We start from the raw sequence: 51,723 nt of genomic DNA on the forward strand, positions 1-51,723 counted from the left end.
ACTAAGTCCATTACCTTCGCTACCCATAACTAAAACCGATTTTGTAGCATATTTTATTTTATTATGCTCTTTAGCGTTTTCTGAATTATTTGCAGCATAAAAGCTAAAACCAACTTGCTTAAATTCATTAACCAAGCTTAAAATATCCTTAGTAAATGCTAATTTTAATTCAAGTAAAGCACCAGCACTAGAACGCATAACTGCTTCTATATTAATATTATTTCCTGAATGAATAATCCCATCAAACCCTAAAGCATAAGCACTTCTAGCAATTGAACCTATATTTCCAACATCGCTTAATTCGTGCAATAAAACAATTTTTTCAAATTTTTTAAACTCATTTATATTTGCTAATTCGTATTCGCTAACTTTTGCTAAATAGCCTTGATGATTTCCACCCTTTGCCATTGCTTGAGCTTTAATAAAATCTAACTTATGGATTTTTTTGCCTAATTTTGTAATTTGTCTAAAGCTATCTTTATCTAAATCTTTTGCTAAATATATTTCTTCTATTTTTTCAGGATGTTTTGTAATATAGTGCATTAGCACTTGTTTGCCGTAAATTATCATTTTTCACTCTTTAATAAATTTTCATAATTTTGTTTTGGGCTAAGCCCATTTAATTTACTCAATAATTTCGCTTTATCTTTTAAACTTATATTAAGATTTAAAATATCTTGAGAATTTATATTAGAATTTGAAATAGAATTTTCATTATTTATAACCACTACCCATTCACCTTTTAAATTCTCATTTTTTAAAATATTTGCTAGATTTTTAGCAGTATCTTTATAGGTTTTTTCATACATTTTTGATATTTCTTTAATTAAAAATAATTCTTTATCTTCATCAATTTTTGCAATATCTAATACTAAATCCAAAATCCTTGTAGGAGCTTCATATATAATAGTTGGATAGCTTTGGTTTAGAGCATTTTCTATTTGAGCTTGACGATTTTTTTTGATATTTAAAAATCCTAAAAATATAAATTCCTTATCAGAAAACCCACTTGCAACAAGTGCAGTAATAGCAGCATTTGCACCAGGCAAAACACTATATTTTATATCATTTTCTTGAGCATATTTTACTAGTGAAATTCCAGGATCACTTATGCAAGGCATACCTGCATCACTCAAATAAGCTATATTTTTAGAAAAATCAATTTTAGAAAAATCAAAATCTTTTTCATTGTGTGAATGTAGTGATATGAAATTATTTATATTAAATTCTATATTATATTTACTACTTAATAAATTAAGTAAAGCCTTACAAACTCGCACATCTTCACAAAAAATTAACTCGCAAACTTGTAAGACTTCTAAAGCACGATATGAAATATCGCCTAGATTTCCTATTGGTGTAGGAACGAAATAAAGCATTATTGCATTGAATATTTTTTCTTAAACTTCTCAACTCTACCTGCAGCATCTACAATTTTTTCACTTCCTGTGAAAAATGGATGACAACTTGAGCATATATCTACTCTTAATTCTTCTTTATTTGATTTAGTTACAAAAGTATTTCCACAAGCACAAGTTACAGTGCATTTTTTATAATCTGGATGAATGTCTTTTTTCATAATATTTTCCTTTTTGGCATAAATAAAGCTGTGATTGTATCTTAAATTACATTAAATCTACATTAAAATTTTTGAACTTATGCTTATAATAGCCGTTTTTGCTTTTAAAATATTTGTAATTTTTAAACCTTGAGTTTTAAATAAATTCCTTTCTTTTTCACTAAAACCACCTTCAGGGCCAATTACATATAAACAATCTTTATTAAACTCGCATAAATCATTTTTATTAAAATCAATTAAAACAAAATCATTATAAAGTTTTTTAAGTTCGGCTAAATTATTTAAAATTGTGATTTTTAAAATATCAGCCCTAGCACATTGTGAGCTTGAATTATGCAAAATCTTTTCAAGTTTAGCTAGTTTTTTATCATCAAATTTATAAGATTTTTGAGAAAAATCTGTATAAACTAAAAATAATTCTTCTAATCCTAATTCATTTAAATAAGGTGCAATTTCAAAAATACTATCAATTTCTATCATAGCAAGTGCAATTTTTACACCACTTTTATTTGCTTTAAATTCACATTGTTCTAGCATTTTTAAAATGATTTTATTTCTTTGCATAAATATTATTTCATATTTGTATAAAAACCCATCTAATCTACTTATATTTACTATATTTCCTATTTGTTCTCGCCTAGCTTTAAAATGAGATACTAATTCACTATCTAAAACAATTTCTTCACTACCTGCTAAATCATTAAAATAATAAAACATTGTTAAATCCTGCAATTAAAATAGCAAATAATTTTATAAGCTCTAAAAATAAACTTAATTTTTTAAATTTTAAATATTCTTTGCTTTTTCTATATTTTTTAAATTTAATAAATTGAAATATAGAAATTCCTAAAATTAAAATAACAGCAAATAGCATTAAAAATCTAAAATCATTAAAGCCTTTCATAGCTTCAATAATAATGCCTGTAAAAAACACACAAACAATTATCGTATAATAAGCAGGCAAAAGCACTCTAATTCTAAAAATATATTTATGAATGTCCTTTAAATATTGTGAAAAAACAAAATATAAAAGTTCTAAAATTATTAAAATATATACAAAAAACAAATGCACACTTATAAAATCACTCATTAAAAACTCCGATTAAAATAATAAAGAATTTGTAACACCAGCAAATATGATTAAAAATATTTTTAATATCTCAAAAGCAATACTGAATAATTTAAAATTAAATTCTTTTTTCGCCTTTTTCATCTTATTAAATATGATAAATTGCCTAATGCTAAGATAAAAAATCAAAATCCAACTTAAAAATAAAAAAATCTTAAAATTAAAAAATGCCTTAGTAGCTTCAATAAACATACCACTTAATAACACCAAAACTAAGGCTATAATTTGTATTGGACTAATAATTGAAATTCTTGAAATAAATTTATTAATATCCTTACAACATTGAGAAATAAACAAATAAGAAAATTCTAAAGCTACCAAGCAATACACAAAAAACATATGAATGCCAATAATACTCATTAAACTTCCTTTGGATTTATAAAAATCTCATTATTTTTAATTTTTTCAAATAAATTTATATCACTAAAATCTTCTAAAATTGCCTTAGAAAAAGTTATTTCATTTAAATTAATTCTAGGCTCATCATTATAAAAAGCATCATCGTATTCACATTCAGCCCAGCCTGTTCTAGTCTCATTTAGTCTGATTTTATCTACTCTTACATTCTCATCATTATGCATTTTTGAATTTTGTAAAATCTTAGAAATTAATATAAAAAACACTATGCTAAGATTTTCTGCACTGATATTACAAGGTAGCTCAACCCACCTAGCTGAATGCTTTTTAATATCATTTACATACTCTAAATCATCGTATTTATAAACACAAGTGCTATGGTCAAACGCATCTATTATTTGCTTAATATTTCCCTTTAAAAGCCCGAAATCATAAACCATTCCCGCTTTATCAAGAGTATTTGCATATAAAATTAATTCTAATTTATAAGAATGTCCGTGAATGCTAGTTTTACATCTTTTTGAACTACAAAACCTAACTATATGAGCATTTTCAAACTCAAATAATTTACCTATTCTCATACACCCTCCAAATCATCATAAATTCTAATATGTATCCTATCTGTATAATTAAAACCATTTTTAATAGCAAATTCTAAAACGCTCTTAGCATTCGCTCTTAATTCATCATTCGTAGCACCTTTTGGCATTAGATAAAAATTAGCGTCTTTATAAGCATTTCTTAATTCAAATAATTCTTGATTATCTTCTAAATCCGCTTTATCTAAAACGACTTTAAAAAATGCTTGTTTTGATTGCTTTAAAATTGAATTAATTGCTTCATAATTTATTCTTTTTTCCTTTGGCATTTTACTATTTGCAAGTTTTACTCCCATTGCAAAATAACAATTTTTATAAAAATCGTATTCTTTTAAACAAATACTAGCATTAGTCTCAAACTGCACTAAATATTCATTTTTTACCAAATATTCTAAAAGCTCTATAAATTTAGGATTTTCTTGATGAATTAAAGGCTCTCCACCAGTAATTACTATCATAGGTTTATAGCTAAATGAGTTTAATTTATTGATTATATTTTCTAATTTAAATTCCTTATACTCATCACTAAATTCATTAGTATAAACAGCTCTTAAAGTATCGCAACCAATTAATGTTTTATTATTTTTGCTCTTAACAACTCCAAATCCATAGCAAGAGAAATTGCACCCCGCAAAACGGATAAAATAAGCAAGTCTTCCTGCAAATATCCCTTCGCCTTGAATACTTAAAAATTCTTCAACTAATTTCATCATCCACCCGTTTGTGAAAACGACCTAGCAGAGCTTTTATTATCTTCTTCGCTCCATTTATTTTTCTCAGGTTTGTTTTCTAAAACCGTATTTAAAATCTCTAAAGCCTTATTAATATCTTTATTTCTTAAAGCCTTTTTAATACTCATAGCTTCATCAAAATAAAGGCAAGGTATCAAAAATCCTTCTGCACTAAGTCTTAAACGATTGCAGCTATCACAAAAATCGTGCTTGTGTGGATTAATCACACCAAACACATAATCTAACTCATCAATTTTATATAAACTAGCAGGAGAATTTGGCTCTTTCTCAAGTGCATTTATGCTAAATCTTTGCTTGATTTTATCTAATATTTCAGCTTCTCTTAATCCACATAATTGTCCGTAAGCGTGTTCGTTTTCCATAAATTCAATAAATCTTATTTGAATATTTTTTTCTTTGCAAAACATAATCAAATCAATTAATTCATCTTCATTAATACCCTTTAAAGGAACGCAATTAATCTTTACTTTTAACCCTACTTTTAAGGCTTCTTCTATACCTTCTAAAACTTCTTTTAAAATATCTTTTTGAGAGATTAATTTTGCTCTTTGTGGCACTAAAGTATCAAGAGATACATTTATTCTTACAAGCCCTGCTGCTTTTAATTTTGCCGCTTGTTCTTTTAATAAAAATCCATTAGTTGTAAGTGCTAAATCCAAATCGCTCTTATAATCAATTAGCATTTTTATGAATTTATCCAAATCAGCTCTTACAAGTGGTTCTCCACCAGTTAAACGGATTTTATCTACACCATTATCCATACATAATTTTGCAAATAAAAATAATTCTTCATAGCTTAATAAATTTTCTTTAGGAACCCAATTAAAAGGAACTTTTGGCATACAATAAAGACAACGGAAATTACATCTTTGAGTAAGTGAAATTCTTAAATAATTTATCCTTCTTCCATACGAATCAATTAACATTTTTAGTCCTTATAAACTTTTTAAAATAATATTAATTGCTTGTGGGCTTTTGTTTAGAAGTAATGCTATTTCTTCTACGCTTTTACCATCTCCAAAAAGTTTTAAAATCTGCATTCTTTCAGCGTCTTCATTAGGACTTAGCCTAGTGATTGGCTCGTTTGCAAGTTCTAAATTTGCAATTCTACTATCTTGGTTTTTTGTAACTTCTTGAATACTTTCTTGAATAATACCTAAATCACTATTTAGCTCATTAATTCTTTCATCAATAATTGAATGTATTAAAAACTCACAATTTTGCATAATATTATCATTAAAATCATTTTGTTTAGCGTTATTTATCTCTGCTAGTTTTAATTTTTCTACATCTTTTTCAAGTCTATGAATAGATTTATAATTCTCATCAATAGCCTTTAAAACCCCATCTAATTTATCATTTAAATCTCTAAAACTAAGTCTTACATAAACAAATAATAAAACTATAAAAATTATAAATACAATATAAATTAATAAATCAATCCCCATTTTTTTCCTTTTTAATATTAATTAAATTCCTTTGAATATCAGCTACAAACAAATTAAGCCCTTCTGTATCATATCTTTTAATTTGAGTGATTTTAAAAGTATGCTCATCAATTGCACTAACAAAACAAGATATAGTTCTATCAACTAAAACAAGCCTTGCATAATATGTTTGATTAGGTTTTAAACTATCTTCAACACGAATATATTCATAATTTATTGAATTTGAATAAGTGCTATTATCTAATTTTATAAATTCATCTTTTTTAAGATTTTTAATTTCTAATAAATCTTTTTTAATATCACAAAGCATTTCAAAAAACAATTTATCTTCAGGATACATATCCATTTTACTAGCTCTGTGCCTATAATCTTGTAAAGATTTATGATAATTAATAGCATTATATTCTTGTAAAAATCTATCTTCTAATTCTTCACATTCTTGATAATCAATCCTAAATCTTGCTTCATACATAATCATTAGCCAACCTTTAAATCTATTATAAAAAATATCAAAAACACTATGCTAACAATAGCGTTTATATCAAAAAAAGCTCTTTCTATTTTTTCTGTATTTTTTCTCACTATAAAATGCTCTATTATTAATAAAATTCCTACAATTATCAATCCTAAAAATCCGTAAAATCCAGCATTTACACTAACTAAAAAAACAAACCAAAACAAAAATGCAATCAAATGAAAAATCGCAGCTATAAATAAAGTAGCCGTTTTACCAAAACAAGATGGTATAGAAAATAAATTATTTGCTTTATCAAATTCTAAATCTTGTAAAGCATACAAACAATCAAACCCAGCAGTCCAAAAACAAACCGCAAAACATAAAGCAATAGAATAAGCACTAATAGAATTTGTAAGCACAATTTCACCTGCTACACAAGCAAATCCTAAAGATAAGCCTAAAATAATATGAGCTAAATAAGAAAATCTCTTAAATAAAGAATAAGAACCAAGTAAAGCTAAGGCAAAAAAGCTAAGATAAAAGCAAGTAGTATTTATAAAATACGCTAAAAGCACGAAAATTACAGCATTTGCGATTATAAATAAAAGCAAATTCCCACGCCCTACTCTACCATCTACACTAGGACGATTTTTTGTCCTTTCGTTTAAAATATCAATATCAGCATCAAGCAATCTATTAAGTGCCATTGCGTAATTTCTAGCACAAACAGCACAAAAAATAGCTAAGATAAAATTAAGCCAAATTGATGATAGGCTTAATTCATATAATTTTATAGCACTAAGCATTGAAATAATTAAGAAAGGTAAAGCAAAAATACTATGCTTAAATACGATTAATTCTAAAATGTTTTTTAATTTATTCATAACTCTTCCGTTTTTAATCTAGTTTATAATATTTTAATTAAGATTTAAGGATAAAGATGAAAAAAATTGCTCTCATAGGAACAACTGCAAGTGGCAAAACAAACCTAGCTCATAAACTTGCTAAAGCTTCAAATTCTATAATTTTAAGCCTTGATAGTTTATGTCTTTATAAAGAATTAAATATTATAAATGCCAAGCCAGATAATCAAATGCTAGAAGAGATTAAATACTTTGGAATAAATCTAATTAGCGTAAATGAAAATTATAATGTAGGGCTTTATTTTGATGAATACAAAAAGGCTTTAGAATTTGCAAAAAATAATGAAAAAAATCTAATCATAACAGGTGGAAGTGGATTTTATCTAAAAGCAATGCTTGATGGATTAAGCCCTAAAATTAATGATATTAATCATAATTTAAGCCTTGATGAAATCTATAATCTAATGCTAAAAATTGATAAAAACTCAAACATATCAGCAAATGATACTTATAGGCTAAATAAATGGTATAGCATTTATAAAAGCACAAATGAAATTCCTAGCCTTTGGCTAAAAGCAAATACTCAAAAAGCACTTATTAAAGAGATTAAAATATACGATATTTTATGGGATAAAGATATTTTAAACGAAAGAATTAGGCTAAGGACTAAACAAATGCTTAGCTTAAATGCTTATGATGAAGTTATAAATTTATATAAGATTTATGGTGATACAAAAGCATTAAACTCTATTGGAGCTAAAGAAATAATTGATTGTTTTAATCAAAAAATATCTAAAGACGAATTAGAAGATTTAATCACAATTCACACAAGACAACTAGCAAAAAGACAAAGAACTTTTAATAAAAAATTTAATGCAAAAGTTTTTAATATAAAAAGCGAAGAAGATTTGCAAAACGCATATGAAAGTATTTTAAGCTCACTTTAATAAAAATATTTTTAATCCAAATTCTAAAAAAGAATTTGAATTAAAATAAAAATTATTTAAACCAAGATTTAATAGTATCAAATATCCCGTGTTGTTGCTCTTTAGCATCATTTTTGATACCAAAACTCTCATTTAATTTTTCTAATAATTCTTTTTGTTCTGCATTTATATGTTTTGGATACATAATACTAAGTTGGACAAATTGATCCCCTGTTCTTCTTGTATGATGGTTTTTAACACCTTCGCCACTAATTTTTACAAGTTGTTTATCGCTTAAGCCAAATGGAATTTGAATACTAGCTTCTCCTCTAATAGTAGGCACAATGATGGTAGAACCTAAAGCTGCTTGGGTAAATAAGATTGGAACATCTATATAAATATCATCACCTTTTCTAACAAACCTATCATCTCTTGCTACACGAAGTTTTATATACAAATCAGAACGCTCATTAGAATTAATCTCATTTCCTTTATTAGAACATTTTAAAGTTACTCCGTTATCAACTCCTTCAGGAATAGTTACTTCTAATTCTTCTTTTTTATTTTCTTTTCCACTACCTTGACAAGATGAACATTTATCTTTTACTACTTTACCTTTACCGCCACACACATCACAAGTGCTAACCATTTGGAAAAAGCCTTTTCTAATAGCTATTTTGCCCTTGCCATTACATCTTGAGCAAGTAGTTGTAGTTTTACTTGCCGAGCCTGTTCCATCACACTTAATACAATTTGCTTTATAAGAATAATTAACTTTCTTTTTACAACCAAAAATAGCTTCTTTAAAACCTAATTCAAGAGTAATAAATAAATCTTCATCAATTTCTTCATCATCACTATCGCCAAAGCCACCAAAAATATCACTAAAAATATCACTAAAATTTGAAAATCCTTCAAATCCAAAGCCACCAGCACCTGAACCACCATTAAGACCAGCTTCGCCGTATCTATCATATCTAGCTCTTTTAGTGTCATCACTTAAGGTTTCATAAGCTACATTGATTTCTTTAAACTTTTCTTCAGCATCTTTATCGCCTTGATTTCTATCAGGATGATATTTCAATGCCAATTTTCTATAAGCTTTTTTAATTTCTTCAGAACTAGCATTTTTACTAACTCCTAGAATTTCATAAAAGTCACGCATCTTTTTCCTTTTGCAATTTATCATTTATAAATTAATTATTGTTAGAATGGAAAGACTTTAATAAATAAAGGTGAAAAAATGATTAATGTAATTATGATTGAAGACGAAGTGGAATTCGCTGAGTTGATTACAGAGTTTTTAGCAAGGTTTAACATAAAAGTTACAAATTACAGCACTCCTGCTGAAGGTTTAACTGCTAACTTTAGTAATTATGATTGTCTAATTTTAGACTTAACTCTACCTGGAATGGATGGATTAGAAGTATGCAAGGAAATTCGCAAGAAATATGATATTCCTATTATCATTTCAAGTGCTAGAGGGGATACAAGTGATAAGGTTTTAGGACTTGGATTAGGGGCTGATGATTATTTACCAAAACCTTATGAGCCAACTGAATTGCAAGCAAGGGTATCATCACTTGTTAGAAGATACAAAAAAAGCTTACTACCACCTGAAGAAGAAGTAAGCACATTATTCAAAGTTGAGCATGAAAAACATGAAATTTACTATGATAAAAAACCACTAAGCTTAACACCGGCTGAATATGATATATTAAGTTATCTAGTGAAAAGACATAGCTATTCAGTATCAAGAGATGAGCTAGCTAATAGCTGTAGGTCATTAAGAGAAAAAGATAGCAAAAGCTTAGATGTAATTATAGGAAGATTAAGAAGTAAGATAGGCGATAGTTCAAAAGACCCTAAACATATATTCTCTGTTCGTGGTATTGGTTATAAGCTTCTTGGCTAATGCTGTTACACTCTATTCTTAGTAAGCTAATAGCAGTTTTTGCTATTAGCATTATACTTACTATTACAGCTATTATACAAATAACTCAATACTCCAATAAGGCTTTAAGAGCTGAAAGTATAAGTAGGCTTTATTTTGCAATATTAGCTATTAATAAATTGTATGCTAGTGGTGCTGGTGTAGAAATTGATAAATACTTACAAGATATTGATTTTCAAGAAATTACAGATAAGCGTTTTATGCGTGAGCTTTGCACAAGCAATGATAAGCCAATAGACCATAAAACTAATTTTGGACTAATTCAAGGAATTGTTTATAAAGACAAATATTATTTAAAACTCATAAATCAAAAAAATAATTCATTAAAAGTTTATGAAAACACCCACAATAATAATATAAATGATGGTTTAATTAAATTATTAATATCATTAATTATTATGATGTTTTTTGCTTCTTTAATATATTGTTATAATTTAATTCAACCATTAAAAGGTCTTACAAGACATATTAGAGATTTATCAAACGGAAAAAATAGCAATTTTTCTTATTATAAAAATGATGAAATAGGATTATTAACTAAAGAATTTAATAAAGCTACTAAAAAAAATAATGAATTGGTATTGGCAAGAAGATTTTTTTTAAGAGCAATTATGCACGAGTTAAAAACACCTATTGCTAAAGGAATGTTTGCAGCAACTATGCCAGAAAGTGAAAAAAATAAAAAAATCTTAATAAGTGTATTTAAAGGTATGAATGCTTTAGTAAATGAATTTAAGCAAGTAGAAGAAATATTATCTAAAAACCATGAAGTAGTCTTAAAAGAATATTCGTATTCATATTTATTAGAGCAATCAATCAGTGCTTTATATTTAGATAATTTACAAATTATTGATGTAAAAATGAACGAAGATAGAACAATAATAGTAGATGGAGCTTTATTTATAATATTAATTAAAAATCTATTAGATAATGCTATTAAATACTCAAGCAACCATAAGTGTATAATTGAATTTCAAAAAGACTATATTAATGTAAAAAACATAGGAGAAGAAAAAGACTTTAATACAGAAGAGTATTTTAAACCATTTGCAAGGGGTAATGCAGAGCAAAGTGGATTTGGATTAGGACTTTATTTAATAAAATATATTTGTGATACTCAAGGATTTGAGCTTAAATATTTTTACGATGATGGCTATCATAACTTTAGGATTATATTGTGATACATTTTGATAATTTATGCAAAAGCATAGGAAAAATTCAAGGAATTGGCAAAAAAACTTCTTTAAAAATGGCTTATTATTTGTGTTATGAAAATAAAAATTTATTAGAAGAACTAATGAATTCTTTAGAAAATGCTAAAAAAAATATAAAAGAATGTTCTATTTGTGGTTGCTTAAGTGAAAATGAACTTTGTGATTATTGCATAAATGATGAATTAGATAATACAATTTGCTTAGTAGAAAGCCCAAAAGATGTATTTTTTATAGATGAATGTAAAGTATATGAAGGTAGATATTTTATACTTTCAAAAACCAATGAATACTATTTAAAAAAATTAGAAAAAATGATTTGCAAATACAATACAATAGAACTGGTTTTAGCCTACACACCAAGCGTTAGCACGGATACGATGTGCTTTTATTTAGAAGATTATTTTAAACACTACAATGTAAAAGTAAGCAAAATCGCTCAAGGCGTTCCAAATGGTATTAAAATTCAAGATATTGATATTCACTCTTTAAGTAGTGCAATTTTAAATAGGGTAAGTATTGATGGGTAAAAAAACTATTATATTATTTTCATTATTAGCCTGTATTAGCGTAATATTAAATAGCATAGATGTTTATATTACACTTGATAAAAACTATCAACTAAAAGACAATGAAGGCACTAAAAATATCATCGCAAAACAAGCAAAAGCAATAGTAGATAAAATAGATAATTATGCAAAAAATCTTCCAAATTCTTTAAATTATAAAGAAAAAATTAATCTAATCAAAAAAGAAATTAATACGATTAATTTTGATAATTATCAAGAAAAAGCCTATGCTTTTAATGAGTTAGGATTTTATATAGCTCATTATTCTAAGGACTATGAGCATCAAAATATTTTTTTAGAAAAAGACACAAATAATAAATTTTATATAAAAGAACTATTAGCAAAAATAAAAGATGAAGGATATACGAAAGCTAATATTTTTTGGACTAACTACTCAATAAGACATATAATAACTTATATCAAAAAAGATAAAAATTTAAATGTATATTATGGTTGCACTATTGATTTAGATAAAATTAAAAACTTTAAAAAAATAAAGGCAAGTTATAACGATAAAGAAAAAATACTAATTATTTTTAGCACATTATTTATTATTTTTACAATCATATGTTTTACTCTTATACAATATAAAAAAACAAGGAAAAAACAATGAAATTTATTATAAATATTTTAATATTTTGCGTATTAGCAATTGCAAATCCACTACCACCAAATGAAGCATTTAAATTCCAACTTGAAAATAACTCTCAAGCAAATTTTATAAAACTTAATCTAAATCCTGATATTTACTTATATAAAAACGAAATAAAAGTCTTATTAAACAACGAAAATATCACAAATAAATTTGACTTAAGCAATGTGGTATTAAAGGATAATGTTGAAGTCTTTTACAATACTTTAGAATTTGATTTCCCAAATTTTACATTAAAAAATAATGACAATATTAAAATTTTTTATTTAGGTTGTTCTACCGAAGGATTATGCTATCAACCACTTGTAGCGTCTTTTAATTATCAAAATGATAAATTGGTTTTAGAATACGATAACAAAGAAGCTTTAAAACTAAAAAAAGAAAAACAATCTACACAAAATGAATATGAAAGCAAACTTTTAAATTCTTCATTTTTAATAAGTATTTTAACTTTTTTTGTATCAGGAATATTATTATCTTTAACACCTTGCACCCTACCAATGATACCTATAATATCTAGTATTTTGGCAAAAAGTAGTGGTAAAAATCCAATAATTTCAAGCATTATTTATGTATTAGGAATGGCTATTAGCTATACAATAGCAGGAATAATAGCAGCTTTAGTAGGAAGTGGAGTTCAAGTATTTTTTCAAAATCCAATTGTAATCATTCTATTTTCTTTAATTTTTGTAATTTTATCATTATCAATGTTTGGCTTATTTGAACTAAAAATGCCTAACTTTATTGTAAATAGCGTAAATAAAAAAAGCTCAAAATATAGTGGAATTATCGGAGTATTTTTAATGGGGGTCTTAAGTGCTTTAATAGTAGGACCTTGTGTAGCTGCACCACTTGCTGGAATTTTAATTTATGTAGCAAATAGCAATGATGTATTGCTTGGAGCTTTTTCATTATTTTTTATGAGTATAGGTATGGGAATTCCACTAATAGCAATTGGTTTTGGTTTTAAATTTATAACTGGTTCTTGGATGCAATATGTTAATAAATTTTTTGGATTTATTTTATTAGGAATAGCAATATTTTTCTTAGAAAGAATAATAAATGAGAATATTACAAATATTTTATATGCCTTACTTGGTATTAGTTTTGTAGTATTTTTTGGCTTATTTGAAAATACTAAAAATAAATTCTTTTTATTTTTTAAAATTATTTTAGTTTTAATATTAGCTTATAGTTTTATATTATTAAACAAAACTTTTAATCCAAGTAATAATATTTCTCAACAGAATTTAGAATTCACACAAGCAAAAGAAAAATTAAATCTAAGTTCAAAAAATATTGTGTATTTTACAGCTAGCTGGTGTGAGAACTGTAAAGTTATGCAAAATACTACTTTTAAAGATAAAGAAGTTATAAATGAGTTGAAAAATTACAATTTAATCAAAATAGATTTAACTAACCCAAACCAATTTGAACAAGAAATGGCAGAGACTTATAAGGTTTTTGGACCACCAGTTTTACTTGTTTTAAACGATAAAGGCGAAGTGCTAAAACAAATAATAGGATTAGTTGATGCAAAAACTTTATTAAAAGAACTTAATTTTTAAAGCTTAAATTAATTTATTTTTGTATAATATGAGCTTTTATTTTAAGGAGATTTAATGCAAAGAACTTTATCAATCATTAAACCTGACGCTGTTAAGAAAGGTGTTATAGGTCAAATTTTAAGTCGTTTTGAAGCAAATGGCTTAAGAATTGCAGCTATTAAAAAGCTTTATTTAACAAAAGAACAAGCAGGAGAATTTTACGCAGTTCATAAAGAAAGACCATTTTATAAAGATTTAGTTGAATTTATGACTAGTGGTCCTGTTGTAGTATCTGTTTTAGAAGGCGAAAATGCAGTTGCTAAAAATCGTGAATTAATGGGAGCAACTAATCCAAAAGAAGCAGCTAAGGGAACAATAAGAGCTGATTTTGCTGAAAGTATTGACGCAAACGCAGTGCATGGTAGTGATAGTTTAGAAAATGCTAAAATAGAAATAGAGTTTTTCTTTAATAAACTTGAAATAAATTAAAATGAAAATTGCTTTTAGTAAAATTAATTCGGTAAAATACCCTTTTAAGTTAGATTTTGATAATTTAATATTAGAAGGCTTTTTAAAGAGAAAAGATAATAAAATAGTTACACTAGACGCAATTTTAGTAGGCAATGTAATTCATTATTGTGATAGTTGTGCTGCTGAAATTGAGATTGAAATTAATGAAAAAATTAATTTAGATTTGAGCGATGGTGTATTTAAAGATGAAGAAAACGAATTAAGCGACACTATGGAATTTTATGATGGTGAAATAGACTTAATTGAAGTATTAAAAAGCGAATTAGCTTTATATTTAAGCGATTATTTTTATTGTCAAAAATGTAAATAAGGAGAATAACATGGCAGTTCCAAAGAGAAGAGTTAGTAAAACAAGAGCAGCAAAAAGACGCACTCATTACAAAATTGAGCTAGTAAGACCGATTAAAGATAAAGATGGTAGTTGGAAATTACCTCATAGAATTAATCCAACAACTGGCGAATATTAATACCTATGATAAAAGTTGCTGTTGATGCTATGGGTGGAGATTTTTCTTTCACCCCAATAATTAGTGGAGTTATAAAAGCGTTAAAAGAAAAAGATAATTTTAGCGTTATTCTAGTTGGAGATGAAGAAAAAATAAAAAGTCAAATTCCATCAGAATTATCAAATAGAGTTGAATTTGTTCATACTACCGATGTTTTTGATATGGATGAAAATTCTACAGATGTTTTAAAACGCAAAGACAGCAGTATTTATAAAGCAGTTGAATTAGTAAGAAACCACGAAGCAAATGCAGTTGTTTCGGCTGGGCATAGTGGTGCTACAATGAGCCTTGCAACCCTTAGAATAGGTAGAGTAAAAGGTGTTTTAAGACCTGCTATCGCAACTTTAATGCCTACTTTTAACGGCAGGGTTTTGGTATTAGATGTAGGTGCTAATGTTGATTGCGAAGAAGAAAATTTATTACAATTTGCAATAATGGGCGAAGCTTATGCAAAAGAAGTAATGAATATAAAAAATCCTAAAATTGCACTACTTTCAAACGGAGAAGAAGATTGCAAAGGAAACAAACTTACAAAAGACACACATAAATTATTAAGAGAACATTTAAGCAATTTTATAGGCAATGTTGAAGGCGGACATATATTTGCCGGAGAATGTGATGTAGTAGTTTGCGATGGATTTACTGGAAATATATTATTAAAAACTGCAGAAGGTGCTGTAGGCATTTTTGCTAAGTTGTTAAAAAATGAGATTAAAAAATCATCATTGTCAAAACTTGGTTATATGCTTAGCAAAGGTGCATTTAATGCTTTAAAACAGCATTTAGACTACGACCAATATGGTGGAGCTCCATTATTAGGAATTGATGGATGTGCTATCATTAGCCACGGAAAAAGCAATGAAGAAGCTATAAAAAATGCAATTTTTCAAGCTTTAAAATTTGCTAATTCAAATGTAAACAAAGTGATTGAAGATGAAATTAAAAGCTTGCATTAAAAGTATTGCTTCGTATTTACCAGAAAAAACACTAACAAATAAAGATTTTGAAAGTTTTTTAGATACAAGTGATGAATGGATATTAAAAAGAACAGGAATTAAGCAAAGATATATTGCTAGTGAAACTGAAAATACTAGCGATTTAGCATATAAAGCAGCTATAAAAGCTATACAAAGAGCTAAAATTCAAACTAATGATATAGATTTAATAATAGTAGCTACATTAAGTCCTGATTATTTTACTATGCCATCAACTGCAGTAGTTGTAGCAAATAAACTTGGATTAAAAGGTGTAAGTGCATTTGATATAAGTGCTGCTTGTTCGGGATTTATTTATATGCTTGAGCTTGCTCGTTCTATGGTTGAAAGTGGTGCTAAAAAAAATGTATTAATAATAGGAGCTGAAAAAATATCTTCTGTTCTTGATTATACAGATAGAACTACTTGTGTTTTATTTGGAGATGGCGCTGGAGCTTGCGTTGTAAGTGCAAGTGAAGGTAAAGGAATTATAGATATTCATACAGGAAGCGATGGAGAATTTAAAGATTTATTATGCACTAAGCGTTCAAATCAAACAAAACAATTAGAGCCTATTAAACTTGAAATGAAAGGCAATGAAGTATTTAAGGTAGCTGTTAAAACATTATCAGATGATGTGTCGTATTTATTAGATAAAAACAAACTTAAAACAAGTGATATAGATTTATTTATACCACATCAAGCAAATCTTAGAATTATCTCTTATGTTCAAGAAAAACTTGGCTTAAGCGATGAGCAGTGTGTTGTATGTGTTGATAAATTTGGTAATACTTCAGCTGCGTCAATTCCAATAGCTATCAATGAAGCTTACGAACAAGGTCGTTTAACAAATGGCAAATTAATGCTTTTAGACGCATTTGGCGGTGGATTTACTTGGGGTAGTGCTTTAGCTTATTTTGATGGAATTGATTATAAGAATTTATAAAATTCAAATCATATTACTATTTATAAAAGAATTTAATTAAGTATATTTTTGTTATAAAATCTTGAAAGTATATTTATTTAACTTATTAATTAAAATTTTTGCAATATTTTTATAAACTTGATTATTCAAATATTCTTTATTTTCAAGAGATTTAGTATAAATATTATAAATTATTTTAATATTAATTTTAATTTAAGTTTTAAAATGTATAATCCAAACTTATTTTTATTTTAAGTCTTGTTAGCTCAGCAGGTAGAGCATCTCACTTTTAATGAGGGGGCCGCTGGTTCGAATCCAGCACAGGACACCATTTTTTTTGATCCAGGTTTGAGACCCTTTCGTCTAGTGGCTCAGGACGCCATTCTCTCCGTTTGGAAACGAGAGTTCAAATCTTTCAAGGGTCGCCATGGTCGCTTAGCTCAGTTGGTAGAGCGCCACCCTTACAAGGTGGATGTCATAAGTTCGAGTCTTATAGCGACCACCATTCATTAAATTCGGTTGCGGCGGTAGTTCAGCTGGTTAGAATATCGGCCTGTCACGCCGGAGGTCGCGGGTTCGAGCCCCGTCCGCCGCGCCATTTAATTTCGCTTAAGATAAATCAATTTTCCCAAGTTTTTTAATAGGTCAAATTAATTTTTGTATGAATATTTTCTAACTCAATAATAACTACAAATATTTTAAAATACATTACTAAAAGCAACAATAAAATATACTTATAAAAACCTAAATTCAAGTTATTATAAAACTTTTAAAAATATTAAAATATTAATTCAAATTCTTTATAAATTTAAACGCAAAATATATTTATCATTTAAGCTAGAATTAAAAATGGGGGGGGGTATAATACTTTTTTTAATTTTTAAAAGGAGTTTTTATGTCTTATGTAGAACAAGTTTTAGGCACAGATGAAAGCGTTGTTTTAAAAGCCAAAGTTAGTATTTTTGCTTTTATAGGTGATTTATTTGCTATTTTAATTTTAGCAATTTTAAGTATTGCTATTCATCCTTTTATTGCTATATTTATCATCTTTCTTTTACTTCGTATGTTCGTTATCATTACAACAACAGAACTTGCTTTAACAAATAGAAAAGTTATAGCTAAATTTGGCTTTATTAGAAGAGATACAATAGAGCTAAGATTAGAAAAAATAGAAAGTATCAGAGTTGGTCAAGGAATTCTTGGTAGGATTTTTAATTTTGGCACAATATTTATAAATGGTGCTGGTTCTTCTGCACCTGTTCCTTTTATTGGTGAACCAATAAAATTTAAAAAAAGTGTAGATGAATATATAGAAAATAAATTATCAAAATAAGCCCTATTTCTAGGGCTATTTTTTAAAACGAATATCTTAAAGTTCCGTTTATATTGTAGTTTGTATTATATTTTCCACTAAATGATTTTTCAGCATCTAAGCTAAACTTAGTATTTTTACCTAAGTTAAAATTAGCTCCTACACTTGCAAATCCACGACTATCTTTAAAGCCTTTTTCAACTCTTGTAGTTGTGCCATCGCTTAAAGTTATAGTAGGAGTGTTATTTAAATCAAACGCCCCGCCAACACTAGCTCTTAAACCAAAAGTATCATTAATATTCGCACCAGCGCTTAAAGCAACTTTTGCTGCTCCCATAAATTTACCTTCGCTTTTTAAAGTAACTTTATCATTACCCTTTAAATTAGCCACAGGAACATAGCCAAGGATTAATTCAGCACTAGGCTCAAGATAAAAATCACTTCCCATTCTATATCCAGCCTCAACGCTACCTAAAAATCCACTTCCGCTATCTTTTAAATCACCTAACCAAACATTATCTTTAAACGTTGATTTATGATTGGTGTATCTAGCTGTAGCGTCAATAAATAAGCCATCATTACCAACTAAGCTAACATAAGCACCAATGCCGTGATTTTTCACCTTAGAATTACTTGAATTACTTGTGCTTTGACCTATATTTGCCATTACACCTGAATATAATTCTCCATAATTTGTGCTAGTTTGCTTATCTGCACCAAATTGCACTTCATAGTATTTTATTTTAGCACTATCAATCTTGCCTTCGCCACCAAAACTTCTAATCCAAATTCCAGCATTTTTGCCATCATTATTTCTTAGTTCGCCCATTCTTTTGTTTAGATTGTTCCATTCACTAACATAAGAATAATAAGTCTGATTTAGCATATTTTTTGCATCTGTTAAAGCCTTAGTATTAGCACCTTTTAAAGTAAGTTCAATCTCATTACCATTAATGTTAGACCCTACTTTAATAGCTTCTTCAATTGCAGCGTTTTTAATATCTTTTTGTGCTTCTTCAATTGCTTTATCAAGGCTAGTTTCACTTGCTACAATCTTGCTTGTATCATTTGCAACTTTATTAGCATTTGCCATTACCTCATCACTTGCAGTTCCTTTTGCAACTTCATTTGCTTTTTGAGCAATTGCACCTACGCTTGAGCTTGCATTATCTAAGATACTCTTATCAGCACCACTTTTGCTATCAGCACTAAAATTATCACTTGTCTTACTAGCATCAGCCCTACTTGCAGCCGCATTAACAGGATTTGCTACAACTGAATAATAAATATAATCCTCATCTCCTTGCTTTAATGTCCCGCTTAAGATATTTTTCTTATCTAATGAATATACACTTAGACCATCATAAACTCCGATTTTTGTAACGAAGTCTTCTGCTGTTGCATTTCCATTTCCAATCTTTAATAAAGCTAGTGGAAGATTTGCTAGATTAGTTGCATCAGCTTTGCCATCATTTACACTTAAACCAAGTAATCCTATTTCATTTGCCTTACCACTTGTGCTATTTCTTGCAATCATTGTGCCTAAGAATGTATTGTTTGTGCCACCCATAATAAATGTATTATTACTTGCATTTAAATCATTTGCTAAAATTCTACCTGTAATCTTAGAATTATTCACATTTAATTTATCAGCTTTCATATCGCCAAATACAATAGCCTTATTTAAATTAATGCTTGAACCTTTTGAGATAGGGTCTTTATAAAAATTCGCAGCACTAACTTGATTTGCCAATACACCAGTAGTTAAATCATCACCAATATCAGCATTACCTATAACTTGAGCTTTGATAGCTGAACTATTGATATTTATATCTTTTGCTTGTAAAAGAGTTGTATTAGCACTCTTATCTAATTTATAAGCACTCTCTATACCTGTTAAGCTTAGATTATTTGAAGCTGCGATATTAGCGTCATAGCTAATCTCTCCGTGATACACTCTAGCTTCTTTATCTAGCCTTTCTACATCTTCAACGATACCACTTAAGCTTAGATTTCTAGCCTTAACATCTTTATCAAATGATGAACTAACAGCATTGATTGAGCCGTAGTTTGTAACGCTTTCTCTAAATAAAGCTTTATTAGCATTTACGTTAAACTCTGCGTCTTTTAAGTTTGTTCCGTGTGTAAGCTTATTTATAACTGCATTTTTAAGAGTAATTGTTTTAGAACTTGTAGCTTTATCGTTTGCTATAATATTTTCTGCATAAGTATTTGTTAGGCTTATATTTCCATCATTTACATTGATATTTGTAAATCTTGACATTGTGTTTTTAGCTTCATCATTGTCAATATAAGAAAATGCAGGATTATACTCTTGATTGCCGTTTTTATCTTTTACTCTTTCGCCACTTTCATCTCTTTTTTCTTCTAATAAATTTCCTAAAGCTTTTAAATCGCCCTTAGCAATATTTACATCACTTGTAAAACTTGAGTTATTAGCATTTAAATTACCTTCTGTAATATAAACACCGCCTGTATTTTCAAAACTACTAACAATAGTATTTATATCGCCTTTAGTAACTTTTACAACCCCATCTCCACTCATTTCAAAACCAGTTGCATCAATACCACCATTAGCTATCAAATCACCAGTTTCCATCTCTTCACTATCTACATATTTTAAAGCGTCTTTATAAAATGTAGTGCTATCAATATCATGAGAATTTGAAGTTGCTGCTTTAATAAGTGGTAAGAACTTTTCTTCATTATTCATTATCTCATCAAGTCTCTTCATATCTTCAGCACTTGCTATTTTTTCGCTATTTAAAAGAGTTGAGAAATGCTTATTCGCTAATTCTTTTTGATGAGCTCCACTTATGAATTTTCCATCAGTTTCTACATTACCATTTATTTTTGTTCCATAAATTTCTATATCACCTTTACTCTTAACTCCCTTTTTAATGTCCGAAAGGATAAATCTAGCTTTGCCGTTTTGATTATCAATCGCACCTTGAAAAGTTGTGTTAAAGCCATAGAATGAATTATTTGCACTTGCTTTAGTATTTGCTGTAACTTTACCTTTTACAATAGAAGTTTCAAATTTAGCTAAATTAGAACTTGTTATATCTCCACCATATAAATCACTTGTTTGTTCTCCATGTGGAATATCAGGTTCTCTTGCTATGTATGGTTTATCATTTCCAACTGGTGTTCCCATTACATATAAATCTTTAGCACTTACGCTACCATTTACATCAACTTCAAGTAAAATTACATCTCCATTGCCACTAATAGCTACACCATTTTTACCCTTAATATCGCCTTCATCTAAGAAAAATACTCCATCATTATTAATATTATTAAATTCGCTTTCTTTAGAATAAATTCCACCCTTATTAATAATATCTCCACTAATTGTAGTATTTACAATAGCTAAATTTAACTTTTTACCTGTTAAAGTTTCTATTTTATTAAATAATTCTTTATTTTCTACCGCATCAATACCATTATTAGCTGCTATTGAATCTACAGCATCTTTTAGACTTTGATTGTTTAAATTATTAGTAATACTTCCTAATACATTTCCAAATCTTTCAAATTTATTATTATCTATAATACTCACACCATTATTAGTGATATTAGCATTTAAATCAGCATGATTTTTATAATCAAATCTAATCCATTGATATTTATCTTTAGTAGTTGTAATGCTTGTAGTAGCGTTGTTTGGGTTAATGTAATAGATATTTTCTTCTTTTCCAACTTCGTTTGAATTAACGCTTTTTGCGTTTAAGCTAGTGCTAAGAATTAATGCACTCGCAACTAATGAGAGCTTAAATACCCCCCCCCGTAATGTGTCTAGCCATGACATCTCCTTAAAAAAATAATTTTGCCTAAGCAAGTCGTGATGATAATTTATATAAATTAAATATAACTTAAATTATGTTTGATTATAAAAAATAATCAAACATAGAATTTCAATTTGCATTATTATGTAATTTATGCGGCATATTTAATCTAACTTCAGCAGCTTTATTATTAGAATCTATATCAAAAGCAGCACCAAAGCCTTTTACAAATCTACCTGATTTTATACTTAATTGTATAAAATGAAAATCTAGCATTTTGCTAAAAATATTTACCTCATTTCCATATTTTTCTTTTAAAACTTCAAATAATTCTTCTCTTCTATCATCAACTATTTTTGCATTTACTTGATATTTGAGCCTTTTTCTTGCAAATATTGTTTTAGCTTTACTCTCATCTTCTAAAAACATTATTTCTATATTGTTAGGGTTGTTTTTAATACTTGAAAAATGTTCAGCAACTTCGCTTATGAAAATAAACATTTCATCATTTTTAAAAATTATTGGAGCATAAGAGCAAATAACTTGATTATCTTTGCTAACACTAGCAATATTTACACTTTTAAAAGAATGTTTAAAATTTTTTATTTCTTCATCTAAATTATTAGAATTTATTTTTGTTTCGCTAACTAGTTCTATTACACTATAATGAAGTGTATCTTCACTAGCCTTAGTTTTATAATCTAAATGTAAAATTTCTCCATCATACAAAATATCCATTCCGCTATAAGTTATATCTATTAACTCCACATTTTGAGCATCTTTATTTGTATGATGCTTTACTAGTCTAAATAAAGAATCTTTATGGTCTTTATTCATATGTTCTTTTGCTTGTTGTAATTTCATGATTTTTTCCTTAATATAAATTGTAAAGTTTTTTGTTATTTTTAAATCGTTTTCATCGGGATGTTTTTTGCTATTTTTCCATAATTTCTCCTTTTCTTTTGTAATAATATAATTAGGGTTTTCTTTAGCTAATTTTTTTGCATTATTTATATATTCATCACTAATAGCTCCATTTACTGCTTGTATGCCTAGCACTTGATTATTTTTATTAAAAATATTAAAAAACATTTCTTTTTTATTTTTTATATATTCGCTATTTTTATCTGCTCCACAAGTAAAAATTATGCCTAAAATCTTATTTTGTATTTTTGGCATATTGCTTGTGATACTGCCTTTTTCTAACCAAAATACTAAGAAAATATACCTATGCTTATCAATGTCTTTATAATGCTCTAAATTAAAGCAATCAATATTTAAAAGTTTAGCGATTTCTAAGGCTATTTTTTTACTGCTATTATTTTTGCTAAGATATAAAACAACCATTAATTCATCCTATATTCTATATTTTTTAAAAATACACAACCTAAAGCTTGCTTATCTAGTATTTTGTATTTCATATCTAAAATTAGTTTTTTTGTATGATTTGCAAAGAAGTCATTTCCAGTAATGCTTAAAATATTTATTCCGCTGTTTGAAATGCTAAATCTAACGCTAACTTTACTTATCCTTTCAAGTTTTAACATTTTTGCTTTTTTAGGATAAGAATTATCAAGTTCATTAAAAATTATATTGCTTTTGCAAAATTGTGAATTTATATTTTTAGGATATTCTTTAACCATATTAATCTGATTGTTAGTAATAAGATTTTCTTTAGTTTCTTCTTTGTTTTCATTTGCTGTATTGCTTGTGCTTTTAGTATCTTGTTTTGCTTCTTTTTTAATTTTTACTTTTTTATTTGCTTTTAAATTTGTATTTTTTATATTTATTTCTTTTTGTATAACTTGCTCTGATAAATTATTTTGTTGGTTGAAAATCTCTTCTTGAAGGATTTTTTGATTATTTACAAAATCTTCTTTTTTTGTTTCAATTATTTCAATATTAATTTTTTTATTATCAATTATAATTTCTTCAGTGCTAAGTGGTATCGTTAGTGCGACAATGTTTATTATCAAAGAAATTATAAAAAATCTCATTATAATTCCTTTGACAATTCTTTCATATTTATAATAATTCTCGGACTTGCCCTAAGTATTGATGAAGAATTTGTTTTTATTAGATTATTGTTTTTGAATGCTTTAGTATGTTTTAAAAAATTGCTTATAATTTTTAAATCTCCGTCATTAAAATAAAAAATATAATCAGGATTTTTACTTATTATATATTCTTTATTTACTATTGGCGTTTGTTCTTTTAAATCACATATATTTTTCATACCAAAAGCTTTAATAACATCATTTGCTAAATTGTTATCACAAAATAACATTATAGGGTTTGATGAGAAAATAAACATAGCTGTTTTATCTTTTGCAAGATTGTGAAATTCTTTAATTCCTAATTCAAATTCTTTGATGATTTCTTGTGCTTTATCTTTTTTGTTTGTAATTTCTCCTAATTTAGCAATATTGTTTTTTAGCTCTTTGAAAGAATTAGCTTTAAAATCTAAAATTTTTATATTAAATTCTTTTAATTTTTCTAATCCTAATGAATGTTGACTTGTTATTACAACATCAGGTTTTAATTCTATTATTTTTTCAATGTTTGGTCTTGTGTATGTTCCTACGCTTGGTAATTGTTTTGTTTTATCTTCTGGATAAATGGTAGAAGTGGTGGTGTTAGCTATAGCTAAAATATTATTAAAACTATCTAGTTCATATAATATTTCTACAGCACTAGGTTCTAAGACAACTAATTTATTTGCATTTAAATTAACTAAAATTAATAAACTTAATAAAATTTTTTTCATTTTTTCTCCTAAAATATAACATTTAAATTATTTTTATTTTCATAAATATCACAATCAAATTCAAAAATATTTTTAATGTTTTCTTTATTAAAAACTATTCTTGTTTTGTCGTAAAATAAAATATTTTTATCTTTAACAAAAGCTATCTCATCACAAAATCTAATACTTGTGAATAAATCATGTATTACCATTAATATAAGCAAACCATCCTTTGCTAAGTCTTTTAATAATTGCATTAAAAATATAGAGTAATTAATATCAAGTGGAGCACAAATTTCATCTAATAATAAAATTTTTGGTTTTTTTATTAAAGCTCTTGCTAACATTACTTTTGCAAATTCTCCACCACTTAAATTATTAGTAAGATTATTTTTATAGTTTTGTATATTTAAAAATTCCATTATTTCATCAAGTTTTTTGTAATCATTTTGTATATAAAATGAATTGTTTTTACTAAATAAGCCCATCATTATAAAATCACTCACACTAATGGGCATAAATTGATTTGACTTTTGTGGAACATAAGAGATTAAATTACTTAAATCTTTATGATTTAATAGTTTTAGATTTTTATTTTTAAAACTAATTTCGCCTTTATACGAAAGCAAATTGATTATACATTTAATTAAAGTGCTTTTACCACAACCATTTTTACCCATTAAACCTATAAAATTTGATGAATTAAAATTTATATTTAAATTGCGAAAAATTATTTTGTCTTGATACGAGAATGAAAAATTTTTAATTTCAAGCATAGTTTTTCCTTAAAGCTAAATATATAAATAAAGGAACTCCAAAAAATGAAGTAATAATGCCTACAGGAATTTCTATGGGATATAATATATTAAATGCTAAGTTATCACAAAATAATAAAAAAATTCCCCCTATAAATATTGAATATGGAATTATTATTTTATTAGATGAAGTTTTAAAATACATTCTTAATGTGTGAGGGATAATTAAACCAATAAATGCTATAAGCCCACAAAAAGCTACAGAAAAAGCAACTGCAATACATGAAATTATTAAAAATAGTTTTTTGCTTTTACTTGCATTAAGCCCCAAAGAATTAGCTTCTTCATCTCCACATAATAACAAATCAAGTTCATATCTTTTAATATAAAAATACAAAATACATATTATGCTTGCAATATATACAATTATTACTATATTCCAATTTGCATTACCTAAGTATCCCATTAGCCAAGCACTTATTTTAAAACTATCTTCTCCTATTAAATATATAAAAAAAGATGTTATAGAGGCCAATAGTGTTGAAGTGGCTATTCCTAAAATTAATAAAGTTGCCATATTTTGATTTTTTTTATAAATAGAAAATATAAAAAATGTAAAAAGTATGCAAGATAAAAATGCAAAAAGTCCAAAATAAATCTCACTTAAATTAAACATAAATGCAATTAAACTACCAAATGTAGCAGCCGATGCTATTCCTATTATATAAGGATCAGCTAGTGGATTTAAAAAACATCCTTGAATAACTGCTCCACTACTAGATAATAAAGCACCAACTATAAATGCTAATAGTATTCTAGGTGCTTTTAATTCTATAAATATTTGATACAAAATATCTAAATCATTTAAATCATTATTTAAGCTTATTAGTCTACATAATGCTTGAAAGCCGAAATTAGATTGAGGTGAACTAATTCCAAGCGATAATAACATACATACAATACTAATTAAAGCTAGAAATAATGATTTTTTCATTGTTTAAAATCTTGCTTTTACTTGCATATAATAAGTGCTTGTAGGTGCAACTTGGCAAGTTTGACCGCTGCAGTTTAGATTGTATTTTGTATTAAAGATATTTTTTGCTTCTAAACTTAAACTTATATTTTTGGTAAAGTCATAATTTAGTCCAACATCAACTAAAGAATAAGCTTTCTTTTCTAATTGTTTATTGTTGTTTAAATAATCCCAATTTGTTTTAGAATAAAATCTATAATCAGCATTTACGCTTAATTTGTCAGTTATTTTATAATTTGCTCCTAGACTGATTTTGTAAGGTGATACATTTGGTATTTTTTGTCCTTCTTTGTATTTGTTTAAATTGTCTTTAACTACTTTAGCATCAATATATGAAAAGGTTTCAAACAGGTTTAATCTATCATCAAGTAAGCTTTGATTTAGGCTTATTTCAACTCCATATCTTTTTGTTTTAGCAATATTTTCATAAGTCCATTTAACAACAGGATAATGGCTCATATTTACATTTATTTCATTGTTTGTTAGGGTATAAAATAAACTTATACTTGCATATTGGTCAAATACTAAACCTTTTAATCCTAATTCATAATTTAAATAATCTTCTGATTTTAAATTATTAATAGAATAGTTTTTTCCATCAACCTTGTCGGTTAATTCGTAAGGAGATGGAGAATTAAACCCACGTTCAAATTTAAAATACACACTATTTGTATCCATAAATTTATGAGATAAAACAATATTTGCACCATAGTTGTTTGTATTTTTTGAATCGTTTATTATAGCTATTCCATCACTTCTATTTATATTGTATTTAGAATTTTCAAGTCTTGCACCAATATCAATTCCAAACGGATTAAAATCTAATTGTTCTATTGCATAAATAGAATGAGTATCTTTTTTAACTATATTTGTTGTTGTAGAAGCTCTTTTGCCTTTTGCATATAAATATTCATATCCTAATATTGTATTTGAAAAATCATAGTTTAGTTTTGTTTTAGCATTAGCCCCTATTTTTCTATCAAAAAATTGTTTATCTTCATAGTTATTATCTTGCAAATAAGCCATAAATTCTGTTAAAATATTTTCATTAATTTCATTATTATATTTTAGATTATAGTTCTTTCTACTGCTAGTTTTCGTTGAATCTTGACTTGCTAGAATTTGATTTTTGCAAATAAAGCCAAATCTTGAAATTTCATATTGAGTACAAATTATTCCTTCATATCTTCTATCTTGTTCAATTTCTTGCTCGGTTAAAGCTTGACTTTTTCTATATTCATTATGCATATAATTTGCATTGATATCTAAATTTTGATAGTCTGTTAGTTTAAATTTAAACCCAATATCAGTATTTAAAAGTTTATTTAAATCTGCTCTTTGATATCCTTTTTCATCTATATAATTAATTCCAAAATGAGAATATATTTTATCATTTATATTTGCACCAGCACTTGCTCCTATACTTTTATGAGAAAAAGAACCAAACCCAAGAGTAAGATTTGCATAATCTTTTTTTAAGCTTGATTTTGTAATTACATTGACAACACCACCACTAGTGCCATTTCCATAAACTACACTTCCTCCTCCAGAAATAACCTCAATTTGTTCAATATCATTTACGCTTATTGTATTAAAAGGAATTCCAAGATGTGATGTATCTAATGCGTTTTGACTAACTCCATCAAACAAGATTTTTACCCTTGCATTAGCTCTACTTCCTTGACCTCTAATATCAATTGCACTGCCTATACCTACAGGATTTAAAGAAACACTAGGAAGATAAGATAAAATTTCTCCTAAATCGTGATAGTTCTTTTTATTTAACTCTTCTTTATTTATGACAAATAAATTTGAGCTAACATCAGCTAAGCTATCGCTAAATCCACTATCGCTAATTACTTGAGTATCAAGCAAAGTATCAGCATATAATGCACCAATTAATGAAAATGCTAAAATAGTTTTTTTCATTTTTTTACCTTTCTATATTTAATTTGATTTTATTAATGTTTGAATTTTTAATAATAGATATTGTTTTAATTAAGTTGTCGTAGCTTATTTCTTTATCGGCACTTAATAAGACAATATCTGAAGATTTTATATATTTGTTTATATCATCTATAAAAATTAAATCTTTATTGTTTTTTATGTATAAGTTTAAATCTTTATTTAAAATCACTTCTTTTATATTATTTTCTTTAGTTGTGTTTTCGCTATTATTTGTTTTTGGTAGACTTATTTCATAATGCCAATATTTAGAAAATGTAGTGCTTAGCATAAAAAATATAAGTAATATAAAAATAACATCTATCAAATTCAACATAGAAATTTCTATAAATTCAGGTTTTTTTCTATTTATTCTTCTCATTAAAAGCCTTATTAAAATAATTTAAATTAAGGTAGATTTCATTATTTAAATAATCAATTCTTTTATTGAAAATGATATGAAATACAAGAGCAAAAATAGCTACAATTAATCCGAATGCAGTTGTATATAAAGCTTCACTAATTCCAGCCGCTACTAATTCTTCATTTGCTTCTTTACTAAGAGCTGCAAATGAAGAAATCATACCAGTAACGGTTCCTAAAAGACCAAGTTGAGGACATATACTTATGCTTATACCTAAGATAAAACCATTCTTCTCAAGTTTTTTTATTTCATTAAAGTGAATATTTTCTAATTCAAATTCATTTAAATTATTTTTTTCGTATATATTTATAGCTTTTTGTATGCTATTTGATATAGAATTTTTATTTGAACATATATTTTTTAATTCAATTAAATTTTTATCATATATTGCTTTTTTTATTTTGATTTTAAAATTATTATTAAAAGAAAATTGACATAAATATATATTTGTTATTTTTTCTAATATCACAGCAAAACTAAGAACTAAAAGAACAAAAATAGGCCACATAAATAAACCACCAATTTGCATTAAGTTTAACATTAAATACCTTTTTTTTAATTTATAATGAAAAGAATTTTCATAATCATTATATAAAATTATTTCTTAAATTGTTTTTAAATTGAAACTAATTTGTTAATTAGCAATTGTGATTTTTAAATTAGCTATTACTTTGATTAATATGTTTAATACTTTTAATTTAGGGTTTTTACTTGTTAAAAATTAAATAAAATTTAAAGAATTTAAAATATGAATCAGCACTAAAAAAGGGGCTAAAGTTTAAATAAACATATTGCTTAGATTTATATTTGCATTTTTAGTTAAAACACGCTTTCTATATAAATTAAAATTCGCTCTCATCTCCAACTAAAAGTGTATTTATAATACATACAACAACATACTTTGTACATTTACCCATTTCACCTTTAATTCCAAATGCTCTATCTCTTGGAAGATAATTTGTATAAATTAAACATAACTTAAATTATGTTTGATTATAAAAATAATCAAACATAGAATTTCAATTTGCATTATTATGTAATTTATGCGGCATTTATGGTTTAAGTTATGTAATATTATTGTTTGTGATTGTATTTTATAAATTAAAAAATATTATTGAAAGTTATAAAAATTAATCTTGTTTGATTTTTACTTTATTATTATGGATTTTTTCAATTTTTACAATTTCACCTTCTTTTAAGGTTAAATTATCAGTTGTTTGCCAAAATGAGCCTTTATAATAAATCATACCATTTTTAACAACGCCTTCGCCTTGAGTATTTAAAAAATCATCGTCATAATTCTCTACTTTTTTAGTTTTAACAAAAAATTTAAAAATTATAAGTAAAACAAGAGATATAACAGCAATTAATATTATTTGTAATTCTAAATCTAATGGCTTTATTAAATTAATTGCACCGACAATAATAAATCCTATAGCAAAAAATATTATATAAAAACTACCGACTAATAATTCTAAAATTCCTAAAAATATTCCTATACAAAGTAAATATAGGCTACTCATTTTTTGCCTACAAATTCTTTTAATACACTTAAAGCTCCTATTAATTCAGTGCTTTCATAAGGAACTAATATTTTATCTTTATTTTCACTTTTTGCTAAAGCTAAAAATGCTTCTACTCTGCCTTTAGCTAATAAAAACTCAGCTGCATTAATGTTTTGTGCCATTGCTTCATTTATGTTATTCATAGCTTCTTTTTGACCTTGAGCTAATGCAATTTGTTCGTATTTTTTAGCATCAGCCATTCTTTCTATTGCTTCAGCGTTTAAAACTTGCTCTTGCTTTAATGCTTCAGCATTTTTTATAAGTGCTACTTTTTGTGCTTCAGCGTTTAATTCTATAGCTCTTTTTTCTCTTTCAGCTTTCATTTGTAAATTCATTGCTTCTTCTATGCCACTAGGAACTGAAATTTCAGAAATTTCCACTCTCATAATTTTTACACCCCAGTTATCAGCAGCATCTCCAAGTGCAATTTGTAAAGCACTATTTAAACTATCACGACTACTTAAAGTATCATCAAGATACATACCGCCAATCTCACCCCTAAGAGTTGTCATAGCTAAATTTGATATAGCTTTTTTATAATTTTCAACATTATAAAATGCCATTTTTCCATTTGTTACTTTTAGAAAAACTATCCCATCAACTAAAATATTTACATTATCTTTTGTAATAACTTGTTGTTTTTCTATATCTATTAGTTGCTCTTTAATAGTAATTATTGATTTAACCATATCAATAAAAGGAAAGATTAAATGAAATCCTCCGCTTAATTCTTTGTGAAATTTACCTAATCGCTCAACTATTACAATATCGCTTTGCGATACTATAATTATAGACTTTATTAAAATGACTATTATTAAAGCTAGTAAAACTCCAACAAAAATTAAAAATTCCATCATCTCTCCTAATTTAAATTAAATAAACATATTACTTAAATTAACATTTGCATTTTTAGTTAAAACACGCTTTCTATATACATTAGAAACTTCGCTCTCATCTCCAACTAAAAGTGCATTTGTAGCACATACAGCAGCACAAATAGGCACTCTTCCTTCGCTTATGCGGTTTTGTCCGTAAAGTTCTCTTTCTTCATCACTATTTGTCTCTTCAGGACCTCCTGCACACATTGTACATTTATCCATTTCGCCTTTAATTCCAAATGCTCCATCTCTTGGAAATTGTGGAGCACCAAATGGACAAGCATATAAGCAATAACCACAACCAATACATTCTTTTTTATCGTGTAATACGATACCATCTTCACGAATATAAAAGCATTTAACAGGGCAAACTTGAGCACAAGGTGCGTCAGTGCAATGCTGACATGCTATTGTCATTGACACTTCTTTGCCTTCAATACCATCATTTAAAGTAATTACTTTTCTTCTTTTAATACCAACAGGAACTTCATGTCCGCTTGAACACGCAACTTGACAAGCAAAACAACCAATACAACGATTTTTATCAACAAAAAACTTCATTCTAGCCATTTTTATGCCCTTTCTATCTTGCAAAGTCCAGCGTTAAATTCGCTAATTTGTGTATTTGGATCAAAACCATAGTTTGTAACCGTATTTGACATTTCGCCTATTGTATAAGGTTTAGTGCCTTCTGGATAGTTATGACTTAAATCAACTCCTTGTAAAACACCAGCGAAGTTGTAAGGTAAGCAAATTCTATCTGGAGTTACACTTCTATTGTGAATACATTTTACTTTAATCTTAGTTCCTTGCGGGCTATGTATCCACATCATTTCTCCATCGCCAATATTGTGTTGCATTGCAAGCTCTGGATGAACATTAGCAAACATTTCAGGTGTAATATCAGCTAAATATTTACTAGTTCTCTCAAGCATACCAGCACCACTTAGATTTACTAAACGCATTGAGCTAATGATAATAGGAAAATCCTTACTCCAGTCTTGTTTTTGTTGCTCACTCTTAAACATTGTAGTAACACGGAAATTTGGAGTTGTTTGGTCGTCAAATGTTGGATATTTTTGCACCAAATCCCATCTTGGTGAATGCACTGGCTCTCTATGTTTTGGAATTTGGTCGCTAAATTCCCAAACTATAGTTCTAGCTCTTGCATTTCCTAAGCAACAAGCACTTTTTTCACGACATTTTTCTAATATAATTCCTGAAATATCTGTGCTCCAAGAATTACCCATTAATTCTTTTTCTTCATCACTTAATGTAATACCAAATACTTGCTCAATATTATCTTTTTTAATTTCAGGATAACCACCTTTAACCTTAGAACCAACAGGAGTGAATGAATTATCAGCTAACTGACTAACTCCATTATGCTCAAGTCCAAATCTATTTCTAAAGCCCATTCCACCTTTTTCATAAGGCACATTTGGGTTCCATAAAATAGCAGTTCCAGGGTGTTTTGCATCCCATACAGGCCAAGGTAAGCCATAATATTCGCCTTTTACATCTCCACCAATACCCATTAAAGTATCAGGGTCAAAATTAGCCCAATTTGCTTGATGTTTTCTTAAACGCTCTGCACTAATACCACGAAGACCAATTGATAATAAACCATTACTCATTTCTCTTGTAGCATCATCAGGCCATTTAGCATCAACATCATCAGGAATTACCTGAACTAATTTATGATTTTGAAGTTCAAGTTTCATACCACGAGTATATTCTGTATAAAAGCCAAATTTCTTAGCAAACATAAACATAATCTCTTGGTCTTCTTTACTTTCATAAATTGGTTTTACTACTTGGCTTCTCCATTGCATAGAACGATTTGTAGCTGTTACATATCCTTCTGTTTCAAATTGAGTTGAAGCAGGAAGTATATAAATTCCATCAGGGCGGTCTGCTAAAACTGCAACTTCATTTACAAATGGTTCAGCAACTACTATTAAATCAAGTTTTTTAAGTGCTTCTTGAATTTTAACAGTGTGAGCCATAGAAGTAATTCCAGTTCCTTGAACCCAAAGAACTCTAACAGGAGCATTTGAATGAGTTGTATCCGTGCCATAAGGAACTACGCCTTTAACACCTTGCCACCAGCGAGATAAACTAAAGCCTTTTTCGTGCATCCATTTTTTGCCACCATTTGCACTATCATCTACGAAGCGTTTTTGCATATCTTCATAGCTAACTCCCCAGAAATTGCAAAAATGTTTCCAAGCACCTTCAGCTAAGCCATAATAAGCAGGAAGTGTGTCTGCTAAACATCCCATATCTGTTGCACCTTGAACATTATCGTGACCACGAATAATATTAGTTCCGCCACCAGGTTTTCCAATATTTCCTAACACTAATTGTAAAATAGCTAAAATACGAGTATTTGAACTACCAACTGAATGTTGAGTAATACCTAATGACCAAAATAGTGTAGCAGGTTTTGTAGTCGCAAATAATTTTGTAACTTGAATTAGAATTTCTTCACTACATCCGCAAATATCAGCAACTTCGCTAGGAGTATATTTTTTAGCTTCTTCACGAATTAAATCAACTCCATAAGACCTATTTTTGATTATTTCTTTGTCTTCCCAACCATTTTCAAAAATAAGATTTAACATTCCATATACAAATGCAATGTCAGTTCCTGGACGAATTCTTACATAAATATCAGCATGAGCTGCACTTCTTGTAAAAATAGGATCAACTACGATTAAAGGAGCATTATTTCTATCTTTAGCTTGTAAAATATGCTTAAATCCAATAGGGTTTGCAACTGCTGAGTTTGCACCAAACATAATCATACATTTTGTATTACCTACAACATCACCAAAGTGATTTGTCATAGCGCCATATCCCCAAGTATTAGCCACACCGGCTACTGTTGCGCTGTGTCAAATTCTAGCTACGTGATCTATTGAGTTTGTTCCCCAAAATGCAGCAAATTTTCTAAAATAATATGCTTGTTGATTGTTAAACTTAGCTGAACCTAAAAACATTACGCTATCAGGACCGCTTTCTTTTCTAATATCTAGCATTTTATCGCCGATTTCATTTACAGCTTGTTCCCAGCTAATTCTTTCCCATTTACCATTAACTCTTTTTAATGGGTATTTAACACGACATTTTGATTTGGTTAAATCAATTTGGTCAATTCCCTTACAGCAATGACTTCCAAGTGAAATTGGATGGTCTATTGCGTTATTTTGTCTAACCCAAACACCATTTACTACTTCAGCTTCTATACCACAACCAGCACTACAAATAGAGCAAACTGTGCGAACACTTTTACTACCTTCATAAGGCATTTTAACTTTTTCATCTGCCTTTAAGGTTGCGTTTGTCGCACCAAATGCGGTAGTGCTTGCACCTGCAACTGCTGCAAGTTTTAAAAAGCTTCTTCTACCTAAATTACGCATTTAAATCCTTTCTATAAATTAATATGCAATTTTATAAAATTTTTCCCAGTGAAGGGTCTTTTTATATAACACTTCTTTTTTCTTTGCACGACCAGATACTACACCAGAGCTATTATTTTCGCTACTTGTTGCTGCATTTAAACCTACGCTAGCAACAGCACAGGTAGCTCCAGCACTTAATGCTTTTTTAAGAAAAGCTCTTCTTTTGTTCTCCATGGCTGCCTCCTTACTAAAATTTTAAAAAGTAACCTAAATAATACATTATTGCCTTAAAATTAGGCTTAAGAAAATAAACAAAATTATCTAAAAAATAATATTATGATAATGATAAAAAGAGTCGGTTTTGATAAGAAAAATTAAGATAAAAAAACACCTATTTTTTAAAAATATTTATGTAATAACATCTAGCATTGCTTGTGGTAAATCTACATTTTTAAATATTGCTAAAGAAAATGAAATATTTTGCATTAGTGCTGATGAAATTTCTTCAAAAGTTTTTTGCTACAAATGGAAACAAATTCGTAAAAAATTAAATATTTCAAATTCCTATTTCAAATTCTTAAAAGAAAAAAAACAAGCAGTGGCAAATGTAATTTTTAATGATAAAACAGCTAAGAAAAAATTAGAAAAAATAATGCACTCAAAAATCAAAAAAGAAATTCTCAAAAAAATCAAACAAAATAAAAATAAAATAATTTTTGTAGAAATTCCCTTGTTTTTTGAAAATAGCAATTATAATTTTTTGCTTAATAAAATTGTGATTTATTGCTCTTATGAATTATCTTTAACAAGGCTTATGAATAGAAATAATTTAACAGAATTTGAAGCAAAACTAAGATTAAATTCTCAATTACACATAGACAAAAAAATAAAATTTGCAAATTATTTAATCAAAAATGATGGTAATTTAGAAGATTTTAAAGATAACTCGCTAAAACTTATCCAAAAACTAAAGGAAAAACATGGAATTTCATAAATACTACGCAAATGGAAATGATTTTATTATTTTTCAAACTGATAATTTAGATGAAAATTATTTAAGTAAATTAGCCGTAAAATTATGCAATAGACATAGTGGAATAGGTGCTGATGGACTTATTGCAATCAAAAAAAATGATAAAGATTATGATTTTACTTGGGGATTTTACAATCAAGATGGCTCAAAAGCTAATATGTGTGGCAATGGTGCAAGAGCTGCGGCACATTTTGCTTATACTCAAAATTTAGCAAATAAAAATATGAGTTTTTTAACTGGTGCAGGGATTATTAAGGCGACAATTTTTGATGATGATTTTGTAGAAATTAGATTAACTAAAGCTAAGGTTATACACGAAAATTTAGTGGAATTTCAAAATTTATTTTGCCTAATTGATACAGGTGTGCCACACCTAGTAACTCTTGATGGAGTGCAAAACTACAACGAAGAAAATGCTAAATATTTAAGAGAAAAATATGACGCAAATGTAAATTACGCAACTTTTAAAGATGGGGTTTTGTATGTTAGAACTTATGAGCGTGGAGTTGGAGAAACTTTAGCTTGTGGAACTGGAATGAACGCTTGTTTTTATTATGCTAGAATGCTTAAATTAGTTGATGAAAAGGCTACTATTTATCCAAAAAGCAATGATATTTGCGAAGTGAGCTTTAAAGATGATTATTTATATTTTAAAGCACAAGTTAAAAAAATTTTTAGCACTACGCTTGATTGTTAAATAATTTTGCTAGTATTTTGATATTTTTTGATGTAGAAGGGATGATGAAATTACAATATACTAATGATATGTTAAGCTTACAACAAGCTTTAAATAACGCAACTTGCGGAATTGGTTGGGAAAAAGGTTATACAAAGGAAAATCGCTTAATTGATTTTGCTCGTTGTATTTATATGGAATGTGCTGAACTCGTTGATTCTATGCCTTGGAAACATTGGAAAAGCATAGATGCTAGTTGGGACTTAGAAAATATTCAAATTGAATTAGTTGATATTTGGCATTTTATTTTAAGCCTTGCAATTATGCAAAATCAACAAAAAGAACTTATAAACACGATTTCAGAATTTAAATTCAATAAAACAAATAAAAATTTAAATGATATTTTAGAACTTTCAAGAGAATTAATTCACACAAGTAGTGCAAAAGAGCTAAACATAACGCAAATTACAGAAATATTTTTAAAGCTAATGTGTAGTTGTGAGTTAGAATTTACAAGACTTTATAAAATCTACATTGGTAAAAATGTCTTAAATAAATTCCGCCAAGATAACGGCTATAAAAATGGAACTTATAAAAAACTTTGGAATGGTAAAGAAGACAATGTAATCTTATATGAACTACTAGAGCAAAATGATATAAACTATGATAGTTTGTATAAAAATCTTAATGAAATTTATAAAAATTTAAAGGATTAATAATGGAAATAATAGGATATTACGATAAAGATAAAAATATTTATGATACTTTAAGCACTGATGGAGCAGGACTTGAGCCAATTTTCTATGATGATAGTCCTATGGCACTTGAGATAATTCGCCATAGCTGTGCTCACCTTTTAGCTGAAGCTATTACACAATTATATAAAAATGCTAAATTTTTCGTAGGACCTTGCGTTGATGAAGGTTTTTATTATGATTTTAAAGTAGATGAAAAAATCAGCGAAGAAGATTTAAAAGTAATTGAAGATAAAATGAAAGAGCTTGCAAAAAAAGGCTCTCCTATGATAAAAAATACAATGAGCTATGAAGCTGCTTGCGAAAAGTTTAAAAATGATGAATTAAAACAAGCAGTTTTAAGTCGTTTAAGTGGAGAGATTAGCACATATTCTCAAGGTGAATTTACCGACCTATGTCGTGGGCCACATTTACCACACACTAAAATGCTTAAGAATTTTAAATTAACAAAATTAGCAGGTGCTTATTTAGGCGGCGATGAAAAAAATGAAATGCTAGTTAGAATTTATGGTATCGCATTTGCAACAAAAGAAGCTTTAAAAGACTATCTAACAATGATAGAAGAAGCTAAGAAAAGAGACCATAGAAAACTAGGAAATGATTTAAAATTATTCACATTTAGCGAACAAATTGGCGGTGGCTTACCATTATGGCTTAAAAATGGTGCAAGAGTTAGAAATAAATTAGAGCATATTTTATATAAAGCTCATAGAGTTAGATTTTATGAGCCTGTTCGTGGCCCTGAATTACTAAATTCTAGCGTTTGGAAAACAAGCGGACATTATGCAAACTATAAAGAAAATATGTATTTTACTAGAATTGATGAGCAAGAATACGGAATAAAACCAATGAACTGCGTAGGACATGTATTCTGCTATAAAAGTGAAGGTAGAAGTTATAAAGATTTGCCTATTAAATTCTTTGAATACGGAATGGTTCATCGCCACGAGATGAGTGGGGCTTTACACGGACTTTTAAGAGTTCGTGAATTTACTCAAGATGATAGCCATATTTTCTGTATGCCAAGTCAAATAAAAACATTAGTAAAAGAGATTTTAGATTTTGCTAAAAAAATTATGGTAACTTTTGGATTTGAATGGGAACTAGAAATCTCAACAAAACCTGAAAAATCAATAGGAAGTGATGAGATTTGGGAAGTTGCTACAAAAGCTTTAATGGAAGCTTTAGATGAAGAAGGTATTAAATACGGAGTTGATGAAGGTGGTGGAGCTTTCTATGGTCCAAAAATTGATATTAAAATCCTAGACGCACTTAAACGCAAATGGCAATGTGGAACTATTCAAGTAGATTTTAACCTACCTGAAAGATTTGAGCTTGAATATACAGACGAAAACAATGAGAAAAAACGCCCTGTAATGCTTCATCGTGCTTTACTTGGAAGTTTTGAAAGATTTTTAGGCATATTGCTTGAACATACAGCAGGAGAATTACCATTCTTTATAGCTCCAATTCAAGTTATGATTTTACCAGTAGGTGAAAAGCATATTGAGTATTCAAAAGCATTACAAAAAGAATTATTAGAGCTTGGAGTTGATGCTGATATTAATGAGAAAAACGATACTTTAGGTAAAAAAATAAGAAATGCAGAAATGCTAAAAGTGCCTTATATAGCAGTAATCGGAGATGAAGAAATAAATAATAATCAAGTAGCTTTAAGAGATAGAAGAGCTAAACAACAATCAACACTTACAATGGAGGAATTTTTGAAACTAATTAAAGAAAAACAAAACGAGGTAGTATTTTGAGTAAAGAAAAAGATGTATTGTTAAATGAAGAAATAGATTTAGCAGAGGTTAGATGTATAGGTGATGATGGAGCACAATATGGCATAATTAGTAGCGATGAGGCTAATGCACTTGCTAATCGTTTAGGGCTTGATTTGGTATTAATCGCAAAAGATGCTAAGCCACCTGTTTGTAAGATTATGGACTATGGCAAGTTTTGTTATCAGCAAGAAAAAAAGCTAAAAGATGCTAAGAAAAAGCAAAAGGTAGTAGAAGTTAAAGAAATCAAACTTTCTGTAAAAATTGCTCAAAATGATATTAACTATAAAGTTAAACACGCTATTGAGTTTTTAAAATCAGGAAAGCATGTTAGATTTAGAGTATTTTTAAAAGGTCGTGAATTAAGCAATCCACAATCAGGCGAAGAACTGCTTTTAAAAATTTATGAAGAAATTAGCGATATTGCAAATATGGATAAAGCACCTTTATTTGAAGGTCGCTACATTAATATGCTTTGCACCCCAAAAAGCACTAAAAAATAAAAACTTATCATTAAGGCAATTAATTTGCCTTAATCTTTATAATAATTATTGAAATTTATTGATATTTTTTAAAAAAAAATCATTTATATTTATTAATCTTTAAGTTAGATTTTAAGATAATAGCATTTCAATTTTTTTTAAAGGAATATCATGAAACAAAATTTTACTTACACGGGGGGGGGTATTTAAACTCTCATTAATTGCAAGTCTATGTATCTCTTCAAACTTATTTGGTGCAACAATAAATGTTGTAGATAAAGCTAAGGTGGAAAGCTTTGGTTTTAAAACTTTTCCAGATATTCATAAACCATTTAATGATAATTTTGGTCCTTTTGATAATAAAAAACCAGATTATTACAAGACAAATCTTAAAAATATCACAGATATTACAGAAGAAAGTGCTGATAATGTAAATGTATATTTTTCAGAAGGATTAAGTAATAAAAATTTTCCTATAAGTTTTGATAATTCTTTTTGGGACTCAAGAAGTAAAACTATTAGTAATAGTAATAATATTACTATAAAAAATTCTTTAATTAAAAGTTATCCCGAAACTGCAAAATTTAATAATGGAAATAATTTTATAGCTGAAAACAGTTTTGTTAATTCTAGTATTAAAAATTTTAATGAAGTAAAAGCTATAAATTCTTATTTAGACAACATAGAAAATGGGCAAGGAATAAAAATTGATTTAACAAATTCTGCCGTTAATTCTATTTACAAAACTACCGGAACAATTGATGCAAATGGAGGACGCATTAATGGAATATCATATTCTAATGTTAATCTAAATGGGACAAAAGATAATTTGGTAAAAGTAGATAATTTTTATGAAACAACAGGATCAATCAATCACGCTGATGTAACAAATATAGAGTTTGGCAAGGATTTAACAATTACAAATTCTAATATAGGATTAATAAATGTTAGTAAAAATTTAACAATTAAAGATTCTACAATAAAAGAGATAAAATCTACTGGAATTTTAGGAATTACAAATTCAAATATAACTACTTCAATAAATTCTTATGATAAGGTAACATTGACTGATAGTATTGTTGGTGGTAAAGTAAATGGTATAAATTCTATTGGTGAATATAAAGGTAGTCTTGATTCTAAAGGCTCTACATTCAATGATGATATTTATGTTACAAAACTAACCCTAAACACTAGTGAGAGCGGAAAGCAAAGCAAGGTAAAGGCTATTAAGACTATAAGAGCAGGTGCTTATGATATAGATAGGCTTGATACAGGTGATAAATATTATATTGGTGGTAGCATTATAGGTGAAGGAACGATTAAAAATAGCACTATAAATATGCAATTATCAGGTTCTAAAGGCTATACAACTTCAGCATTAATTAACCAAGATAATTTTTACAATGAATTTGCTGATGAAAAAAATGAAAATAGCCTAACTATAGCAAACACAAGTAGTATAAACTTAGATAATGTAATAGCTACAAATAGTGTTAGAGCACATACTTTAGATATAAAAAATTCAAAAGTAGCAAAAAGAGTTCTAGCAAATAGCCTTACTTCAAATAACACAGCTTATTATTTAGGAACAAACAAAGAAAGCTACACAGGTGCAATAATCTCAAGAGAAAACACAAGCGGAGCAAACAATGAATTAGTATTACTTAATGTTATGAGTGATAATAAACTTGATACAAGTAAAATAAACGCAAACCTACCTTTAGCAATACTTAAAAAAGGAACAGGAACAGCAGAATTAGCAACTTTCTTTAAAGATTATAAGATTAGCGATGGAATAAGTGATTATGTGATTAATAATGATTATGTTGCTAGTGCAATGCTAGGAGATTATCTAACCTATGCGATAACTACTAATAAGAATGGTAAAGTAAGTGATACAGGGCTTAATGCAGATAATATTGTTAGCATTGCAAACGGCGATAAGACAAGTGCTTTAGGTAAATTAGTAAATCAAAGTTCAAGTGATATGGATAGTGAAGTATTAGACTTATATTTAAACAACCTTGCAAATAGCAATTATGTATCAAATACTACAGATGAAACTCCAAATCAACCTGATACAAATAATCCAGACACAGGTGTAACTAACCCTGAAAACCCAAGCAATCCTGATACAGGTGTAACAAATCCTGATAATAAACCAGATAACAAACCTGATACAGGTGTAACAAATCCAATTGATAAAAACCAAATAGCAGATGATTTTATAAAAGATATTAAAATCAACAAAAACGCTAAAGCTCAAGCTCAAGTTATTTCAAAGGGAATAAATCTAATCAATACTTTTGCTTGGAATAATATGAATAAAAGATTAGGCGAAATTAGAGGTTTAGATAAGGAATTAGGCGTTTGGGCTAGAGCTTATTATACAAACGCAAGTATAGATGATGTAAAACTTAATTCATTTGAAGTTCAATTTGGAGCTGATAAAGCTAATGATTTTGCAGATGGCAATGTAATTACAGGAATTATGGCTAATATTTCTAATTCTAAATCTAGTGATGTTTTAAAAGGAAATAATTACGGGTTTGGTCTATATACAAGCTATATTTCAAACAATGATTTATATGCTGATTTAGTAATTAAAGCAAATCATTATAAGGTTAAATACAATTCAGAACTTTTAAAAGGTTTAAAAGATAGCAAGACAGGATTTATTGCAAGTTTTGAACTTGGTAAAAGATTTGATTTAAATAGATTTTATGTTGAGCCTAGCATAGAAGCTATATTTGATTATACACCTAAAACTAACTTAGAAAATAATGCTATAAGCATTACAAGTAAGGCTAATTCTAATTTACATATAAAACCTGCAGTATTCTCAGGATTTAAAGTAAATGATAATGCTAATATAAGACTAGGTGCTGGTTATATTATAGATGTTAATAAGCCAAGTGATTCTATAATAATCGCAAAATCAAGCAAAGCAAGTGAAACAATAAAAGGTAAAAGAGATAATAAATTTTACTTAAATCTAACAGGTGATTATAAGTTTAACGATAATTTAAGATTAAACTTAGGTTACGAAAGAACTTTCGGAGCTGATTTTAATATTGACAATCAAATTAACGCTGTTGTAAGATATACATTCTAATTACAAAATCTTTAGCCTTAGTGCTAAAGATTTCTTTAAATATTTTTATCAAAAATTACATTGACTTTATATTCTAATTTAATAATAAAAAATATGCTATCTTGTATCTTAATAAAAAAGCATAAAATATTTAAATATTACAATTGTGTAAATATTTTTAAAAGGTCGTAAATTAAGCAATCCACAATCAGGCGAAGAACTGCTTTTAAAAATTTATGAAGAAATTAGCGATATTGCAAATATGGATAAAGCACCTTTATTTGAAGGTCGCTACATTAATATGCTTTGCACCCCAAAAAGCACTAAAAAATAATAAAGTGGCTATTAAAAGCCACTTTTAAATTCTTATTTTTTCATCTTAGAGCGTGAATATAAAATCAAATCATTACTTGTTTTAATTTGCGAACCTTTTAAAGAATTAATACAATAATTCAAAATATCAGCACAAGCTTTCGCATCACTTAAAGCCCTATGATGAGTGCTAATGATACCTAATTCATTTTTTAAACTATCAAGACCATATTTATCACATTCAATACAACGCCTTGCTAACATAATCGTGCAAAGCTTTCTATTAATCAATGGAGCGTTTAAGTATTCAAGACTTTCTTTTGCGATAAAACCATAATCAAAAGATACATTATGAGCTACAAAAATAGCATTACCTAAAAACAATCTAAAATCAGCTAAAACCCTAGCACTTCTAGGAGCATTTTTTAGCATTTGCGTTGTAATTCCTGTAAGCTCAACTATATTTTCAGGCACTTCGTTTGCATAAATAAAGCTTTCAAATTCATCTAAAATCTCGCCATTTTTTATCTTAACAGCACCAATTTCTATGATTTGCCCGTTACTAATTGAGCCTGTGCTTTCAATATCAACAACACAAAAAACCTCATCTTGAATTAATTTATTTCTTGAGTTTAAAAATACTTCTTGATTTTGTTTTAGCGTAATATCAAGCCCTAACATTAAAAGAGTTTCATAGGTTATCTCAAAATTTAAGGCATTTTCGTATTGGTTTTTTAAATCTTTATAATTAATACTACTTGTAAGTAGCCTTTCTAAAATCTTATCACAATTAGCAATTTGTTTTTTATAAAGCTCGTTATAATCCATCAAAATTCCATTTTTAAAGAATTAATTGCGACTTTATAATCATTACTACTAAACACATAATTTCCAGCCACAACTATATCAGCCCCTGCTCTTTCAATATCTGCAATATTTAAGCCATTTACTCCGCCATCAACTTCAATGAAGCATTTATAATTATTCTTATCAATCATTTCTCTTAAGGCACTGATTTTTCTAAGAGTGCTTGGTATGAAGCTTTGACCACCAAAACCAGGATTTACACTCATTAAAAGCACCATAGAAACTTCACTTAAAACATATTCAATCTCATTTAAATTCTGGTGTGGATTTAATACTATTGAAGGATTTACGCCGTGTTTTTTAATATAATCAATCAATCTTAAAGGATGAGTAGTAGCATCTATATGAAAGCTTAAGAATTTAGGTTTTATATCTAAAAACAAATCAACAAATTTATCAACTTCTCTTACCATCAAATGCACATCTAAAGGAATAGTAGCAACTTTAGCAATAGCTTTTGTAGTGCAAGTTCCAATGCTTAGATTTGGAACATAATGTCCGTCCATTACATCAATATGCAATAAATCAGCACCAGCAGCCTCAACTTTTTTAATATCTTCAGCTAAATTTAAAAAATCAGCAGACAATAAACTAGGAGCAACATACATTTTTTAATCCTTAAAATTATTTTTTATAGAATATCATTAAAACTTAAAAAAAAAATTAAGCTTAAGATGCTATGATTAATACTTTTATTTTTACAAGAACACAAAAAAAGGATTTACGATGTCAAAATTTTGTCAATTAACAGGTAAAGGTCCTATGGTAGGAAATAATGTTAGCCACGCTAACAATAAAACAAAAAGAAGATTTTTACCTAATTTACGCACTATTCGCATTGATTTAGGCGATGGCACAACTAAAAAAATTAGAGTTGCAGCTTCAACATTACGCACACTAAAAAAAAGAAGAGCTAACTAATTTTTATAAAGAATTTTTATGAGCTTTTTTAAAAAGCTAGGCAAATTGCTCGGTTGGGCTGAAAGTGGAAAACCTGAAGTTGATATAAATACCGAGTTTTACGAACAATTAAAACCTTTTCGTCTCCCATTAATAGCAGTTGTTGTAATGATGCTATTTGGGGCGATTGGTTATATGCTTACTAGTAATTTTTCATTACTTGATGGGATTTATCAAGCAGGTATGACTTTTACAACTTTAGGTTATACTGAAGTAGCTACAATCACTCCTGCTGGTAGATTTTTTACGATTTGCTATGTATTATTAGGCTTTGTTACTTTTACTTTTTCAATAGGTATTGTGATTGAAGTTCTAAAAAAAGGCGAATTAACAAGAATTATTAAGGAAAAACGAATGCTATACAAAATAGCAAGATTAAAAAATCATTATGTTATATGTTATCACAACGAATTTACCCAAGAATTAGCAAAACAATTTAAACAAACATATACACCTTTTGTAGTAGTAGATGATATACCAGATTTTGAAAAAATTGCTGAAGCAAATAAATATCCATTCTATATTAAATGCCCACCACATAGTGATTTGGCATTTTTAAAAACACATTTATCAAGTGCGAAAGGAATTATTTCTCTTAGCCCAAATTCTGCTGATAATATAGCAATAATTGCTAGTGCTAGACTATATGAAAAAGATATAAAAAGAATTAGTCCTTATTCTATAATAACGATTTCAAATTCCGAACACGACGCAGCAAGACTTAAAAAACTAGGGGCAAACACGGTTGTATTAGCTACGAAATTAGCAGCTCAAAGACTTAGCGTTGTAAGTGTAAGACCTGAAATGGAAAATCTATTAGAGCAATACTTATACACAAGAGACCAAAGTATTGATATTGAAGAAGTTAAAGTTCCTGATGAAAGTTGGGTTAGATTTAGAAGATTAAAAGATGTAGCTTTTAGACAATTAGCAAATGTTAGCGTAATCGGAATAAAAGATGCAAATAATAATTTTTTACCTATGCCAAAAGGTGATGCAATGATTGGAACGGGGACTAAATTATTGTTAATAGGAACTCCAGAAAGTATTAAAGAAGTTAAAAAAATTATTAAAAATAAGCAAACTCCTGAAAGTTTAAAATAAAATATAAATGTTATCTGTTTGTAATTTATTTTAGTTACCATATTAATACACATTACTAAAAATTAAGGAGAAGTTATGTTACACGAACATAGAGAGTTAATCACGAATTTAAAAGGTAAAGACGCACATTTTGATAAGCTTTTTGAAGCTCATAATGATTTAGACCATAAGATAAAAGATGCTGAAGAAGGTAGAATTCATTTAGATGATTTAGAAATAGCTAGAATGAAAAAGGAAAAATTAAAATTAAAAGATGATTTAAATAATTATTTAAATTCTATTAAAAATAAAGCTTGATGGGGGGGGGTATTTATGTTTTTTAACAAAGATAACACCCTCCAAAATGAATTGCAGGAAAAACTAAATAGAGCAATAGCAGAAAAAGAAAAGTTAGAAGCTGAAATTGCGAAATTAAAAAATGAAATTACTGCAAAGGCAAATAACGAAGAAGAAGATAAAATCAAATTCTCACTATTTGACATTATGGTAAAAGGTATGAAAGAAAGCGTTTCTTTTGTTCAAAAAGATATTGAGGGTGATTTATCAAGAGCTCAAGAAATAGAAACTCTTTCAGCAGATTGTGTAGATATGATAGTAAATCTTAAAAAAGTATCTGAAAGTATCATAACATCACTTGAAAAAATCACTGAATCATCAAGTAAATCTCGTGATACTGCACAAAATCTCCATAGAAGCGTTGATGAAATTACAAATGTAATTAATTTAATCAAAGATGTATCAGACCAAACCAATTTGCTAGCTTTAAATGCAGCTATTGAAGCAGCTCGTGCTGGTGAGCATGGTCGTGGTTTTGCTGTGGTTGCTGATGAAGTTAGAAAACTAGCAGAAAAAACCCAAAAAGCAACAGCTGAAGTAGAAATGAATATCAATTTATTAAAACAAAACGCTAATGAAATGTTTACGCAAAGCGAATCGGTAGAGCAAATATCACAAGATTCAAACGCACACATTGGAACATTTTCGGAGCAATTTGATAGATTATCGCATATATCTAAAGATATTAAATTTAATGCGAGTGCTATCAAATACGAAGTATTTACATCTTTAGTAAAACTTGACCATATCTTATTTAAAGCAAATGGATATGCAAATGCACTAAGTGAAAATCCAACAAAATTAAGCGACCATTTTAGTTGCCGTCTTGGTAAGTGGTATCAAAATGAAGGTAAAGAAATGTTCGGACATCTTCCTTTATATTCTAAAATTGATACTCCGCATAAAAATGTTCATGAAAGCATTAATCAAGCACTTGGATATATTGCAAGCAAGCAGTCTAATAGCAAAGAAATTGTTGAGCTTTATAAAGAAGCAGAAAAATCAAGTCTTGAATTATTTATGATTTTTAGACATTTATTAGGCGAATTTATTAAAAAATAATTCACTAATCTTATTAGGGTTTTAGCCCTAATAAGCTTATATATTTAAAAAATTTATACTTAATCTAATACTAAAATCAACTTTTATTTTTATTTAACAACCCTTTAAAATACCAATATAAAGCTAAAAATAACTTTTATAGTTCTATCTACTCCTAGAAATTATCGGCAAAATATCTTAGTTTAAAATATACATTTTGACATAATTAGCAGAATTTAAAAATTGCTTACATAAAAAATATCCAACCAATAAACTCAAAAATATATTAATTGAAAATATTTTAAAGCAATAAAATCTTTATTAGTTATATCAAATATAAAAGAAAATAATCGTGATAGTAAAAATAAATTCTAATTCGTAATAACAATTACGAATTAGAATTCTTCATTAGAATTTATAGCTAAAGCCCAAGCTACCTTTTAATTCTTTATCAGAATTTGTGTAAAGATTGCTTCCTAAATTGATATTAAAACTAGCATTAGGGTTGATTTTATAATCTACACCAAAATTTAAATTCACACTTGTATCGCCCTTTTTACCTTCAATGATATTTTCTTTAACTTCATCTATTAACAACATATCAGGCTTTTTAGTTAGTTCTTTGCTAAGTGCAACAGATAAAAATCCATCAAGGCTATCTAGCATAGAAACTCCACCTTCTAATTTAGCTGATAAAGTATGCTTTAATTGGCTATCCCCACTTATACTAAGACCATTTGTGCTAATTGCAGTCGGCTTATAAGAAGTCAAATCATATCTTAAACTTGGCTCAAAATAATATTTATCCCCAAATCTAACCCCACTTTCAAAACTAGCTGTATAAACATTATGACTTTTATCAGCTTTAATTCCTAATTTATCTGCCTCATAAGAGCTTGATATATTGTGGTAAAAAGCATTAGCACCTATAAACACTCCATTATTAAATACATTCATAGCATATAAACCAATGCCTTTTGAATCGCTATTAGCATTTACATTTCCTTTAGTTTCAGCCGTTCCAAAACTAGCAGCCACACCTAAAGTTAAATTAGAATTGCTAAGTTCATTTGTCTTATCAGTACCAACATTAAAATTCTTATAACGAATTGAACTATATTCATATTTGTTATATCCCATTTGATTATCTAGCCAAAATCCATTACCTACTTTTTGATTTTTTACCAATCTTAATCTATTGTTTAATGTATTGTTTTTAGTATTTGCTATGTAATCAGGGCTTGTTAGAATGAAATTAGCCGTCCCAACAGCGTCTTTATCAAAATCTATTAAATCAAACATATCGCCTAAAACAACTTCTAAACTAGAAGTATTAACATTATTGCTATTAGCACCATTTGCTATATTGCCTAAATCTTGACCCGAAATAACACTATCAACATTACTCTCATCTATTAAATCATCGCCTTTAATACCAATGCTCCAAATAGCATTTCCTTTAGCATTAGGATTAAAATGCGTAAATCTATCGGCTAATTCATAATTTGCCACTTTTGTTTGATAAGTTACTTTAAAAAAGTCCTTGCTAATTCCTGATTGAGAATTTGCATCACTTCTTTGTGAATTAGTAGTGTTATTAACTATTGCTATAGGGATAAAACCTTCTTTATCTTTTAGCATAGTAAGGTTTGTATTCGCAAGTTGTATTGTATTGTTAGCACCACTTATAGCTTCTCTTACTATTATAGCTCCACTATAAATATCGTGGAATGAAGTATCAATTCCACCACCATAAATATAAAACTTAGAATTATTAGCTACTAAAGTATTTACTGCTACTTGACCTTTTATATGAGTATTTGTTGTATCTAGCTTATCAACCCTTACGCCGCCATTTAATTCTGATTGTTTCGTAGTGTAAGTTCCGCTATCTTTTTGTATATTAGCATCATATACATTACTTGAGCTATCATCTTTGCCTAAAAGCTTAGAATTAATAGTAGAGTTTGCAATATTTACTAAATTAGAATTGATATTTGATGAGTTGATAGTAGAGTTTGTAATGCGTGCGGAATTTGATTTGATATTTTCTGCTGTAACATTTAAATCTTTTATATTTAAATTCTTAGTAATATCAACTTGATTTGCCGTAATTACATTACCTTTTTCCATAGATTTACTTGTATCAAGGCTAAAGATTGCATCAGTAGCACTAACTTTACCACTGAACTGATTTCCTTGATTAGCATATAAAGTTTTACCTACATTTAAATCTTTTTCAAATGTTGTATTATCTACGCTTACATCATTTGTAGTAGTTGTTATTCCACCAAATTTACCCCCACTACCTTTAATATCACTCAATTCAACATCGTTTGTATAAACAACTTTATTACTGATTAAGTCCCCATTACCTGTGATTTTTGATGAAATCGTCCCATCAACTATCTCAATAATACCTTCATTTTTAATATCGCCTGTGATTTGAGATTTGCCATTAAGTGCTAGGTAAGTAGTATCATCAAGTAATGTTAAATTATTTGCCGAACTTCCCTCATCAAGAGTAATTTTTGCATTATTTTTTAAAGTCAAATCATTAAAATAACTAGCTTTAATATCTGACTTACAATTTGTATTATCCTTACAATCAATTGTAGTAGCTCCATTAAATTTTGTATTAAGTGCGTTAAGATTGCTTACTACAACTTCGCCATCAAATATAGATTTACTCGTATTAATAGTGCTAGCATTAACTTTTGAATCTTTAGAGAATGTAGTATCTAAAACTGCTTCAATTGTATTGGCATTAACTATAGAATTAAATCTAGAATTATTAGACTTTAAAGTATCTTTTACATTAACTTCTTTATTAAATACTGATTTTTCTGAAGTTATATTATTTGCCGATACAAAACCATTAAAAGTTGAGCCGCTATTTGCAATTATGCTATTAGTTGCAGTGGTTGTGCCGTTAAATACTGAACCGCTATTTGCCGTGATAAAATCTGATTTTATATCTTTTTCAAATGTAGCTTTATCATTTGCTGTTAGTTTGTGTGCTGTAAATGTATCGCTTATGGTTGCATTTGTAACGCTTAATTCATTAAACTTACTATTATTAAGACTTGAAGTGCAGTCAGTATTTTTACAATTAATATCCACTAAACCTTGAAAATTAGTGCTATTAGCCGTTAATTTCTCTACATTTACTTTAGATGTAGCACTAAAAACACTATTAGCATCAGTAGTTAAACTAGAAGTATTTACTAAAGCTTTAAAGGTTGAGCCTGTAGAGTTTATAGAATTACTTGCATTTACACTACCGCTAAAAATTGAATTAGTAGAAGTGATTGTATTTGCTGTAACATTTGCAAAGCTTGAATTATTTTTAGCTGTTAGAGTAGCTGTATCAATTGCATTAGCAAATGTTGAACTATCAGCTGTAATTGAATTATTCTTAACTATGCTTCCATTAAATGTAGAACCTACTGCATTAATATCTGTTGCATTGACTATGCTTGTAGTATCAAATATAGAATTTGAATTAGCATTTAATGTAGCTGTATTTACTATAGCTTTAAATGTTGTATCACTTGAAGTGATTGAATTACTTGCTGTTATAGTGTTATTAAATATAGAATTTTTAGAACTTTCTAAATCTTTTGCTTCCACTACTCCATCAAATGTAGCACCATTTGAAGTAATTTTGTTAGTTGCATTTACATTTCCTACAAATTTTGAACCACTATTAGCAGTTATGCTATCGGTTGCAGTGGTTGTGCCATTAAACACTGAATTAGTAGAAGTGATAGTATTTGCTGTAACATTTGCAAAGCTTGAATTATTTTTAGCTGTTAGAGTAGCTGTATCAATTGCATTAGCAAATGTTGAACTATCAGCTGTAATTGAATTGTTTTTAACTATGCTTCCATTAAATGTAGAACCTACTGCATTAATATCTGTTGCATTGACTATGCTTGTAGTATTAAATATAGAGCCTTTTTGAGCGTCTAAGAATGCAGTTTTTACTTCTTTTTCAAATGTAGCACCATTTGAAGTAATTTTATTAGTTGCATTTACATTCCCTACAAATTTTGAGCCACTATTAGCAGTTATACTATCAGTTGCAGTGGTTGTGCCGTTAAACACTGAATTAGTAGAAGTGATTGTATTTGCACTTACATTTTTTGCGAATGTTGTATCACTTGAAGTGATTGAATTACTTGCTGTTATAGTGTTATTAAATATAGAATTTTTAGAACTTTCTAAATCTTTTGTATTTACCAACCCATCAAATGTAGCACCGCTTGAAGTAATTTTATTAGTTGCTGTAGTAGTTCCTACAAATTTTGAGCCACTATTAGCAGTTATACTATCAGTTGCAGTGGTTGTGCCGTTAAACACTGAATTAGTAGAAGTGATTGTATTTGCACTTACATTTTTTGCGAATGTTGTATCACTTGAAG

General features: G+C 27.9%; 53 protein-coding genes, 4 tRNA genes and 1 pseudogene (1 of these 58 cut by a window edge). 28 read left to right on the forward strand and 30 right to left on the reverse strand.

Features of this window, described 5'->3' with window-relative positions:
* The 12 genes in view from KJR01_RS02910 to KJR01_RS02965 are tightly spaced (at most 57 nt apart) and all read right to left on the reverse strand, a layout consistent with a single transcriptional unit that may run on beyond the window.
* A protein-coding gene (locus tag KJR01_RS02910; protein ID WP_214116899.1) for a TrmH family RNA methyltransferase crosses the window boundary here: on the reverse strand, positions 1-570 show its 5' portion. Its footprint begins 117 nt before the window's first position; 570 of the gene's 687 nt are visible here — the first part of the coding sequence; it begins with the start codon at positions 568-570; its stop codon lies beyond the left edge, outside the window.
* Positions 567-1,379 (reverse strand): 16S rRNA (cytidine(1402)-2'-O)-methyltransferase, encoded by an 813-nt coding sequence (gene rsmI / locus KJR01_RS02915; RefSeq protein ID WP_214116901.1) that lies wholly within the window; start codon positions 1,377-1,379, stop codon positions 567-569. Before rsmI ends, KJR01_RS02910 begins: the two co-directional genes overlap by 4 nt.
* On the reverse strand, positions 1,379-1,579 hold the full coding sequence (gene rpmE / locus KJR01_RS02920) for a 50S ribosomal protein L31 (RefSeq protein ID WP_214116903.1): 201 nt from the start codon (positions 1,577-1,579) through the stop codon (positions 1,379-1,381). The genes rsmI and rpmE overlap by 1 nt, the downstream gene beginning before the upstream one ends.
* Positions 1,580-1,636: 57 nt before the next feature.
* The gene (locus tag KJR01_RS02925; RefSeq protein WP_214116905.1) at positions 1,637-2,296 is read right to left on the reverse strand and encodes a 16S rRNA (uracil(1498)-N(3))-methyltransferase; all 660 of its coding nucleotides are present in this window, start codon (positions 2,294-2,296) and stop codon (positions 1,637-1,639) included.
* Complete coding sequence (locus KJR01_RS02930) at positions 2,280-2,669, reverse strand: hypothetical protein (protein ID WP_214116907.1); 390 nt, start codon at positions 2,667-2,669, stop codon at positions 2,280-2,282. The genes KJR01_RS02925 and KJR01_RS02930 overlap by 17 nt, the downstream gene beginning before the upstream one ends.
* A gap of 12 nt (positions 2,670-2,681) precedes the next feature.
* Positions 2,682-3,068, reverse strand: a complete 387-nt coding sequence (locus KJR01_RS02935) for a hypothetical protein (RefSeq protein WP_214116910.1) — start codon at positions 3,066-3,068, stop codon at positions 2,682-2,684.
* The gene (locus KJR01_RS02940; RefSeq protein ID WP_214116911.1) at positions 3,068-3,646 is read right to left on the reverse strand and encodes a 6-pyruvoyl trahydropterin synthase family protein; all 579 of its coding nucleotides are present in this window, start codon (positions 3,644-3,646) and stop codon (positions 3,068-3,070) included. The genes KJR01_RS02935 and KJR01_RS02940 overlap by 1 nt, the downstream gene beginning before the upstream one ends.
* Positions 3,643-4,374: a 7-carboxy-7-deazaguanine synthase QueE gene (locus KJR01_RS02945; RefSeq protein WP_214116914.1), complete on the reverse strand. Its 732-nt coding sequence runs from the start codon at positions 4,372-4,374 to the stop codon at positions 3,643-3,645. Before KJR01_RS02945 ends, KJR01_RS02940 begins: the two co-directional genes overlap by 4 nt.
* Positions 4,374-5,342: a GTP 3',8-cyclase MoaA gene (moaA, locus tag KJR01_RS02950; protein WP_214116917.1), complete on the reverse strand. Its 969-nt coding sequence runs from the start codon at positions 5,340-5,342 to the stop codon at positions 4,374-4,376. The genes KJR01_RS02945 and moaA overlap by 1 nt, the downstream gene beginning before the upstream one ends.
* A 9-nt stretch (positions 5,343-5,351) precedes the next feature.
* The gene (locus KJR01_RS02955; protein WP_214116919.1) at positions 5,352-5,864 is read right to left on the reverse strand and encodes a helix-turn-helix domain-containing protein; all 513 of its coding nucleotides are present in this window, start codon (positions 5,862-5,864) and stop codon (positions 5,352-5,354) included.
* Entirely contained in the window at positions 5,854-6,342 is a 489-nt protein-coding gene (locus KJR01_RS02960; protein WP_214116920.1) for a hypothetical protein, read from the reverse strand. Before KJR01_RS02960 ends, KJR01_RS02955 begins: the two co-directional genes overlap by 11 nt.
* Complete coding sequence (locus tag KJR01_RS02965; protein WP_214116922.1) at positions 6,342-7,205, reverse strand: UbiA-like polyprenyltransferase; 864 nt, start codon at positions 7,203-7,205, stop codon at positions 6,342-6,344. Before KJR01_RS02965 ends, KJR01_RS02960 begins: the two co-directional genes overlap by 1 nt.
* A gap of 56 nt (positions 7,206-7,261) precedes the next feature.
* Here KJR01_RS02965 and miaA point away from each other — a divergent pair, with 56 nt between their 5' ends.
* Positions 7,262-8,131 (forward strand): tRNA (adenosine(37)-N6)-dimethylallyltransferase MiaA, encoded by an 870-nt coding sequence (gene miaA / locus KJR01_RS02970; protein ID WP_214116924.1) that lies wholly within the window; start codon positions 7,262-7,264, stop codon positions 8,129-8,131.
* A gap of 52 nt (positions 8,132-8,183) precedes the next feature.
* Here the strand turns inward: miaA and dnaJ are convergent, their stop codons facing one another.
* On the reverse strand, positions 8,184-9,275 hold the full coding sequence (gene dnaJ / locus KJR01_RS02975; protein WP_214116926.1) for a molecular chaperone DnaJ: 1,092 nt from the start codon (positions 9,273-9,275) through the stop codon (positions 8,184-8,186).
* Positions 9,276-9,353: 78 nt separating this feature from the next.
* Here dnaJ and KJR01_RS02980 point away from each other — a divergent pair, with 78 nt between their 5' ends.
* The 15 genes from KJR01_RS02980 (at position 9,354) to KJR01_RS03050 (ending at position 18,312) form a co-directional block, all read left to right on the forward strand.
* Entirely contained in the window at positions 9,354-10,025 is a 672-nt protein-coding gene (locus tag KJR01_RS02980) for a response regulator transcription factor (RefSeq protein WP_214116928.1), read from the forward strand.
* A complete protein-coding gene (locus tag KJR01_RS02985) occupies positions 10,025-11,245 on the forward strand; it encodes an ArsS family sensor histidine kinase (RefSeq protein WP_214116929.1) in 1,221 nt (406 codons plus the stop codon). The genes KJR01_RS02980 and KJR01_RS02985 overlap by 1 nt, the downstream gene beginning before the upstream one ends.
* Positions 11,242-11,805, forward strand: a complete 564-nt coding sequence (locus KJR01_RS02990) for a recombination protein RecR (RefSeq protein ID WP_214116931.1) — start codon at positions 11,242-11,244, stop codon at positions 11,803-11,805. The genes KJR01_RS02985 and KJR01_RS02990 overlap by 4 nt, the downstream gene beginning before the upstream one ends.
* Positions 11,795-12,457, forward strand: coding sequence for a hypothetical protein (locus KJR01_RS02995; protein WP_214116933.1), 663 nt, complete (start codon positions 11,795-11,797; stop codon positions 12,455-12,457). The genes KJR01_RS02990 and KJR01_RS02995 overlap by 11 nt, the downstream gene beginning before the upstream one ends.
* Positions 12,454-14,064, forward strand: coding sequence for a protein-disulfide reductase DsbD (dsbD, locus tag KJR01_RS03000; RefSeq protein WP_214116935.1), 1,611 nt, complete (start codon positions 12,454-12,456; stop codon positions 14,062-14,064). The genes KJR01_RS02995 and dsbD overlap by 4 nt, the downstream gene beginning before the upstream one ends.
* A gap of 54 nt (positions 14,065-14,118) precedes the next feature.
* A complete protein-coding gene (gene ndk, locus KJR01_RS03005; RefSeq protein WP_214116937.1) occupies positions 14,119-14,532 on the forward strand; it encodes a nucleoside-diphosphate kinase in 414 nt (137 codons plus the stop codon).
* 1 nt (position 14,533) lies between these two features.
* Positions 14,534-14,884, forward strand: a complete 351-nt coding sequence (locus KJR01_RS03010; RefSeq protein WP_214116939.1) for a hypothetical protein — start codon at positions 14,534-14,536, stop codon at positions 14,882-14,884.
* Between the two features lie 10 nt (positions 14,885-14,894).
* Complete coding sequence (gene rpmF / locus KJR01_RS03015) at positions 14,895-15,041, forward strand: 50S ribosomal protein L32 (protein WP_214116941.1); 147 nt, start codon at positions 14,895-14,897, stop codon at positions 15,039-15,041.
* Between the two features lie 5 nt (positions 15,042-15,046).
* Positions 15,047-16,036, forward strand: a complete 990-nt coding sequence (gene plsX / locus KJR01_RS03020; protein WP_214116943.1) for a phosphate acyltransferase PlsX — start codon at positions 15,047-15,049, stop codon at positions 16,034-16,036.
* A complete protein-coding gene (locus KJR01_RS03025) occupies positions 16,014-17,000 on the forward strand; it encodes a beta-ketoacyl-ACP synthase III (RefSeq protein ID WP_214116945.1) in 987 nt (328 codons plus the stop codon). Before plsX ends, KJR01_RS03025 begins: the two co-directional genes overlap by 23 nt.
* Before the next feature lie 234 nt (positions 17,001-17,234).
* A tRNA-Lys gene (locus tag KJR01_RS03030) sits at positions 17,235-17,310 on the forward strand.
* Between the two features lie 21 nt (positions 17,311-17,331).
* Positions 17,332-17,407 (forward strand) — tRNA-Glu (locus tag KJR01_RS03035).
* A 1-nt stretch (position 17,408) separates the two neighbouring features.
* Positions 17,409-17,484, forward strand: a tRNA-Val gene (locus KJR01_RS03040).
* Positions 17,485-17,500: 16 nt separating this feature from the next.
* Positions 17,501-17,577: transfer RNA gene (locus KJR01_RS03045), tRNA-Asp, on the forward strand.
* A 297-nt stretch (positions 17,578-17,874) separates the two neighbouring features.
* Entirely contained in the window at positions 17,875-18,312 is a 438-nt protein-coding gene (locus KJR01_RS03050; protein ID WP_214116947.1) for a PH domain-containing protein, read from the forward strand.
* Between the two features lie 22 nt (positions 18,313-18,334).
* Here KJR01_RS03050 and KJR01_RS03055 read toward each other — a convergent pair whose 3' ends face one another.
* From KJR01_RS03055 to KJR01_RS03120, 14 genes are all read right to left on the reverse strand, one after another.
* On the reverse strand, positions 18,335-22,123 hold the full coding sequence (locus KJR01_RS03055; protein WP_214116949.1) for an autotransporter outer membrane beta-barrel domain-containing protein: 3,789 nt from the start codon (positions 22,121-22,123) through the stop codon (positions 18,335-18,337).
* A gap of 106 nt (positions 22,124-22,229) precedes the next feature.
* Positions 22,230-23,447 carry a flavodoxin family protein gene (locus KJR01_RS03060; protein WP_214116957.1) on the reverse strand — a complete coding sequence of 406 codons (1,218 nt, stop codon included), beginning with the start codon at positions 23,445-23,447 and terminating at the stop codon, positions 22,230-22,232.
* Positions 23,447-24,097, reverse strand: a complete 651-nt coding sequence (locus KJR01_RS03065) for a hypothetical protein (RefSeq protein ID WP_214116959.1) — start codon at positions 24,095-24,097, stop codon at positions 23,447-23,449. The genes KJR01_RS03060 and KJR01_RS03065 overlap by 1 nt, the downstream gene beginning before the upstream one ends.
* Entirely contained in the window at positions 24,097-24,867 is a 771-nt protein-coding gene (locus tag KJR01_RS03070) for an ABC transporter substrate-binding protein (protein ID WP_214116961.1), read from the reverse strand. Before KJR01_RS03070 ends, KJR01_RS03065 begins: the two co-directional genes overlap by 1 nt.
* A gap of 8 nt (positions 24,868-24,875) precedes the next feature.
* Complete coding sequence (locus KJR01_RS03075) at positions 24,876-25,622, reverse strand: ABC transporter ATP-binding protein (protein WP_214116963.1); 747 nt, start codon at positions 25,620-25,622, stop codon at positions 24,876-24,878.
* A complete protein-coding gene (locus tag KJR01_RS03080) occupies positions 25,615-26,595 on the reverse strand; it encodes a FecCD family ABC transporter permease (RefSeq protein ID WP_214116965.1) in 981 nt (326 codons plus the stop codon). The genes KJR01_RS03075 and KJR01_RS03080 overlap by 8 nt, the downstream gene beginning before the upstream one ends.
* Positions 26,596-26,598: 3 nt before the next feature.
* Positions 26,599-28,563 carry a TonB-dependent receptor gene (locus KJR01_RS03085; RefSeq protein WP_214116974.1) on the reverse strand — a complete coding sequence of 655 codons (1,965 nt, stop codon included), beginning with the start codon at positions 28,561-28,563 and terminating at the stop codon, positions 26,599-26,601.
* 4 nt (positions 28,564-28,567) lie between these two features.
* On the reverse strand, positions 28,568-28,960 hold the full coding sequence (locus KJR01_RS03090; protein WP_214116976.1) for an ExbD/TolR family protein: 393 nt from the start codon (positions 28,958-28,960) through the stop codon (positions 28,568-28,570).
* Positions 28,944-29,543 carry a MotA/TolQ/ExbB proton channel family protein gene (locus KJR01_RS03095; RefSeq protein WP_214116978.1) on the reverse strand — a complete coding sequence of 200 codons (600 nt, stop codon included), beginning with the start codon at positions 29,541-29,543 and terminating at the stop codon, positions 28,944-28,946. Before KJR01_RS03095 ends, KJR01_RS03090 begins: the two co-directional genes overlap by 17 nt.
* A 589-nt stretch (positions 29,544-30,132) precedes the next feature.
* Complete coding sequence (locus KJR01_RS03100; RefSeq protein ID WP_214116980.1) at positions 30,133-30,525, reverse strand: NfeD family protein; 393 nt, start codon at positions 30,523-30,525, stop codon at positions 30,133-30,135.
* On the reverse strand, positions 30,522-31,424 hold the full coding sequence (locus KJR01_RS03105; protein WP_214116983.1) for an SPFH domain-containing protein: 903 nt from the start codon (positions 31,422-31,424) through the stop codon (positions 30,522-30,524). Before KJR01_RS03105 ends, KJR01_RS03100 begins: the two co-directional genes overlap by 4 nt.
* A gap of 15 nt (positions 31,425-31,439) precedes the next feature.
* Positions 31,440-32,015, reverse strand: coding sequence for a formate dehydrogenase FDH3 subunit beta (gene fdh3B, locus KJR01_RS03110; protein WP_214116984.1), 576 nt, complete (start codon positions 32,013-32,015; stop codon positions 31,440-31,442).
* A gap of 2 nt (positions 32,016-32,017) precedes the next feature.
* The gene (locus KJR01_RS03115; protein ID WP_214116987.1) at positions 32,018-34,870 is read right to left on the reverse strand and encodes a formate dehydrogenase subunit alpha; all 2,853 of its coding nucleotides are present in this window, start codon (positions 34,868-34,870) and stop codon (positions 32,018-32,020) included.
* Positions 34,871-34,888: 18 nt separating this feature from the next.
* Complete coding sequence (locus KJR01_RS03120) at positions 34,889-35,086, reverse strand: twin-arginine translocation signal domain-containing protein (protein WP_214116989.1); 198 nt, start codon at positions 35,084-35,086, stop codon at positions 34,889-34,891.
* 127 nt (positions 35,087-35,213) lie between these two features.
* Between KJR01_RS03120 and coaE the strand changes: the two genes are divergently transcribed.
* The 7 genes from coaE (at position 35,214) to KJR01_RS03155 (ending at position 43,010) form a co-directional block, all read left to right on the forward strand.
* On the forward strand, positions 35,214-35,846 hold the full coding sequence (gene coaE / locus KJR01_RS03125; RefSeq protein WP_214116991.1) for a dephospho-CoA kinase: 633 nt from the start codon (positions 35,214-35,216) through the stop codon (positions 35,844-35,846).
* Positions 35,833-36,582, forward strand: coding sequence for a diaminopimelate epimerase (gene dapF / locus KJR01_RS03130; RefSeq protein ID WP_214117005.1), 750 nt, complete (start codon positions 35,833-35,835; stop codon positions 36,580-36,582). Before coaE ends, dapF begins: the two co-directional genes overlap by 14 nt.
* 44 nt (positions 36,583-36,626) lie before the next feature.
* Positions 36,627-37,277: a dUTP diphosphatase gene (locus tag KJR01_RS03135; protein WP_442862242.1), complete on the forward strand. Its 651-nt coding sequence runs from the start codon at positions 36,627-36,629 to the stop codon at positions 37,275-37,277.
* 2 nt (positions 37,278-37,279) lie between these two features.
* Entirely contained in the window at positions 37,280-39,082 is a 1,803-nt protein-coding gene (gene thrS, locus KJR01_RS03140) for a threonine--tRNA ligase (protein WP_214117010.1), read from the forward strand.
* Positions 39,079-39,603, forward strand: coding sequence for a translation initiation factor IF-3 (infC, locus tag KJR01_RS03145; protein ID WP_214117012.1), 525 nt, complete (start codon positions 39,079-39,081; stop codon positions 39,601-39,603). The genes thrS and infC overlap by 4 nt, the downstream gene beginning before the upstream one ends.
* A gap of 265 nt (positions 39,604-39,868) precedes the next feature.
* Positions 39,869-42,697, forward strand: coding sequence for an autotransporter outer membrane beta-barrel domain-containing protein (locus KJR01_RS10440; protein WP_214117015.1), 2,829 nt, complete (start codon positions 39,869-39,871; stop codon positions 42,695-42,697).
* 151 nt (positions 42,698-42,848) lie between these two features.
* Positions 42,849-43,010 (forward strand): hypothetical protein, encoded by a 162-nt coding sequence (locus KJR01_RS03155; protein ID WP_214117057.1) that lies wholly within the window; start codon positions 42,849-42,851, stop codon positions 43,008-43,010.
* Positions 43,011-43,042: 32 nt separating this feature from the next.
* On the opposite strand, the gene KJR01_RS03160 is transcribed toward KJR01_RS03155, so the two are convergent.
* Positions 43,043-43,816, reverse strand: a complete 774-nt coding sequence (locus tag KJR01_RS03160; protein WP_214117017.1) for a 3'-5' exonuclease — start codon at positions 43,814-43,816, stop codon at positions 43,043-43,045.
* The gene (gene rpe, locus KJR01_RS03165) at positions 43,816-44,463 is read right to left on the reverse strand and encodes a ribulose-phosphate 3-epimerase (protein WP_214117019.1); all 648 of its coding nucleotides are present in this window, start codon (positions 44,461-44,463) and stop codon (positions 43,816-43,818) included. The genes KJR01_RS03160 and rpe overlap by 1 nt, the downstream gene beginning before the upstream one ends.
* Positions 44,464-44,581: 118 nt before the next feature.
* Between rpe and rpmB the strand changes: the two genes are divergently transcribed.
* From rpmB to KJR01_RS10530, 5 genes and pseudogenes are all read left to right on the forward strand, one after another.
* The gene (gene rpmB, locus KJR01_RS03170; RefSeq protein WP_214117022.1) at positions 44,582-44,776 is read left to right on the forward strand and encodes a 50S ribosomal protein L28; all 195 of its coding nucleotides are present in this window, start codon (positions 44,582-44,584) and stop codon (positions 44,774-44,776) included.
* 18 nt (positions 44,777-44,794) lie between these two features.
* A complete protein-coding gene (locus tag KJR01_RS03175; RefSeq protein ID WP_214117036.1) occupies positions 44,795-45,919 on the forward strand; it encodes a potassium channel family protein in 1,125 nt (374 codons plus the stop codon).
* A 75-nt stretch (positions 45,920-45,994) separates the two neighbouring features.
* Positions 45,995-46,216 (forward strand): HP1242/YdcH family protein, encoded by a 222-nt coding sequence (locus tag KJR01_RS03180; RefSeq protein WP_214117038.1) that lies wholly within the window; start codon positions 45,995-45,997, stop codon positions 46,214-46,216.
* Between the two features lie 396 nt (positions 46,217-46,612).
* A pseudogene (locus tag KJR01_RS10525) lies at positions 46,613-46,876 on the forward strand (methyl-accepting chemotaxis protein); the annotation flags it as partial.
* A gap of 126 nt (positions 46,877-47,002) precedes the next feature.
* Entirely contained in the window at positions 47,003-47,317 is a 315-nt protein-coding gene (locus tag KJR01_RS10530; RefSeq protein WP_239803735.1) for a CZB domain-containing protein, read from the forward strand.
* Positions 47,318-47,704: 387 nt separating this feature from the next.
* Here KJR01_RS10530 and KJR01_RS03190 read toward each other — a convergent pair.
* Positions 47,705-51,723, reverse strand: a 4,019-nt coding sequence (locus KJR01_RS03190; protein WP_214117050.1) for a hypothetical protein, incomplete at its 5' end; no start/stop codon positions are given.

Source organism: Campylobacter sp. 2018MI10, from assembly GCF_018501175.1.
Lineage (GTDB): Bacteria > Campylobacterota > Campylobacteria > Campylobacterales > Campylobacteraceae > Campylobacter_E.

What these genes read in the sequence shown, in the direction of transcription:
- KJR01_RS03075 (WP_214116963.1), bottom strand. Translation starts at nt 25,622, where the DNA reads ATGCTTGAAATTAAAAATTTTTCATTCTCGTATCAAGACAAAATAATT.
- KJR01_RS03180 (WP_214117038.1), top strand. Translation starts at nt 45,995, where the DNA reads ATGTTACACGAACATAGAGAGTTAATCACGAATTTAAAAGGTAAAGAC.
- KJR01_RS03070 (WP_214116961.1), bottom strand. Translation starts at nt 24,867, where the DNA reads ATGAAAAAAATTTTATTAAGTTTATTAATTTTAGTTAATTTAAATGCA.
- thrS (WP_214117010.1), top strand. Translation starts at nt 37,280, where the DNA reads ATGGAAATAATAGGATATTACGATAAAGATAAAAATATTTATGATACT.
- KJR01_RS03105 (WP_214116983.1), bottom strand. Translation starts at nt 31,424, where the DNA reads ATGATGGAATTTTTAATTTTTGTTGGAGTTTTACTAGCTTTAATAATA.
- KJR01_RS03060 (WP_214116957.1), bottom strand. Translation starts at nt 23,447, where the DNA reads ATGGTTGTTTTATATCTTAGCAAAAATAATAGCAGTAAAAAAATAGCC.
- KJR01_RS02935 (WP_214116910.1), bottom strand. Translation starts at nt 3,068, where the DNA reads ATGAGTATTATTGGCATTCATATGTTTTTTGTGTATTGCTTGGTAGCT.
- KJR01_RS03065 (WP_214116959.1), bottom strand. Translation starts at nt 24,097, where the DNA reads ATGAGATTTTTTATAATTTCTTTGATAATAAACATTGTCGCACTAACG.
- KJR01_RS02945 (WP_214116914.1), bottom strand. Translation starts at nt 4,374, where the DNA reads ATGAAATTAGTTGAAGAATTTTTAAGTATTCAAGGCGAAGGGATATTT.
- rpmE (WP_214116903.1), bottom strand. Translation starts at nt 1,579, where the DNA reads ATGAAAAAAGACATTCATCCAGATTATAAAAAATGCACTGTAACTTGT.
- rsmI (WP_214116901.1), bottom strand. Translation starts at nt 1,379, where the DNA reads ATGCTTTATTTCGTTCCTACACCAATAGGAAATCTAGGCGATATTTCA.
- plsX (WP_214116943.1), top strand. Translation starts at nt 15,047, where the DNA reads ATGATAAAAGTTGCTGTTGATGCTATGGGTGGAGATTTTTCTTTCACC.
- KJR01_RS03095 (WP_214116978.1), bottom strand. Translation starts at nt 29,543, where the DNA reads ATGTTAAACTTAATGCAAATTGGTGGTTTATTTATGTGGCCTATTTTT.
- KJR01_RS03050 (WP_214116947.1), top strand. Translation starts at nt 17,875, where the DNA reads ATGTCTTATGTAGAACAAGTTTTAGGCACAGATGAAAGCGTTGTTTTA.
- KJR01_RS03090 (WP_214116976.1), bottom strand. Translation starts at nt 28,960, where the DNA reads ATGAGAAGAATAAATAGAAAAAAACCTGAATTTATAGAAATTTCTATG.
- moaA (WP_214116917.1), bottom strand. Translation starts at nt 5,342, where the DNA reads ATGTTAATTGATTCGTATGGAAGAAGGATAAATTATTTAAGAATTTCA.
- KJR01_RS03120 (WP_214116989.1), bottom strand. Translation starts at nt 35,086, where the DNA reads ATGGAGAACAAAAGAAGAGCTTTTCTTAAAAAAGCATTAAGTGCTGGA.
- dnaJ (WP_214116926.1), bottom strand. Translation starts at nt 9,275, where the DNA reads ATGCGTGACTTTTATGAAATTCTAGGAGTTAGTAAAAATGCTAGTTCT.
- miaA (WP_214116924.1), top strand. Translation starts at nt 7,262, where the DNA reads ATGAAAAAAATTGCTCTCATAGGAACAACTGCAAGTGGCAAAACAAAC.
- KJR01_RS02965 (WP_214116922.1), bottom strand. Translation starts at nt 7,205, where the DNA reads ATGAATAAATTAAAAAACATTTTAGAATTAATCGTATTTAAGCATAGT.
- KJR01_RS03175 (WP_214117036.1), top strand. Translation starts at nt 44,795, where the DNA reads ATGAGCTTTTTTAAAAAGCTAGGCAAATTGCTCGGTTGGGCTGAAAGT.
- KJR01_RS03055 (WP_214116949.1), bottom strand. Translation starts at nt 22,123, where the DNA reads ATGTCATGGCTAGACACATTACGGGGGGGGGTATTTAAGCTCTCATTA.
- KJR01_RS03025 (WP_214116945.1), top strand. Translation starts at nt 16,014, where the DNA reads ATGAAATTAAAAGCTTGCATTAAAAGTATTGCTTCGTATTTACCAGAA.
- KJR01_RS03010 (WP_214116939.1), top strand. Translation starts at nt 14,534, where the DNA reads ATGAAAATTGCTTTTAGTAAAATTAATTCGGTAAAATACCCTTTTAAG.
- dsbD (WP_214116935.1), top strand. Translation starts at nt 12,454, where the DNA reads ATGAAATTTATTATAAATATTTTAATATTTTGCGTATTAGCAATTGCA.
- rpmB (WP_214117022.1), top strand. Translation starts at nt 44,582, where the DNA reads ATGTCAAAATTTTGTCAATTAACAGGTAAAGGTCCTATGGTAGGAAAT.
- KJR01_RS03160 (WP_214117017.1), bottom strand. Translation starts at nt 43,816, where the DNA reads ATGGATTATAACGAGCTTTATAAAAAACAAATTGCTAATTGTGATAAG.
- KJR01_RS02925 (WP_214116905.1), bottom strand. Translation starts at nt 2,296, where the DNA reads ATGTTTTATTATTTTAATGATTTAGCAGGTAGTGAAGAAATTGTTTTA.
- dapF (WP_214117005.1), top strand. Translation starts at nt 35,833, where the DNA reads ATGGAATTTCATAAATACTACGCAAATGGAAATGATTTTATTATTTTT.
- KJR01_RS02955 (WP_214116919.1), bottom strand. Translation starts at nt 5,864, where the DNA reads ATGGGGATTGATTTATTAATTTATATTGTATTTATAATTTTTATAGTT.
- rpmF (WP_214116941.1), top strand. Translation starts at nt 14,895, where the DNA reads ATGGCAGTTCCAAAGAGAAGAGTTAGTAAAACAAGAGCAGCAAAAAGA.
- ndk (WP_214116937.1), top strand. Translation starts at nt 14,119, where the DNA reads ATGCAAAGAACTTTATCAATCATTAAACCTGACGCTGTTAAGAAAGGT.
- KJR01_RS03100 (WP_214116980.1), bottom strand. Translation starts at nt 30,525, where the DNA reads ATGAGTAGCCTATATTTACTTTGTATAGGAATATTTTTAGGAATTTTA.
- KJR01_RS03080 (WP_214116965.1), bottom strand. Translation starts at nt 26,595, where the DNA reads ATGAAAAAATCATTATTTCTAGCTTTAATTAGTATTGTATGTATGTTA.
- KJR01_RS02940 (WP_214116911.1), bottom strand. Translation starts at nt 3,646, where the DNA reads ATGAGAATAGGTAAATTATTTGAGTTTGAAAATGCTCATATAGTTAGG.
- KJR01_RS02960 (WP_214116920.1), bottom strand. Translation starts at nt 6,342, where the DNA reads ATGATTATGTATGAAGCAAGATTTAGGATTGATTATCAAGAATGTGAA.
- KJR01_RS02930 (WP_214116907.1), bottom strand. Translation starts at nt 2,669, where the DNA reads ATGAGTGATTTTATAAGTGTGCATTTGTTTTTTGTATATATTTTAATA.
- KJR01_RS02985 (WP_214116929.1), top strand. Translation starts at nt 10,025, where the DNA reads ATGCTGTTACACTCTATTCTTAGTAAGCTAATAGCAGTTTTTGCTATT.
- KJR01_RS03085 (WP_214116974.1), bottom strand. Translation starts at nt 28,563, where the DNA reads ATGAAAAAAACTATTTTAGCATTTTCATTAATTGGTGCATTATATGCT.
- KJR01_RS03135 (WP_442862242.1), top strand. Translation starts at nt 36,627, where the DNA reads ATGAAATTACAATATACTAATGATATGTTAAGCTTACAACAAGCTTTA.
- KJR01_RS02980 (WP_214116928.1), top strand. Translation starts at nt 9,354, where the DNA reads ATGATTAATGTAATTATGATTGAAGACGAAGTGGAATTCGCTGAGTTG.
- rpe (WP_214117019.1), bottom strand. Translation starts at nt 44,463, where the DNA reads ATGTATGTTGCTCCTAGTTTATTGTCTGCTGATTTTTTAAATTTAGCT.
- fdh3B (WP_214116984.1), bottom strand. Translation starts at nt 32,015, where the DNA reads ATGGCTAGAATGAAGTTTTTTGTTGATAAAAATCGTTGTATTGGTTGT.